General features: G+C 71.3%; 51 protein-coding genes, 1 tRNA gene and 2 pseudogenes (1 of these 54 running past the window's edge). 37 read left to right on the top strand and 17 right to left on the bottom strand.

Features of this window, described 5'->3' with window-relative positions:
- Together ACFW9Z_RS15715 and ACFW9Z_RS15710 are read right to left on the bottom strand one after the other, a co-directional pair.
- Positions 1 to 407: the beginning of an MFS transporter gene (locus ACFW9Z_RS15715; protein WP_384640158.1), read on the bottom strand. The gene continues 874 nt to the left of window position 1, outside the view; only the first 407 of its 1,281 coding nucleotides appear in the window; the start codon lies at positions 405 to 407; the stop codon falls past the left edge of the window.
- Between the two features lie 292 nt (positions 408 to 699).
- Positions 700 to 2,259 carry a potassium/proton antiporter gene (locus ACFW9Z_RS15710; protein WP_384640544.1) on the bottom strand — a complete coding sequence of 520 codons (1,560 nt, stop codon included), beginning with the start codon at positions 2,257 to 2,259 and terminating at the stop codon, positions 700 to 702.
- A gap of 308 nt (positions 2,260 to 2,567) precedes the next feature.
- Here ACFW9Z_RS15710 and ACFW9Z_RS15705 point away from each other — a divergent pair, with 308 nt between their 5' ends.
- The gene (locus tag ACFW9Z_RS15705) at positions 2,568 to 5,324 is read left to right on the top strand and encodes a penicillin acylase family protein (protein ID WP_384640156.1); all 2,757 of its coding nucleotides are present in this window, start codon (positions 2,568 to 2,570) and stop codon (positions 5,322 to 5,324) included.
- A 119-nt stretch (positions 5,325 to 5,443) separates the two neighbouring features.
- Here ACFW9Z_RS15705 and ACFW9Z_RS15700 read toward each other — a convergent pair whose 3' ends face one another.
- Complete coding sequence (locus ACFW9Z_RS15700) at positions 5,444 to 6,061, bottom strand: 5-formyltetrahydrofolate cyclo-ligase (protein WP_384640154.1); 618 nt, start codon at positions 6,059 to 6,061, stop codon at positions 5,444 to 5,446.
- 93 nt (positions 6,062 to 6,154) lie between these two features.
- On the opposite strand from ACFW9Z_RS15700, the gene galU reads away from it, so the two are divergent.
- The 11 genes from galU (at position 6,155) to ACFW9Z_RS15645 (ending at position 16,754) form a co-directional block, all read left to right on the top strand.
- A complete protein-coding gene (gene galU / locus ACFW9Z_RS15695) occupies positions 6,155 to 7,057 on the top strand; it encodes a UTP--glucose-1-phosphate uridylyltransferase GalU (RefSeq protein WP_384640152.1) in 903 nt (300 codons plus the stop codon).
- Between the two features lie 4 nt (positions 7,058 to 7,061).
- Positions 7,062 to 8,375, top strand: coding sequence for a gephyrin-like molybdotransferase Glp (gene glp / locus ACFW9Z_RS15690; RefSeq protein ID WP_384640149.1), 1,314 nt, complete (start codon positions 7,062 to 7,064; stop codon positions 8,373 to 8,375).
- A gap of 99 nt (positions 8,376 to 8,474) precedes the next feature.
- Positions 8,475 to 8,975, top strand: a complete 501-nt coding sequence (gene moaC, locus ACFW9Z_RS15685; protein ID WP_384640147.1) for a cyclic pyranopterin monophosphate synthase MoaC — start codon at positions 8,475 to 8,477, stop codon at positions 8,973 to 8,975.
- Between the two features lie 227 nt (positions 8,976 to 9,202).
- A complete protein-coding gene (locus tag ACFW9Z_RS15680) occupies positions 9,203 to 9,646 on the top strand; it encodes a molybdenum cofactor biosynthesis protein B (protein ID WP_384640541.1) in 444 nt (147 codons plus the stop codon).
- A gap of 17 nt (positions 9,647 to 9,663) precedes the next feature.
- On the top strand, positions 9,664 to 10,302 hold the full coding sequence (locus ACFW9Z_RS15675; RefSeq protein ID WP_384640145.1) for a GNAT family N-acetyltransferase: 639 nt from the start codon (positions 9,664 to 9,666) through the stop codon (positions 10,300 to 10,302).
- 133 nt (positions 10,303 to 10,435) lie between these two features.
- Positions 10,436 to 11,758: a gephyrin-like molybdotransferase receptor GlpR gene (gene glpR, locus ACFW9Z_RS15670; protein WP_384640142.1), complete on the top strand. Its 1,323-nt coding sequence runs from the start codon at positions 10,436 to 10,438 to the stop codon at positions 11,756 to 11,758.
- An 85-nt stretch (positions 11,759 to 11,843) separates the two neighbouring features.
- Positions 11,844 to 11,917 (top strand) — tRNA-Ala (locus ACFW9Z_RS15665).
- A gap of 104 nt (positions 11,918 to 12,021) precedes the next feature.
- A complete protein-coding gene (locus tag ACFW9Z_RS15660) occupies positions 12,022 to 12,954 on the top strand; it encodes a hypothetical protein (protein ID WP_384640139.1) in 933 nt (310 codons plus the stop codon).
- A 154-nt stretch (positions 12,955 to 13,108) separates the two neighbouring features.
- On the top strand, positions 13,109 to 14,341 hold the full coding sequence (locus ACFW9Z_RS15655) for a serine hydrolase domain-containing protein (protein ID WP_384640136.1): 1,233 nt from the start codon (positions 13,109 to 13,111) through the stop codon (positions 14,339 to 14,341).
- A 55-nt stretch (positions 14,342 to 14,396) separates the two neighbouring features.
- Entirely contained in the window at positions 14,397 to 15,101 is a 705-nt protein-coding gene (locus ACFW9Z_RS15650) for a TetR/AcrR family transcriptional regulator (RefSeq protein WP_384640133.1), read from the top strand.
- A 444-nt stretch (positions 15,102 to 15,545) separates the two neighbouring features.
- Positions 15,546 to 16,754, top strand: coding sequence for a S1 family peptidase (locus ACFW9Z_RS15645; protein WP_384640130.1), 1,209 nt, complete (start codon positions 15,546 to 15,548; stop codon positions 16,752 to 16,754).
- A gap of 147 nt (positions 16,755 to 16,901) precedes the next feature.
- On the opposite strand, the gene ACFW9Z_RS15640 is transcribed toward ACFW9Z_RS15645, so the two are convergent.
- Positions 16,902 to 18,032 carry a multiprotein-bridging factor 1 family protein gene (locus ACFW9Z_RS15640; RefSeq protein ID WP_384640127.1) on the bottom strand — a complete coding sequence of 377 codons (1,131 nt, stop codon included), beginning with the start codon at positions 18,030 to 18,032 and terminating at the stop codon, positions 16,902 to 16,904.
- Positions 18,033 to 18,207: 175 nt separating this feature from the next.
- Between ACFW9Z_RS15640 and ACFW9Z_RS15635 the strand changes: the two genes are divergently transcribed.
- Together ACFW9Z_RS15635 and ACFW9Z_RS15630 are read left to right on the top strand one after the other, a co-directional pair.
- The gene (locus ACFW9Z_RS15635; RefSeq protein WP_384640538.1) at positions 18,208 to 19,785 is read left to right on the top strand and encodes a sigma-70 family RNA polymerase sigma factor; all 1,578 of its coding nucleotides are present in this window, start codon (positions 18,208 to 18,210) and stop codon (positions 19,783 to 19,785) included.
- A gap of 44 nt (positions 19,786 to 19,829) precedes the next feature.
- Positions 19,830 to 20,300, top strand: a complete 471-nt coding sequence (locus tag ACFW9Z_RS15630; protein WP_384640125.1) for a GNAT family N-acetyltransferase — start codon at positions 19,830 to 19,832, stop codon at positions 20,298 to 20,300.
- Between the two features lie 114 nt (positions 20,301 to 20,414).
- Here ACFW9Z_RS15630 and ACFW9Z_RS15625 read toward each other — a convergent pair whose 3' ends face one another.
- Positions 20,415 to 20,900: a GNAT family N-acetyltransferase gene (locus ACFW9Z_RS15625; RefSeq protein WP_384640122.1), complete on the bottom strand. Its 486-nt coding sequence runs from the start codon at positions 20,898 to 20,900 to the stop codon at positions 20,415 to 20,417.
- Positions 20,901 to 20,950: 50 nt separating this feature from the next.
- On the opposite strand from ACFW9Z_RS15625, the gene ACFW9Z_RS15620 reads away from it, so the two are divergent.
- Positions 20,951 to 21,766 (top strand): exodeoxyribonuclease III, encoded by an 816-nt coding sequence (locus ACFW9Z_RS15620; RefSeq protein ID WP_384640120.1) that lies wholly within the window; start codon positions 20,951 to 20,953, stop codon positions 21,764 to 21,766.
- A 127-nt stretch (positions 21,767 to 21,893) separates the two neighbouring features.
- Complete coding sequence (locus ACFW9Z_RS15615) at positions 21,894 to 23,672, top strand: serine/threonine-protein kinase (RefSeq protein WP_384640117.1); 1,779 nt, start codon at positions 21,894 to 21,896, stop codon at positions 23,670 to 23,672.
- Between the two features lie 39 nt (positions 23,673 to 23,711).
- On the opposite strand, the gene ACFW9Z_RS15610 is transcribed toward ACFW9Z_RS15615, so the two are convergent.
- A complete protein-coding gene (locus ACFW9Z_RS15610; protein WP_384640535.1) occupies positions 23,712 to 24,356 on the bottom strand; it encodes a MerR family transcriptional regulator in 645 nt (214 codons plus the stop codon).
- A 169-nt stretch (positions 24,357 to 24,525) separates the two neighbouring features.
- On the opposite strand from ACFW9Z_RS15610, the gene ACFW9Z_RS15605 reads away from it, so the two are divergent.
- From ACFW9Z_RS15605 to ACFW9Z_RS15590, 4 genes are all read left to right on the top strand, one after another.
- The gene (locus ACFW9Z_RS15605; protein WP_384640114.1) at positions 24,526 to 26,151 is read left to right on the top strand and encodes a flavin-containing monooxygenase; all 1,626 of its coding nucleotides are present in this window, start codon (positions 24,526 to 24,528) and stop codon (positions 26,149 to 26,151) included.
- Entirely contained in the window at positions 26,148 to 27,110 is a 963-nt protein-coding gene (locus ACFW9Z_RS15600) for an alpha/beta fold hydrolase (RefSeq protein WP_384640111.1), read from the top strand. Before ACFW9Z_RS15605 ends, ACFW9Z_RS15600 begins: the two co-directional genes overlap by 4 nt.
- Positions 27,107 to 28,003, top strand: coding sequence for an SDR family oxidoreductase (locus tag ACFW9Z_RS15595; protein ID WP_384640109.1), 897 nt, complete (start codon positions 27,107 to 27,109; stop codon positions 28,001 to 28,003). The genes ACFW9Z_RS15600 and ACFW9Z_RS15595 overlap by 4 nt, the downstream gene beginning before the upstream one ends.
- 109 nt (positions 28,004 to 28,112) lie before the next feature.
- Positions 28,113 to 28,325, top strand: a complete 213-nt coding sequence (locus tag ACFW9Z_RS15590; RefSeq protein WP_384640106.1) for a hypothetical protein — start codon at positions 28,113 to 28,115, stop codon at positions 28,323 to 28,325.
- Between the two features lie 136 nt (positions 28,326 to 28,461).
- Here the strand turns inward: ACFW9Z_RS15590 and ACFW9Z_RS15585 are convergent, their stop codons facing one another.
- Entirely contained in the window at positions 28,462 to 28,722 is a 261-nt protein-coding gene (locus ACFW9Z_RS15585) for a hypothetical protein (protein WP_384640103.1), read from the bottom strand.
- Between the two features lie 187 nt (positions 28,723 to 28,909).
- On the opposite strand from ACFW9Z_RS15585, the gene ACFW9Z_RS15580 reads away from it, so the two are divergent.
- Positions 28,910 to 29,416 carry an NUDIX domain-containing protein gene (locus ACFW9Z_RS15580; protein WP_384640532.1) on the top strand — a complete coding sequence of 169 codons (507 nt, stop codon included), beginning with the start codon at positions 28,910 to 28,912 and terminating at the stop codon, positions 29,414 to 29,416.
- A 30-nt stretch (positions 29,417 to 29,446) separates the two neighbouring features.
- On the opposite strand, the gene ACFW9Z_RS15575 is transcribed toward ACFW9Z_RS15580, so the two are convergent.
- Positions 29,447 to 30,454 carry a MarR family transcriptional regulator gene (locus tag ACFW9Z_RS15575; protein ID WP_384640101.1) on the bottom strand — a complete coding sequence of 336 codons (1,008 nt, stop codon included), beginning with the start codon at positions 30,452 to 30,454 and terminating at the stop codon, positions 29,447 to 29,449.
- Positions 30,455 to 30,887: 433 nt separating this feature from the next.
- Between ACFW9Z_RS15575 and ACFW9Z_RS15570 the strand changes: the two genes are divergently transcribed.
- Positions 30,888 to 31,502: an isochorismatase family protein gene (locus ACFW9Z_RS15570; RefSeq protein WP_384640098.1), complete on the top strand. Its 615-nt coding sequence runs from the start codon at positions 30,888 to 30,890 to the stop codon at positions 31,500 to 31,502.
- Between the two features lie 25 nt (positions 31,503 to 31,527).
- Positions 31,528 to 32,436: a GlxA family transcriptional regulator gene (locus tag ACFW9Z_RS15565; protein WP_384640095.1), complete on the top strand. Its 909-nt coding sequence runs from the start codon at positions 31,528 to 31,530 to the stop codon at positions 32,434 to 32,436.
- Between the two features lie 82 nt (positions 32,437 to 32,518).
- Here the strand turns inward: ACFW9Z_RS15565 and ACFW9Z_RS15560 are convergent.
- Positions 32,519 to 33,051: pseudogene (locus ACFW9Z_RS15560) on the bottom strand (MBL fold metallo-hydrolase).
- 137 nt (positions 33,052 to 33,188) lie between these two features.
- Positions 33,189 to 36,737 (bottom strand): S41 family peptidase, encoded by a 3,549-nt coding sequence (locus ACFW9Z_RS15555; protein ID WP_384640092.1) that lies wholly within the window; start codon positions 36,735 to 36,737, stop codon positions 33,189 to 33,191.
- Between the two features lie 186 nt (positions 36,738 to 36,923).
- Here ACFW9Z_RS15555 and ACFW9Z_RS15550 point away from each other — a divergent pair, with 186 nt between their 5' ends.
- Positions 36,924 to 37,496, top strand: a complete 573-nt coding sequence (locus ACFW9Z_RS15550) for a TetR/AcrR family transcriptional regulator (protein ID WP_384640089.1) — start codon at positions 36,924 to 36,926, stop codon at positions 37,494 to 37,496.
- A 160-nt stretch (positions 37,497 to 37,656) separates the two neighbouring features.
- Positions 37,657 to 39,891 carry an MMPL family transporter gene (locus tag ACFW9Z_RS15545; protein WP_384640086.1) on the top strand — a complete coding sequence of 745 codons (2,235 nt, stop codon included), beginning with the start codon at positions 37,657 to 37,659 and terminating at the stop codon, positions 39,889 to 39,891.
- Positions 39,892 to 40,141: 250 nt separating this feature from the next.
- Here ACFW9Z_RS15545 and ACFW9Z_RS15540 read toward each other — a convergent pair whose 3' ends face one another.
- Positions 40,142 to 40,564, bottom strand: a complete 423-nt coding sequence (locus ACFW9Z_RS15540) for an SsgA family sporulation/cell division regulator (RefSeq protein WP_384640083.1) — start codon at positions 40,562 to 40,564, stop codon at positions 40,142 to 40,144.
- 271 nt (positions 40,565 to 40,835) lie between these two features.
- On the opposite strand from ACFW9Z_RS15540, the gene ACFW9Z_RS15535 reads away from it, so the two are divergent.
- From ACFW9Z_RS15535 to ACFW9Z_RS15510, 6 genes are all read left to right on the top strand, one after another.
- Positions 40,836 to 41,915, top strand: a complete 1,080-nt coding sequence (locus ACFW9Z_RS15535; RefSeq protein WP_384640080.1) for an energy-coupling factor ABC transporter permease — start codon at positions 40,836 to 40,838, stop codon at positions 41,913 to 41,915.
- Positions 41,916 to 42,077: 162 nt separating this feature from the next.
- Positions 42,078 to 42,839: a cobalt ECF transporter T component CbiQ gene (cbiQ, locus tag ACFW9Z_RS15530; RefSeq protein ID WP_384640077.1), complete on the top strand. Its 762-nt coding sequence runs from the start codon at positions 42,078 to 42,080 to the stop codon at positions 42,837 to 42,839.
- Positions 42,827 to 43,624 carry an energy-coupling factor ABC transporter ATP-binding protein gene (locus ACFW9Z_RS15525; RefSeq protein ID WP_384640074.1) on the top strand — a complete coding sequence of 266 codons (798 nt, stop codon included), beginning with the start codon at positions 42,827 to 42,829 and terminating at the stop codon, positions 43,622 to 43,624. The genes cbiQ and ACFW9Z_RS15525 overlap by 13 nt, the downstream gene beginning before the upstream one ends.
- A 142-nt stretch (positions 43,625 to 43,766) precedes the next feature.
- Positions 43,767 to 44,933 carry a serine hydrolase domain-containing protein gene (locus ACFW9Z_RS15520; RefSeq protein WP_383980982.1) on the top strand — a complete coding sequence of 389 codons (1,167 nt, stop codon included), beginning with the start codon at positions 43,767 to 43,769 and terminating at the stop codon, positions 44,931 to 44,933.
- On the top strand, positions 44,930 to 45,718 hold the full coding sequence (locus ACFW9Z_RS15515) for an SDR family NAD(P)-dependent oxidoreductase (protein WP_384640071.1): 789 nt from the start codon (positions 44,930 to 44,932) through the stop codon (positions 45,716 to 45,718). The genes ACFW9Z_RS15520 and ACFW9Z_RS15515 overlap by 4 nt, the downstream gene beginning before the upstream one ends.
- Before the next feature lie 41 nt (positions 45,719 to 45,759).
- Positions 45,760 to 46,233, top strand: a complete 474-nt coding sequence (locus tag ACFW9Z_RS15510) for a GNAT family N-acetyltransferase (RefSeq protein ID WP_384640069.1) — start codon at positions 45,760 to 45,762, stop codon at positions 46,231 to 46,233.
- A gap of 26 nt (positions 46,234 to 46,259) precedes the next feature.
- Here the strand turns inward: ACFW9Z_RS15510 and ACFW9Z_RS15505 are convergent, their stop codons facing one another.
- The 3 genes from ACFW9Z_RS15505 to ACFW9Z_RS15495 form a co-directional block, all read right to left on the bottom strand.
- On the bottom strand, positions 46,260 to 46,880 hold the full coding sequence (locus tag ACFW9Z_RS15505) for a hypothetical protein (RefSeq protein ID WP_384640066.1): 621 nt from the start codon (positions 46,878 to 46,880) through the stop codon (positions 46,260 to 46,262).
- Positions 46,881 to 47,042: 162 nt separating this feature from the next.
- Entirely contained in the window at positions 47,043 to 47,243 is a 201-nt protein-coding gene (locus ACFW9Z_RS15500) for a DUF397 domain-containing protein (protein ID WP_383980663.1), read from the bottom strand.
- The gene (locus ACFW9Z_RS15495; RefSeq protein WP_384640062.1) at positions 47,240 to 48,118 is read right to left on the bottom strand and encodes a helix-turn-helix domain-containing protein; all 879 of its coding nucleotides are present in this window, start codon (positions 48,116 to 48,118) and stop codon (positions 47,240 to 47,242) included. Before ACFW9Z_RS15495 ends, ACFW9Z_RS15500 begins: the two co-directional genes overlap by 4 nt.
- Positions 48,119 to 48,742: 624 nt before the next feature.
- Here ACFW9Z_RS15495 and ACFW9Z_RS15490 point away from each other — a divergent pair.
- The 4 genes from ACFW9Z_RS15490 to ACFW9Z_RS15475 all read left to right on the top strand — a co-directional run bounded on the left by ACFW9Z_RS15490 (position 48,743) and on the right by ACFW9Z_RS15475 (position 53,295).
- Positions 48,743 to 49,225 carry an ATP-binding protein gene (locus ACFW9Z_RS15490; protein ID WP_384640059.1) on the top strand — a complete coding sequence of 161 codons (483 nt, stop codon included), beginning with the start codon at positions 48,743 to 48,745 and terminating at the stop codon, positions 49,223 to 49,225.
- Positions 49,218 to 49,448: a hypothetical protein gene (locus ACFW9Z_RS15485; protein WP_384640057.1), complete on the top strand. Its 231-nt coding sequence runs from the start codon at positions 49,218 to 49,220 to the stop codon at positions 49,446 to 49,448. Before ACFW9Z_RS15490 ends, ACFW9Z_RS15485 begins: the two co-directional genes overlap by 8 nt.
- Positions 49,449 to 49,586: 138 nt before the next feature.
- The gene (locus ACFW9Z_RS15480; protein WP_384640054.1) at positions 49,587 to 50,963 is read left to right on the top strand and encodes a DUF4157 domain-containing protein; all 1,377 of its coding nucleotides are present in this window, start codon (positions 49,587 to 49,589) and stop codon (positions 50,961 to 50,963) included.
- 772 nt (positions 50,964 to 51,735) lie between these two features.
- Entirely contained in the window at positions 51,736 to 53,295 is a 1,560-nt protein-coding gene (locus ACFW9Z_RS15475; RefSeq protein ID WP_384640051.1) for an alanine/glycine:cation symporter family protein, read from the top strand.
- 71 nt (positions 53,296 to 53,366) lie between these two features.
- On the opposite strand, the gene ACFW9Z_RS15470 is transcribed toward ACFW9Z_RS15475, so the two are convergent.
- Together ACFW9Z_RS15470 and ACFW9Z_RS15465 are read right to left on the bottom strand one after the other, a co-directional pair.
- Positions 53,367 to 54,218 (bottom strand): EamA family transporter, encoded by an 852-nt coding sequence (locus tag ACFW9Z_RS15470; protein ID WP_384640048.1) that lies wholly within the window; start codon positions 54,216 to 54,218, stop codon positions 53,367 to 53,369.
- On the bottom strand, positions 54,215 to 54,358 hold the full coding sequence (locus ACFW9Z_RS15465; protein ID WP_384640045.1) for a hypothetical protein: 144 nt from the start codon (positions 54,356 to 54,358) through the stop codon (positions 54,215 to 54,217). Before ACFW9Z_RS15465 ends, ACFW9Z_RS15470 begins: the two co-directional genes overlap by 4 nt.
- 216 nt (positions 54,359 to 54,574) lie before the next feature.
- On the opposite strand from ACFW9Z_RS15465, the gene ACFW9Z_RS15460 reads away from it, so the two are divergent.
- Positions 54,575 to 55,696 (top strand): ArsR/SmtB family transcription factor, encoded by a 1,122-nt coding sequence (locus ACFW9Z_RS15460; RefSeq protein ID WP_384640042.1) that lies wholly within the window; start codon positions 54,575 to 54,577, stop codon positions 55,694 to 55,696.
- A 151-nt stretch (positions 55,697 to 55,847) separates the two neighbouring features.
- The gene (locus ACFW9Z_RS15455) at positions 55,848 to 56,228 is read left to right on the top strand and encodes a hypothetical protein (RefSeq protein ID WP_384640039.1); all 381 of its coding nucleotides are present in this window, start codon (positions 55,848 to 55,850) and stop codon (positions 56,226 to 56,228) included.
- Here the strand turns inward: ACFW9Z_RS15455 and ACFW9Z_RS15450 are convergent.
- Positions 56,225 to 56,324 (bottom strand): annotated as a pseudogene (locus ACFW9Z_RS15450) (IS481 family transposase); the annotation flags it as partial. The gene ACFW9Z_RS15455 and the pseudogene ACFW9Z_RS15450 sit on opposite strands and share 4 nt — an antisense overlap.

Raw genomic sequence — 56,324 nt, 5'->3', positions numbered from 1 at the left:
GCCCAGCGGGCCCGCACCATCGGGCCGATCTGCGGGACCGAGGCGCCGGTGGGCACGGCGGCGGCGAACAGCGCCCACAGGGGCGCGCCCGCCAGCGCCAGGGCCACCAGTGCGGCGCCGGAGGCGGTGTGCAGCAGGACGCCGGGCAGCAGGACGGCCCGCTGACCGAACCGGTCGGCGAGTTTGCCGCCCTGCGGGGCCACCAGCGCCATGGAGACACCGGCGACGGCCGCGACGGCGCCCGCGCTGCCGTAGGAGCCGGTGGTGTGCTGGACGAGCAGCACGATGCCGATGGTCAGCATCGCGAAGGGCTGCCGGGCGGCGAAGCCCGGAAGGAGGAAGGTCCACGCACCAGGGGTGCGGAGCAGTTGCCCGTAACCGGGGCGGTCGGTGACCGTGGTCGCCACGGTCCTTGCCTTTCTGCCGCCTGGTAGCGCTGCTTCCCGACGCCTTTGTGGGGCGGGCCGGACGGAAGCGGCCGAGAGCTGTCCTCTTCGCGCGGAACTGCGGTAGATGCCGGGCGACTCGCTGCCATCGGCGGAGAAACGCCGGGCGAAGAGACACCACGACCGCCATACGGTCGCGCCAGCTCTGCATCAGACAGAGTTGGTCGATCAGTGTGCCTTTATCGTACAGGCAGGAAACCCCGTGCACCTGTGAATGTGCACAGGGTCTCCTGGTCAGCCTGTGATCAGTCTCCTATTGACGACGCGTGTCCCCATGGGGCGCCGGGGCTTTCGCATGGGGCGCCGGGGTCTTCGAGAGTGCCTGCGGTCCGGGGTTGCCCGGCGTACCGGGGTTGCCCGGCGTACCGGAAGCCGCCGTCCCGCCGCCCGTGCCCAGCCAGCCGGCCAGCTTCCCGCCCTCGCCGACCGCCCGCAGCCGGGCCTCCGCCTTGTCGCGCACCGGATCGGTCGCCACCACCAGCAGCTCGTCGCCGCGCCGCAGGACCGTGGTGGGGGAGGGCACGAAGCTCTCCTCCTCGCGGACCACCAGCGTGACCGCGGCCCCGGCCGGGAGCCGCAGCTCGCCGACCTCGACGCCGTGCATCCGCGACTTCTCGGGGATGTCGACCGACAGGAGATGGCCGCGCAGCCGCTCCAGGGGTGCGGACTCGACGCCCAGGTCGTCGGCCTCGGCCTTGGCGTCGGCGATCTTCAGCTTGTCCGCGACCCAGGGCAGGGTGGGGCCCTGGATCAGCGTGTAGACGATGACGAGTACGAAGACGATGTTGAAGATCCTGGTGCTGCCCTCCACCCCGGAGACCATCGGAATGGTCGCCAGGATGATGGGCACGGCCCCGCGCAGCCCGGCCCATGACATCAGGACCTTCTCGCGCGCGGGCAGCCGGAACGGCGCCAGGCTCAGGAAGACCGACAGCGGCCGGGCCACCATGGTCAGCACCAGGCCCACCACGACGGCGGGCCAGAAGTCCTCGACCAGGTCGTGCGGGGTGACCAGCAGGCCGAGCAGCACGAACATCCCGATCTGGGCCAGCCAGCCGAGCCCGTCGGCGAAACCGCGGGTGGCGGGCCAGTGCGGCAGCTTGGAGTTGCCGAGGATCATCGCGGCCAGGTAGACCGCGAGGAAGCCGCTGCCGTGGGCCATGGCGCCCGCCGCGTACGCCATCACGGCGATGGCCATGACGGCGATCGGGTAGAGGCCGGAGGCGGGGAGGGCGACGTGCCGCAGCCCCAGGGAGCCCAGCCAGCCCACCGTGATGCCGATGGCGGCGCCGATGGCCAGCTCCAGGGCGATCTCGCCGATCAGGATGTACCAGTGCTCGACCGGGCCGACCGCGGAGAACGCGACGACGAGGATGACCACGGGGGCGTCGTTGAAGCCGGACTCGGCCTCCAGGACACCGGTGATCCGGGACGGCAGCGGCACTCGGCGCAGTACGGAGAAGACGGCCGCGGCATCGGTGGAGGAGACGACCGCGCCGATGATGAGGGCCTGACGCCACTCCAGACCGACCAGGTAGTGCGCGGCCGCCGCGGTGACGCCCACGCTGATGCCGACGCCGACGGTCGAGACCACCGCGGCCGCGGGCAGGACGGGCCGGACCTCTTTCCACTTCGCCCCGAGTCCGCCCTCGGCCAGGATGACGACCAGGGCGGCGTAGCCGATCACCTGCGTCAGCTCGGCGTTGTCGAACTTGACGTCGAAGATGCCGTCCTGCCCCAGGGCGATCCCGATGCCGAGATACAGGAGGAGGCTGGGGAGCCCGCTGCGCGAGGAGATCCGTACCGCCGCCACGGCGACGAGCAGGACGAGCGAGCACACGAGCAGGAGTTCGTTGAGCGCGTGGACAGTCAGGGTCCGTTCCTTCCCTGCGTGCGCCTGCCGGATCGTCCTCCGGCGGCCAGTACTTCGTTACCTTACCTAATCTTTAACGCTTTCTTGACGGCTTCCCGACGGCTTCCGCGTTCACTACAAGGCTTTCGCGTGTTCGTACGAGGGATACGCAAATGGATGCATCCCTATACCGCGTCCGAGTGGCTTACCGGCTGCGCCTATGGTTGCTCCTGCACTCCCAGGACCACCCTGCCCCTCGAAGGACAGCGATGCCCGCCAATACAACCGACGCTTCCGGCCCTTCCGACGCGAAGAAGCCCGGCAAGAAGAAGAAGGGGCGCCGCGTCCGCCTCCTTCTGCTCGTCCTGGTGCTGGCGCTCGTCGCGGGTGTCGGGTTCGGCGCCTACTGGTCCGTCTCCACGGTGCGGGCCTCGTACCCGCAGACCACCGGAACGATCACGCTCGACGGCCTCTCCGGCGATGTCGAGGTCAAGCGGGACTCGTACGGGATCCCGCAGATCTACGCGGACTCCGACGCCGACCTCTTCCGCGCCCAGGGCTTCGTCCAGGCCCAGGACCGCTTCTGGGAGATGGACGTCCGGCGCCATATGACGGCGGGCCGGCTCTCCGAGATGTTCGGCTCCGGCCAGGTGGAGACCGATGCCTTCCTGCGCACGCTCGGCTGGCGGAAGGTCGCTCAGGAGGAGTACGACACGGTCCTGGACGAGAGCACCAAGCGGAACCTCCAGGCGTACGCGGAGGGCGTCAACGCGTACCTGAAGGGCAAGGAAGGCCGGGACATCTCGGTCGAGTACGCGGCGCTGGGGCTGACCAACGACTACAAGCCCACCGAGTGGACCCCGGTCGACTCGGTGGCCTGGCTCAAGGCGATGGCCTGGGACCTGCGCGGCAACATGCAGGACGAGATCGACCGTTCGCTGCTGACCAGCCGCCTCGACAAGGGCCAGATCGAGGACCTGTACCCGGAGTACCCCTACAAGACGCACAAGCCGATCGTCGACCGGGGGGCGGTCTCCCCGGTCACCGGGAAGTTCGACCTGGACGCCACCCCGTCCGGCGACATCGGGGCCGCGACCCCGCAGGGCGCCACCGAGGGCCTGAACACCCAGCTCTCCGCGCTCTCCGACACCCTGGACGAGATCCCCGCCCTGCTCGGCCCGAACGGCAACGGCATCGGATCGAACTCCTGGGTCGTCGACGGCAAGCACACGACGACCGGCAAGGCGCTGCTCGCCAACGACCCGCACCTGGCGCCGATGCTGCCCTCCCTCTGGTACCAGATGGGCCTGCACTGCCGGGAGCTCTCCAAGACCTGCCAGTACGACACCGCGGGCTACACCTTCTCCGGGATGCCCGGTGTGGTCATCGGCCACAACCAGGACATCGCCTGGGGCCTCACCAACCTCGGCGCGGACGTCACCGACCTCTTCCTGGAGAAGGTCTCCGACGACGGCTACCTGTACGACAACAAGGTGAAGCCGTTCACCACCCGTGAGGAGACCATCAAGGTCGCGGGCGGCAGGGACCGGAAGATCACCGTCCGCGAGACGGAGAACGGCCCCCTGGTCTCCGACCGCAGCAAGGAACTGGACAAGGTCGGCCAGAAGGCGCCCGTCACCAACGCCGCTCCCGACCGTGCCGACGGCTACGCGGTGGCCCTGAAGTGGACCGCCCTGGAGCCGGGCAAGTCCATGGACGCGGTCTTCGCGATCAACCGGGCCAAGGACTTCACCACCTTCCGGGCGGCCGCCGAGAACTTCGAGGTCCCCTCGCAGAACCTCATCTACGCCGACACCGAGGGCAACATCGGCTACCAGGCGCCGGGGAAGATCCCGGTCCGCTCCAAGGGCTTCGACGGAACGGTGCCCGCACCGGGCTGGGACCCCCGGTACAAGTGGACGGGGTACATCCCCTTCGACGAGCTGCCCTACGAGTACAACCCCGAGCGCGGCTACATCGTCACCGCCAACCAGGCCGTGATCGACGAGAGCAAGTACCCCCACCTGCTCACCAAGGACTGGGGCTACGGCACCCGCAGCCAGCGGATCAACGACCTCATCGCCCAGAAGATCAAGGGCGGCGAGAAGGTCTCGACCGACGACATGCAGAAGATGCAGATGGACAACACCAGCGAGATCGCCGCGCTGCTGGTGCCCGAGCTGCTGAAGATCAACATCTCCGACCCGAGCGTGCGCGAGGCCCAGAAGCTGCTGGAGGGCTGGGACTACACCCAGGAGCCCGACTCGGCCGCCGCCGCGTACTTCAACGGTGTCTGGCGCAACATCCTCAAGCTCGCCTTCGGCAACAAGCTCCCCAAGGAGCTGCGGGTCAAGGGCGACTGCATCAACGTGCCGCCGGCCAAGAACAGCGGCCCGGTGGACGCGCAGCGCAAGCTCGTGCGCGAGTGCGGCCAGCGCGCCGGTGACTCCGCGCAGCCGGACGGCGGGGACCGTTGGTTCCAGGTGGTCCGCGACATCGTGAAGGACCAGGACAACGAGTGGTGGAAGGCGCCCGCCCGGGGCCGCGAGGAGGCCCTGGAGAGCCGGGACGACCTCTTCGCCCAGGCGATGGAGGACGCGCGCTGGGAGCTGACCGCCAAGCTCGGCAAGGACATCTCCACCTGGAGCTGGGGCCGGCTGCACCGGCTGATGCTGAAGAACCAGACCCTCGGTACCGAAGGGCCCGATCTGCTTCAGCGGGCGCTCAACCGCGGCCCCTGGAACCTCGGCGGCGGCGAGGCGGCGGTCAACGCCACCGGCTGGAACGCGGCGAGCGGCTACGAGGTCATCTGGGTGCCGTCGATGCGGATGGTCGTCAACGTGGGGGAGTGGGACAAGTCCCGCTGGATCAACCTCTCCGGTGCCTCCGGGCACGCGTTCAACGCGCACTACACCGACCAGACCGACAAGTGGGCCAAGGGCGAACTGCTCGACTGGTCCTTCGGTGCGGACGCGGTCGGCGAGTCCACCGTCGACACGCTGACGCTGAAGCCCCGCCAGCCCTGAGCCGACGGCGGACGCCGACCGGCCGTCAGCAAGAGAAGTGCCGGGCTTCCCGGCTGTCACGAAGGGAAGCGCCGGGCCTTCCGGCCGTCAGCTGGTGAAGCACCGCTCCGACCGGCTGGTCAGGCCGGGAAGCGCCGCGCTCCGGCCGGGGTGACCACGGCATCCACGGGGTGGTCGTGCGGTTCCACAGGGACCCGCGCGACCACCTCGTTCTCGTACAGGAGCACGATCAGCGCCGGGTCCGCCCCGGCCGCCGCGAGCCGGGCCAGCACCCGGTCGTAGCTGCCGCCGCCCCGCCCCAGCCGCATCCCCGCACCGTCCACGGCCAGTCCGGGCAGCAGGACCGCGTCGGCCGCCACGACGGCGTCGGGGCCGAGCCGGGGCCCGTCCGGCTCAAGGAGCCCGCGCCCGGCCGGCAGAAGGTGCTCCGCGCCCCCGTACGCCGCCCAGTCCAGGTCGTTGTCGGCCAGGAGCACCGGCAGCAGCACCTGGACGCCCCGCTCGCGCAGCGCGTCCAGCAGGGCCCGGGTGCCCGGTTCGCGCCCCACGGATACGTACGCGGCCACCGTCCGGGCGTCCGCCAGTTCGGGCAGAAGCAGGGCGGTGGCGGCGAGAACCGCGGCGGCCCCGGTGACGTCCTCCTTGGTCAGGAGGGCCCGTGCGGCGAGCAGTTCGCTCCGTAGAGAGGCTTTTGCGGGCACCTTCACAGACCTGTTTCCGGACTTGTCGGTGTTCAAGAGAGCCTCACCTGTTCTCGTATGGACATATTTAAGGGCAAAATTAACCGGAACCTCGCCTTCCGTCTGTGTGCACCCGTTAAGGTTCTGCGCATGACTCAGTCGCCCTCCAGGATCAGCAAGGCCGTCATCCCGGCAGCAGGTCTCGGAACACGTTTCCTGCCCGCCACGAAGGCCACTCCCAAAGAGATGCTGCCTGTCGTCGACAAGCCGGCCATCCAGTACGTCGTCGAGGAGGCCGTGGCCGCGGGCCTCTCCGACGTACTGATGATCACCGGCCGGAACAAGCGCCCCCTGGAGGACCACTTCGACCGCAACTACGAACTGGAGTCCGCGCTCACCCGTAAGGGAGACGCCGAACGCCTGGCCAGGGTCCAGGAGTCCAGCGACCTCGCCACCATGCACTACGTCCGCCAGGGCGACCCGCGCGGCCTCGGCCACGCGGTGCTGTGCGCGGCCCCGCACGTGGGCGACCAGCCCTTCGCGGTACTGCTCGGCGACGACCTGATCGACCCCCGCGACGCCCTGCTGGCCCGGATGGTGGAGGTCCAGGAGCGCGAGGGCGGCAGCGTCGTCGCGCTGATGGAGGTCGACCCGGCACAGGTCCACCTCTACGGCTGCGCGGCCGCGGACGCCACCGTGGACAGCGACGTCGTCCGGGTCACCGGCCTGGTGGAGAAGCCGGATCCGGCGGACGCGCCCAGCAACCTCGCCGTCATCGGCCGGTACGTCCTGGACCCCGCCGTCTTCGACATACTGCGGCACACCGAGCCGGGCCGGGGCGGCGAGATCCAGCTCACCGACGCCCTCCAGCTGCTCGCCGAGGACGAGAAGATCGGCGGCCCCGTGCACGGCGTCGTCTTCAAGGGCCGTCGCTACGACACCGGTGACCGGAGCGACTATCTGCGTGCCATTGTCAGACTGGCGTGCGAACGTGAAGACCTGGGACCGGACTTCCGGACCTGGCTCCGCAAGTACGTCACCGAGGAGATGTAACCCCTTGAGCAGCACGATCTGGTCGGTGGACGAGCACCTGGACGACATCCTCGCCACGGTGGGGCCGCTCGAACCCATCGAGCTGCAACTGCCCGACGCGCAGGGCTGCGTCCTGGTGAAGGACGTCGTCGTGGAGGTGGCCCTGCCGCCCTTCGACAACAGCTCGATGGACGGCTACGCGGTGCGGGTCGCCGATGTCGAGGGGGCGAGCGAGGAGTTCCCCGCCGTCCTCACGGTCATCGGCGACGTCGCCGCGGGCAGCGCCGGGCTCGCCGACGACCAGGTCGTGGGGCCGGGACAGGCCGCCCGCATCATGACGGGCGCCCCGCTGCCCGCGGGTGCGGAGGCCGTGATCCCGGTCGAGTGGACGGACGGCGGTACGGGCGAGGGCCCGGCCGCCGCCATGCGCGCCCACTCCGACGCACCGGAGGGCGCCACCGGAGAGGTCCGCGTCCACCGGCCCGTCGAGGCGGGCGCCCATGTCCGCGAGCGCGGCAGCGACGTCAGGCCGGGCGACCTGGCCCTGCGCGCGGGGTCGATCGTCGGCCCGCCGCAGATCGGCCTCCTGGCCGCGATCGGCTGCTCGACCGTGGTCGTACGGCCCCGCCCGCGCGTCGTCGTCCTCTCCACCGGCAGCGAACTGGTCCAGCCCGGCGAGGAGCTGACCAGCGGCCAGATCTACGACTCCAACAGCTACGCGCTCACGGCCGCCGCCCGGGACGCCGGAGCCATCGCCTACCGGGTCGGCGCGGTGACCGACGACGCCGAGACGCTGCGCGCCACCATCGAGGACCAGCTGATCCGCGCGGACATCATCGTCACCACGGGCGGCGTCAGCGTCGGCGCGTACGACGTGGTGAAGGAGGCGCTCTCCTCCGCCGGGGACGAGGACGAGCCGGGCAGCGGCATCGACTTCCGTACGCTCGCGATGCAGCCGGGCAAACCGCAGGGCTTCGGCTCGATCGGCCCGGACCACACCCCGCTGCTCGCCCTGCCGGGCAATCCGGTCTCCAGCTATGTCTCCTTCGAGCTCTTCGTCCGCCCCGCCATCCGCGCCCTGATGGGCCTGACGGACGACCTCCACCGCCCCACGGTCCGGGCCGTGCTGAATGTCGACAAGGCCCTCACCTCGCCCGCCGGCCGCCGTCAGTTCCTGCGCGGTACGTACGACGAGGAGGCGGGCACGGTCACTCCCGTCGGCGGCTCCGGCTCCCACCTGATCGCCGCGCTCGCCCAGGCGGACGCGCTGATCGTGCTGCCCGAGGACACCACCTCCGCCGAGCCCGGCACGGAGACGGACGTGATCCTGCTCCGCTGACCGCCGCCCGGGGGCGGTACGGTATCTGCCGCCGTGCCTTCCGGGGGACCCCCTCCGGACCCCGGGCCGATCGGCGCCCCTACCGCTAGGCGGAGTGAGTTGAGTACGCAGAACAGGCTGACGCACATCGACGAGGCGGGTGCGGCCCGCATGGTCGACGTGTCGGAGAAGGACGTCACCACGCGCGTCGCCCGCGCCAGCGGCCGGGTCCTCGTCTCGCCGCGCGTCATCGAGCTGCTCCGGGGCGAGGGGGTCCCCAAGGGCGACGCCCTCGCCACCGCGAGAATCGCCGGGATCATGGGGGCCAAGCGCACCCCGGACCTGATCCCGCTCTGCCATCCGCTGGCCGTCTCCGGGGTGAAGGTCGACCTGAGCGTGGCGGACGACGCGGTGGAGATCACGGCCACCGTGAAGACGACGGACCGCACGGGCGTGGAGATGGAGGCCCTGACGGCGGTCTCGGTGGCGGCCCTGACGGTCATCGACATGGTCAAGGCCGTCGACAAGAGCGCGGTCATCACCGACGTACGGGTCGAGGCGAAGTCGGGCGGCAAGTCCGGCGACTACCGGCGCCCCGCACCGGAGGGACGGGACGCGTGACACGGCCCGAGCCCACCGGAACCGCGGGCCACGAAGAGCCCGCGCAGACGCCCGGCGACCACCGGTCCGCGCAGGCGCCGGACCGGGAGCAGCCCGCGCAGGCGCCCGGCCACCACCAGCCCGAGCCTGCCGGAACCGGGCCTGCCGGAACCGGGCCCGCCGGAGCCGGGCCGTCCGCCCCGTACCGCGCGCTCGTCGTCACCGCCTCCAACCGGGCCTCCGCCGGGGTGTACGCGGACAAGGGCGGCCCCCTGATCGCCGAAGCGCTCACCGCCCTCGGCTTCACGGTCGACGGCCCGCAGGTCGTCCCCGACGGCGACCCGGTCGAGGCGGCCCTGCGCGCCGGAGTGGCCGCCGGGTACGACGTGATCGTCACCACCGGGGGTACGGGCATCTCGCCCACCGACGCCACCCCCGAGGCGACCCGCCGCGTCCTGGACCACGAGATCCCCGGCATCCCCGAGGCGATCCGGGCCGAGGGGCTCGCCAAGGTCCCCACCGCCGCGCTCTCCCGGGGCCTCGCGGGCGTCGCCTCCCGCACCCTGATCGTCAACCTGCCCGGCTCCACCGGCGGAGTGCGCGACGGCCTCGCGGTCCTCGCCCGGCTCCTGGTGCACGCCGTCGACCAGCTCCGCGGCGGCGACCACCCCCGACCGGGGAGCCCGAGCTGAACATCGCGACCTGGCCGGTGACGCTGACCGACGGCGAGATCGTCCTGCGCCCGATAAAGATGCGCGACCAGCGGGTATGGCGTGAGGTCAACCGGCGCAACCGCGACTGGCTGCGCCCCTGGGAGGCCACCGTTCCGCCGCCCGCGCCCGGCGGCCCGGTCGCGCAGCGGCCCACGTACCGGCAGATGGTCCGCCATCTGCGCGCCGAGGCACACGCCGGGCGGATGCTGCCGTTCGCCATCGAGTACGAGGGACGGCTCGTCGGCCAGCTCACCGTCGCGGGGATCACCTGGGGCTCGATGTGCTCCGGTCACATCGGCTACTGGGTCGACCAGGGCGTCGCCGGGCGCGGAGTGATGCCGACGGCCGTGGCGCTCGCGGTCGACCACTGCTTCCGCTCGGTGGGGCTGCACCGCATCGAGGTCTGTATCCGCCCGGAGAACGCGCCGAGCCGCCGGGTGGTGGAGAAGCTCGGGTTCCGCTCCGAGGGCGTGCGCCCGCGCTATCTCCACATCGACGGGGCCTGGCGCGACCATCTGATCTTCGCGCTGACGGCCGAGGAGGTGCCCGAGGGGATGCTCCGGCGCTGGCGCCGTACGAGACCCGTGACGCCACGGAGCCCGGGAGAGCCCGGCGGATCGGCTCTGTCCGACTGAATAAAATATATGTTCGAATTTGATCGACGGATGGCTGTAATAGGTCGCACTATCGGTGACTGTTGATCCGATCAATCACAAAAAAAGTCCGTGATATCAGCCGGATCGTGCGACACACCGGGCCAATTGGCGGATGCCTCCGCGTAAACCCCTCTACGGTGTGAGCGTGAGCAGCAGCGGCCTCATCTACGCAGTCATCGTCGGGGCCTGGGCCGCCTACTTGGTGCCGATGTGGCTCCGCAGGCAGGACGAGCTCAACGAAGCCCGTCCGACGGAACGCTTCAGCACCGCCATCCGGCTGCTGTCCGGACGGGCGGCGATGGAGCGCCGGTACGCCAGGGAGCTGCGGGAGCGCACCGCTGAGGAGGCGGGGCCCGACGTCGACCCGGACGCCGAAACGGACCGTATGGATTCCGTGGACGTCCGGGCCTTCGCCGCGCCTCCGGCGCATACCGAAGCCAGGGTGCACGACCCGGCGCACGCTCCCGAGCGCGCCGCCCCGGGCCACCAGGCCTCCGACCGCCAGGCGCACGACCGCCGACCGGGCCACCAGCCCCCGGACCGGACCGGTCACCAGCCGTCGGACCGTCAGGCCCACCAGCTATCGGACCGTCAGGCCCACCAGCCGTCGGACCGCCCGGCGCACGAACGGCGCCCCGGTGAGCGCCCCGTGGCAGCCGACGGCCCACCGGCCCAGCGCCGCCCGCGCGTCGGCGCCGCCGATGCCGAGCGGGCCCGGCGCGCCCAGCGTTCCCAGGTTCTGGCCCGGCGCAGGCGGACGACGGTCGTCCTCTTCCTGGCCTTCACCCTCGGCGCGATCGTGGCGGCGGTCGGCGGGCTCGGCTTCCTTTGGGCACCGGCCGTTCCGGCCGTGCTGCTGAGCACGTACATCGTGCATCTGCGCGCCCAGGAACGCCGCCGGTTCGCGTTCACCATGGACCGCAGGCGGGCCGAGGTCGCGGCGCAGCGGCTGCGCGAGAACCGCCCCCGCAGGCACCAGCCCGCCACCTCCGCCCCCGCCGAGCCGGACGACGACCCCGAGGCCCACCACCCGGAGCCGGAACCCACCCCCACGGTCTCCCCGCAGGAGGCCGGCCGCCGCGCCCTCGTCGAGCAGACGGACCACGCGGAGTGGGTGGACCAGCAGCGCGAACGTGGCCGGGTCCAGGGCGACAGCTGGGAGCCCGTCCCCGTACCGCTGCCCACCTATGTCACCGCCCCCGTCGCCCCCCGGGCCACCGGCGGCGTCGAGGTCGGCGACCCGGAAACCTGGAGCGCCGCCCGCTCCAGCACCGCCGAGCCCACCCAGACCGGCACGTCGCACCCGACCACCCCCACGGTCGACCCTGCACCGCGCCAGCGCACCAACCAGTCCCGCCGCACCCGCGACCGGGGCCGGACCCCCCTCTTCGACCAGTACGACGACGAGGACCGGCCCCGCGCGGCCAACGAGTGACGCCCCGGAACCCGACACCGCTGACCAGCGGAGGAACGGATTTCCAAGCACCCCGGTGAGGGTGCTAGAGTTTCACTCGTTGCAAGGGCCTGTGGCGCAGTCTGGTAGCGCACCTCGTTCGCATCGAGGGGGTCTGGGGTTCAAATCCCCACAGGTCCACAACAACGCGACTGTTCCTGAGTCACCTCGGGGAGAGTTCCCAAGATCCCGTCCGATCTGATTGATCGGGCGGGATCTTTGCGTTCACCGAGAAGGAAAACACCGTGCCCCACCGCATCCCCCCAGCCCCGTTCGACGTGGAATCGCTGATCCCGGAACTCGCGGGCCTCGGACGGGAATCGACGCTGCTGTATCCGCGAAGGGGCGAACCCGGCGTGCGGGACAGTTCCATCGGCGGGCCCCTGCTGTGGCCGGCCGATGAGCCGTGGCCGCTGTGTGCCGAGCCGGGGCACTGGGAGCCGCTGAGGACTCCCACCGAGGTCGTGGGGCCTGAGCCGGTGGCGATGGTGCCGGTCGTGCAGCTCTACGCACGGGATGTGCCCGAGCTGCCGTTCCCGGCGGGCATGGACGTGCTGCAGGTCGTGTGGTGCCCCCTGATCCACGATGACGAGGCCGGGACCGCGCGGCCCGAGGTGTACTGGCGCAGCGAGCGGACAGCCGGGGCGGGGCAGGTGGTGTCGGATCCGCCGCTGCCGTACGCGTACGACGAGGATTTCGTGCCCCGATCCTGCACGGTGACGCCGACGCGAGTGGTGGAGTACCCGAACGGGGATCTGCCGACAGGTCTGGCCCAGAGCCTGGGCCAACGGTTCGATGAGGTGGAGGAGGCGTTCGGCTTCTCGTACTACGAGATGGCCGTCACCGTCCAGAGCAAGGTCGGGGGATACCCGGGCTGGCTCCAGCAGCCCGACTGGCCGGACTGCCGCTGCGGCCGGCGCATGGACCACCTCCTCAGCATCACCGCCTCGGAACCGGCCGAAGGGCGCTGGTTCCCGCTCGGCGAACAGGGGCCGGAGAGCTCAGACCCCGGCAGTCGGACCGGGACGGACCACGTGGTCGCCGACGGCATCGGTCACGGGGGCATCGACCACGGGGGCATCGGTCACGGGATGGACATGGGCGATCTCGGTGGCGTGTACCTCTTCGTCTGCCCCGAGTGCCCGGACATGCCGTACGCGCACCGCTACGACTGCTGAGTCAGGCGGTCGCCTCCGGCCCGGAAACGGTCAGTGGGCGGAGGAGGGGGAGCGGTCTTCAGCGCAACAGCCGCCGGGGCGTTCCCCGGGACCGGACATCCTTGCCTTCCCGGAACTCTGGTGTCACCATTGGTTCGTAATTACGGTCGGCGGGATGCTGGAGGTCGTGATGGGCACGGGCATGAGACGAGCGGGCGGAGCCCTGGCGCTCGGGGCGGCGGTCGCCGGGCTGGGGGCCGGGGCCGGATGGGTGTGGCGGCACCAGACCGACCTGGCGTTCTCCCGGCCACTGAACGAGTGGGCGTTCACGCACATGTCGGCGGTGCTGCCGACGGAGCCGGTGGCGCGGGCTTCGGCGCCCAGGCCGCTGCCGTACGAGCCGGGGCTGCGCGGATTCACGTACGAGCACGACGGTGAGCGGCGCACCCTCGCTCAGCTGCACGCGCGGACCCATACGACGGGCTTCGCCGTGCTGCACCGCGGGGTGCTGGTGTGCGAGGAGTACCCGGGGCGGTTCGCCTCGCCGCAGGCCAGGTTCCAGTTGTTCTCCCTGACCAAGTCGGTCACGTCGATGCTCGTCGGGATCGCCCTGGAGGAAGGGGCCCTCGGGTCGCTGGACGACAAGGTGGTCACCCATCTCCCGTACCTGGCGGGCGGTGCGTACGACGGGCCGACCGTCGAGGATCTGCTGCACATGAGCAGCGGTGCGCGGTTCGTGGAGGACTACGCGGACCCCGCGTCGTCGTTCGCGGACTTCGAGCGGGCGGTGTCGGGCGGCGGTTCCCTGCTGGAGCTGGTGCGCTCGCTGCCGCGCGGGGCGGAGCCGGGCGGCACGTTCAACTACTCGACCGTGGACTCCCAGGTTCTCGGCTGGGTCCTGGAGGCCGCGACGGGCATGGCGCTCTCGCAGTACGCGCACAGCCGCCTGTGGAGCCGGATCGGAGCGGAGCGGGACGCGTACTACTTCCTCACCCGCAGTCGGCCGCGTACCGCGCTCGGCGGCGGTTCGCTGAACGCGGCGGTACGGGACATGGCGCGGATCGGGCTGGTGATGGCGCGCGGCGGTGAGCTCGACGGGCGGCAGATCGTGCCCGCCCAGTGGGTCGAGCGGAGCCGTGGCGCGGGCCTTGCGCACCTGGATGTGGGAGCGCTCGGCCCGGACTACCCACGGCATTACGGGTATGCGAACCAGTGGTGGACGCTGGGCGGCGAGCGCCGTTCGTTCACCGGGATCGGGATACACGGGCAGTACCTCTGGGTGGATCCCGAGGCGGACGTGGTGGTGGTCAAGACGAGCGCCTGGAACACGGCGGAGGACGAGGGCCGGGACGCCGAGACGGTGGCCGCGCTGACGGCCATCGTCGCGCGCCTGGAGACGGACGGCTGAGGCCCGGCTTTCCGAACCCCGAGGGGGGGGAACGGCGGTCGATAGGATGTCGGACATGACCGCATCCCGGGCGAAAGCGGCGCCCCCGACCAAGCCGCGGCGCGGTCGTCCGCCGTCCACCTCGCTCAACCACGACCTGATCCTGGACACGGCGTTCGCCCTGGTGGACCGGGAGGGCGCCGACGCCCTCACACTGCGCCGCCTCGGCTCGGACCTGGGCGCCAACCACACGGCGGTGCTACGGCACTTCGCGGGCAAGGACGAGATCCTGCTCGGGCTCGCCGAGCGGCTGCTCCAGGAGGCGATGGACGGCTTCGCACCCTCGAAGGACTGGCGCCCGACACTGGAGACGCTGGCCCGCAGGGTGCGCGCGGCCTGCCTGGCCCACCCGCAGGTCGCGGTCCTCGTCGCCACCCGCGTCGCCCGCCGCGAGGCGGAGTTCCACGGTGCGGACGTGGTCATCGGAGCCCTGCGCAAGGCGGGGTTCGACGACCGCGACGCGGCCCGCTACTACCGGACCCTGGTCGACACCGCCCTGGCCGTGTCCTCGTACGAGGCGTCGGTCGTCGCCCTCGGCAGCACCTCGCGGGAGGGCGACCGGATGGCCTGGCGCCGCGAGTATCTGGCGGTCTCCCCGAGCCGCTACCCGGATCTTGCCGCGGTGGCGCCCTACCTGGCCGAGGCCGACGAGGACGACCAGTTCGAGACGACGCTCGGGCTGCTCCTGGACGCGATCGCCCTGCGGGCGCGTACGGCCTGAGGGGCCGGCGCTTGGGCCCGTACAGCTTGGGTGTTCGGTGCTCGGGCGCGTACGGCCTTAGTGTCCCGCGCTTGGCCCCGTACAGCCTGAGTGTTCGGTGCTCGGGCTCGTACAGCCTGAGCGTTCGACGCGGCGGCCGGGGTCAGCCCGGCCGGGGGCAGCCCGGCTGAGGTCGCCATTGTTGGTATCCGCACCAGCGGGCCCAGACCGCCTCCCGCTCTGTTTCTTCCGGGTTTCACTACAGTTCTCGGCCAGTTCTGTAGAAAAGAGCCCCTTCTCCGGTCCTTGTCGCGGCAGTTCCGCTTACGCGAGAGTTCGGGACGCGGCGACAGGAACATGTCATCGCCGCCGGGCAGTGTCCACGGAACACATCGCGCGTCCCCAGGCGTGGTGTGGCCACCCCCCCATTGTCTGGACGCTCGCCCGTGTAGCGGAAGGAATCGCGTGAAGCACGGAAAGAAGAAGAACGCGCGCAGATACATCGTGGCGGCCTCCATCGGCGCCCTCCTGTCGGCCGGAGTCGCCACAGGGGCTTATGCCGGTACGGAGGAATCCGCGCCGCTGCGGTACCAGCCGGAGATGGTCAGCGCTCTCGCCACCACCCTGGGCGTGAGCGAGAAGGAGGCCGCCGAACGGCTGGACAAGGAAGCCCACCAGCAGGACCGGTTCGCGGAGTTGAAGGCGGACCGGGTCTCCACGCTCGGGGCCTTCTTCGCCAAGGACGGGACGCTCGTCGTCAACGCCGCCGACGCAGAGGCGGCCAAGGAGGTCAAGGCGGCGGGGCTCGCAGCACGGGTCCCCGAGCGCGGCGAGAGCGAGCTGAACCGGATCAAGGCCCAGCTCGACGCCAAGGCCCTCAAGAGCGCCCCGGCCGGGGTGTCGGCCTGGTCCGTCGACCTCGCGTCCGACACCGTGACCGTCGAGGTGAACGGTACGTCGGACGCCGCCACCCGCACCTTCCTCAAGGCCGCCAAGAGCAACGGCGACGCGGTACGGGTCGTCCAGGGCCAGGAGAAGCTGGAGACCCAGGCCGTCGTGCCGCCGGGCAGCCGGATGACCTTCAACGGCTACCTCTGCTCGGTCGGGTACGGGGCGAAGGACCGTAACGGCAAGCAGGTGCTCGTGACCGCCGGGCACTGTATCGAGGACCTGCCCGCACTCGCGTACAACGGGACCCGGTTCGCCAAGGGCACCCACACCCGGTTCGCGCTCGGCACCCGCAGCGTGGACATGGGCATAGCCTCCGTGGACGCCGGCCACTCGATCGGGCTGGACATCACCACGTACGGCAAGGCGGGCACGGTCGCCGTCCGGGGCAGCCAGCGGGCCCCGCAGGGTTCGGCGCTCTGCAAGTCCGGCCAGACCACCGGCTGGACCTGCGGCAAGGTCGGCTCGTACAACGTCAGCGTCACCTACACCGACGAGAACGGCGGGCCCGACACCGTCGTGACCGGTCTCGCCAGCTCCAGCGTCTGCACCCAGGGCGGGGACAGCGGGGGCGCGTACGTCTCCGGCAACCAGGCCCAGGGGCTGACCTCCGGCGGGCCGATCGGCCAGCGGTGCAACGGCCAGGTGAACTCGCCCGGTTCGTCGTACTTCCAGCCGCTCGACGATGCCCTGAAGTACTACGGGCTGACGCTCAACACCAAGTAGCCCCACCGGGGCGGCCCGACGCCGGGTCGCCCCGCGCGGGTGAAGGTGCCGCAAGCACGGGAGACCGTCCACTCATCCTGGGCGGTCTCCCGTTCCACCTGTTGTGCCCGCTCAGCCTGTTCCGCCTGTTCCGCCTGTTCCGCCTGTTTACGGTCCGTACTCCCATGCCACCCCGTGGACACCGGGCTTGCAGCGGGAGGTGAGCACATGGACGTTGTGCGCGTCGCTCAGCGGAATGCGCCGCTGCGCGCGGGGCGGGGCGCCGACCTTCTCGCGGACATAGCGGTGGCAGTCCGACGGCAGCGCGCCGGGGTGGAAGAAGACCTGCTGGAGGTACTCGTGGAGGTTCGTCCGCGACCAGCGCTCGTAGTGCGTGGCCGGGGTCTCGGACGGGCTCACATCGACCGCGTAACTCACCACCGTGGTATCCAGTTTGGCCAGCTTCCGGCCGAAGTGGATCTCCAGCACCAGGGACTTGAGCCCCTTGAGGTACGTGGCCTCGACGAGCCGGCCGCAGGTCACCCGGATGTCGACGGGTTCGGCCGCCTCGTCGTCGAAGCTGAGCACGAAGATCGCGCGGTCCGCGCCCGCCCGGCCGGCCCGCAGCACGTTCGTGGTGGAGATCCCGCTCAGCGTCCCGCTCTCGCCGATCGTCACCATGTCGTGGACGACCAGCGAGCTCGTCTCCTGGTTGAAGTGGCGGAACCGTGCGCCGAGCGCCTTCTCCACCACCGAGTCCTCGCCGAGGATCTGGAGCGCCGCCCCCTCGTCGCCGGCCGGTGTGGTCCGGCCACGGGGCCTGCGCGGGCCGAGCAGCGAGCGCAGGGCTCCTGCGGGCAGCTCCAGGATCTCCTCCAGCACCTCCACCGCCCGCAGGGAGCGCGCCCGTTCGGGCTGGCTGCGGCCGCGCTGCCAACTGCTGAGGGTGGCCTGGCTGATGGCGATGCCGCGTCCCCTGAGGCGTTCGCTCACCCGCTCAAGCGAGAGCCCGCGCCGGTTCAGTGCCTGCCGCAGGACCCCGGGGAAAGTGTCGGCGCCGGTCGCCGCCGCGTGCAGGTCCGAGGCGGTGATGGCCTCGCCCGTGCGGGCGGCGGTGGTGTGGGCTTCCAGGGGGCGCGCGGAAGCCGGTGCTCCCGTCGCTGTGCCGCCCCCGGCCTCCGTCAGCCCGAAGTCGGCATCGGGGTCGGTGTCGGTGTCGGTGTCGGCATTGACATCGACTTCGGCTTCGGCATTGACGTCGGCTTCGGTGTCGGTATCGATATCCGTCCTGCTCGACATGTCCCTCCCCGTTTTCGGCGGTCTCCCGGCGGTCCGGCCGACAGGCGCCCGCATACTGGTTGACCACTGGACGGGTGGCGGATAACAAATCCCCCGGGGGTGACGTGTCCCACGCCCCCGCGGGCGCGTCCCGGCCGGTCCGGGACGTGGGCACGTGGTGAACGGAACGAAGGACGTGAACGGCGTGGACAGCACCGCTCTGGTCGTCGCGGCGAGGAACGGCGACCGGGCCGCCGGGGAACGGCTGGCCGCCCAGTACCTGCCGCTCGTCTACAACATCGTCGGGCGCGCCCTCAACGGCCATCCGGACGTGGACGACGTGGTGCAGGAGACCATGCTCCGGGCCCTCTCCGGCCTGCCCTCCCTGCGCGACCCGGCCCGCTTCCGCTCCTGGCTCGTCGCCATCGCCATGAACCAGGTCCGCACCCGCTGGGCCGGTCTCGGCCATCGGCCCGCCCCGCTGGAGGAGTCCGAGGACCCCGCCGACCCGGCCGCCGACTTCGTCGACCTGACGATCCTGCGCCTCGAACTCTCCGGCCAGCGGCGCGAGACGGCCGAGGCGACCCGCTGGCTGGACGACGCGGAACGCGATGTGCTCTCCCTGTGGTGGCTGGAAACCACCGGGGAGCTCACCCGTGCCGAGCTGGCGGAGGCGCTCGGGCTCTCGCCGCAGCACGCCGCCGTACGCGTACAGCGGGTCAAGAACCAGCTCGACGTGGGGCGTGCGGTCGTACGGGCCCTGGCGTCCGACCCGCGCTGCCCGGCCCTGGAGGATCTGCTGGGCGACGGCGACTGGGACGGTACGCCGACGCCCCTGTGGCGTAAGCGAATTGCCCGGCATATGCGTGTTTGCGCCTCCTGCTCCGCCGGGAGTACGGGGCTGGTCCCGCCGGAAGGGCTGCTCTCCGGGCTCGCTCTGGTGGTGCCGTTGTACGAGACGGGGCAGCATGCCTCGGCGGCGGTCGCCTTCGCCTCTTCGGCCCCGGTCGCCTCAGCGGTCACTCCGGCCGCCTCGGCCGCATCGGTCTCGGCCTCCGGCGCTCCCGCCGCCGCCCCGGCCGTGGCTCCGGCCGTGTTCTCGGCCGGGAAGGCGGCGGGGCTCATAGCCGGTGCGGCCGCCGTGACCACGCTCGCCGTACTGTTCTGGCCCTCCGCCCCCACTCCGCCCGAGGCCCGGGGCGGGAGCGCGACCCACAGCCCCGAGCCCTCGCCGCCCGCCGCCGCCCCGGCCGAGCCGCTCCCCACGCCCTCAGCCACCACGGTCTCGCCCACGCCGAGCCGTACCGCCACCACCGCCCCCGCCTCCCGGCCGCCGTCCACCGCGGCCCCCGCGCCCTCCGTCACCACGGCTTCGCCCACGGCCCCGCCTCCCGGCCCGGACGCCCGGCTGGTCACCCAGGTCAACACCCTGCGCGCCGAGAGCGGTTGCCCGGGCCTGCGCACCGACCCCCGGCTCACCGAGGTAGCCCAGCGCCACTCCGAGGACATGGCGGCCCGGGGCTATTTCGGCCACACCGACTCCACGGGCCGGGGCATGGGCGAGCGTGTGACCGACTCGGGCTACCTCTGGTCCGCCGTCGGCGAGACCATCGCCACCGGCCCGTCCGATCCGGCGGCCGTGGCCGAGCAGTGGCGCAGCAGCCCCGGCCGCGACGACGACATCTTCAACTGCGACTTCGTCCACGTCGGCGTGGGCATCGCCGACTCCCCGCGCGGCCCCTACTGGACCCAGGTCCTGGGCACTCCGCGCTGAGCGGCCGGGCCGGTTGTCAGTGCCGGGTGCCAGACTCGTTCAGCATGGAGACAACGGAGACAGTGGTGGGGCTCAGGGATGTCGAACAGGCCGATCTGGAGGTGTTCCTCGCGTACGAGCACGACCCGGAGGCGGTCCGCAGGTCGAGGTTCGCCCCCCGTGAGCGGGAGGCGTTCATGGCGCACTGGACCGCGAAGGTGCTGGGGGACCCGACGGTGTTCGTGCAGACGGTCGTCGTGGACGGTGAGCCGGCCGGGAACATCGTGGCCTGGTGGGACGGCGAGCGGCGCTTCATCGGCTACTGGTTCGGCCGTCCGTACTGGGGCCGGGGCATAGGCACCGAGGCGCTGACCGTGTTCCTGGAGCGGGAGAAGGTCCGCCCGCTCTACGCGGACCCGGTCGCCGGGAACACTGGCTCGATCCGGCTGCTGGAAAAGTGCGGGTTCGAGGCGACTGGAACGGTCAGGCACGGGGAGGACGAGCATGTGGTCCTGGTGCTCGGCGGGTCCGCATAAGCAACGCTTCCCTGGCCCCGGGCCTGGACCCGGGCCGTGCGCCTGGCTCAGGACGCGGAGGCGGATCCGGGTCCAGGCGCAGGCGGTAGGTCCAACCCCACACGCGTCAGCGCATCACGGCTGACGCAGCGGCTTGGCCATGCAGATGCTGCTCTCGTACTCCCGGTAGTGGCCGAACTTCTCGCACACCGCATAGCCGCTCGACGTGTACAGCGCCACCGCCTCGGGCTGCTGGTCGCCGGTCTCCAGGACCATCCGGACGCGCCCGGCCGCACGGGCGTCGTCCTCCAGGGCGGCGAGCATCCGGCGGGCCAGACCCCGGCCCCGGCCCTCGGGGATCACGAACATTCGCTTGATCTCGGCGTCGCCGTCGGCATAGCCCTCGGGGTTACGGTCCTGGGTCCGCCAGCCACCCGTGGCCACCGGGCGGTCGAGCTCGTCGTAGGCGAGCAGATACAGACCGTGCGGCGGGTCGAACATGGCGGGGTCGAGGGGTGTGATATCGCCCTCGTCGCCGTAGCGCTCGGCGTACTCCAACTGCACCTGGTCATTGAGTTTGACGGCGTCGGGGTGGTCGAAGCGGCGCGGACGGATGTTCATGCGAAATATCGTAAATCTATGAGTAGGGGCAGGGTAGGTACTGTTTCCTGATGCTGACTGTTACATCTGTGAATGTTAATGGGCTCCGCGCCGCCGCGAAAAAGGGCTTCGTGGAATGGCTAGCGGGCACCGAAGCCGACGTGGTCTGCCTCCAGGAGGTCCGCGCCGAGCCCGGCCAGCTGGCCGAGGAGGTCCGTACCCCCGAGGGCTGGCACACCGTGCACGCCCCCGCCGCCGCCAAGGGCCGTGCCGGGGTCTCCCTCTACTCCCGCCAGGCGCCGGAGCGGGTCCAGATCGGCTTCGGCGGGTACGAGGTCCCCGGCGCCGAGGAGTTCGACGCGAGCGGCCGGTACGTCGAGATCGACCTCCCCGGCGTGACCGTCGCGAGCCTGTACCTGCCCTCCGGCGAGGTCGGCACCGAGCGGCAGGACGAGAAGGAGCGCTTCATGGCGGCCTTTCTCCCCTACCTCCAGGGCCTGAAGACGCGGGCGGCGGCGGGCGGCCGTGAGGTCGTGGTCTGCGGCGACTGGAACATCGCCCACCAGGAGGCCGACCTGAAGAACTGGAAGGCCAACCAGAAGAGCTCCGGCTTCCTGCCCGAGGAGCGGGCCTGGCTGACGAGGGTCTTCGACGAAGCCGCGTACGTGGACGTGGTGCGGAAGCTGCACCCGGACGTGGCGGGGCCGTACAGCTGGTGGTCCTACCGGGGCCGCGCCTTCGACAACGACTCCGGCTGGCGCATCGACTACCAGATCGCCACACCGGGCCTCGCCGCCCGCGCGGTCAAGGCGTACGTGGAGAGGGCCGCGAGCCATGCGGAACGGTGGAGTGATCATGCGCCCGTGACGGTCGTCTTCGGCCCGTAGGGGGCAGCCGTCCCCCGACGCGGTCCCCGTCGGCGCGGGTGTCTGGCGACCCCGGCCCGTTCGGTTGACAATGATCCGGCGGGCGCGCCGATGGTGCGTGTGGGGAGCGCGTGGGGGAGAGGGAGACATGCGGGGGGCGATACTCGGCGGCCGCTACCAGCTGCGGGAGCCGCTCGGCGCGGGCGGCATGGGGACCGTGTGGCGGGCCCATGACCGACTTCGCGGGCGCGGCGTCGCCGTGAAGACGCTGACGGGTTTCGCCGAGTCGGCGACCTCCGAGCTGGCCCGCAGGTTCCGCCGGGAGATCCAGGTGGCTTCTCTGCTGCGCGACCCGCACATCGTGGAGGCGCACGATTCGGGCGAAGCGTTCGTCGACGGACGCCCCCTGCTGTACCTGGTGATGGAGGAGGTCCCGGGTGAGCCGTTGAACCGGCTGCTCGGCACCCGGACCCCGTCGCTCGCGGAGATCACCCGCTGGGGCGACGGGATCTGCGCGGCGCTGGAGGCCATGCACCGGGCGGGGGTCGTGCACCGTGATCTGAAGCCCGCGAACGTGATGATCGGCCCCGACGGGCATGCCACCGTCCTGGACTTCGGCATCGCCCGCCTGGAGGGCGAAAGGCTCGATCTGCCCACCCTCACCCGCACCGGCCATGTGGTGGGCACCGTTGCCTACATGTCTCCCGAACAGGCCGTCGGCACGGTCCCACTCGACGGCCGCAGTGATCTCTACTCCCTGGGCTGCTTGCTGTACGCGGCCCTGGTCGGCCGGCCGCCCTTCTCCGAGGGGCCTTGGCACCTCGTTCCGCACCAGCACGTCCACCAGGCTCCCTTACCACCCGGTGAGCTCCGGGACGGGCTTCCGGCCGCGTGGGACGTGCTGGTGCTGGATCTCCTCGCCAAAGCGCCGGAGGACCGGCCGCCCACCGCGGCCGCGGTGCGGGAACGGATCGCGGGACTGCCCCTGCCGGTGGATGCTCCGCCCGTGCCAGTGGCGGCACCTTCCCTGGCCGCGACGATGATCGACCCGGACGCGATCACCTCCGAGGTCTCCGAGGCTTCTGACATCTCTGACGCATCCGAGGCCCACGACGCTTCCGACGCCTCTGACATCTCCGACGCCTCTGATGTCTCTGACGTTTCCGCGGTCGTCGGTGTCCACGCTGATCCGAACGCCTCGACCGTGCTCGGCGGGGGCCAAGAGGCGACGACCCCTCGGTACCCGGGCCTCGACCCGAACCCGGCTCCCAACCCCATCCCGGCCCCGACCACCGGTCCGATCCCCACCGCTGCCCTCACCAGACCGCTGCCCGGCTCCGCCCTGCCTCCGCCGCGCGTGCTGTCCGGTGACGAGGTGATCGCGCGCAGCCTGACGGCACAGCAGCTTCTGGGTCTCGGTGCGGTGGTGCTGCTGGTGCTCGGTGGGCTGGTGGCGCTCACTCTGGTGATCTCGGGACGTGAGGTCGGCCCGTCGCTGGGGACGTCCGGATTCATCACCGTGGGCGGGCTGCTCGCCGCCGTCCTGATCGGGCTTCTTTACAGCGACTACGTCTACCGCTGGCGACCCCGGCGGGTTGCGGCCAGGCAGCGGCGTGCAGCCGACGAGGACGCCCCGTCCCACTGGGAGGACGAGACGGATGAGGCGGAAGAGGTGCGAAAAGCGGCCCGTGGCGCCGCGAGCTTCGCCCAGCAGGATGCTCTCGCGGTGCTTGCCTCGGCGATATCGAACGGCCAGGCGCTGTGGGTGGCCTACGAGTTCCAGAAGCGCCTCTGGTGGGTCCACCTCCACCCGCTCCGCTTCGACAGAGGCTATCTGGTGGGGCTCACCGTACAGACGCGGAAGGACTTCCACATCGCCGAATTCCGGCTGCGCGGGACGTCCGGCACCCGGCTGGACGGCGTGTGAGCGACCGGCTCCGACGTGACAGGGAGGGGCAGGGAGGGGTCACTCCACCTTCGGGGGCTGCGTGCCGTCCTCGCGGCGCAGCCGCCGGTCCAGGGCCATCGACAGCTCCGCGTCGACCACCGCGCGGGCCAGTGGCCGTAGTTGGGCCGGTTCGGTCTCCGTAGCGTGGGCATGCAGTACGCGTACGAAGATTTCGGCGAGAGCGTCCGCGTGCTCGCGGACGCGGCGGCCCGAGGAGAGCACCGTGGCCAGCGGCACCCCTTCCCGTACGAGCTCCGCAGACACCTCCAGGAGGCGGCGGCTGATGTGGACGATCTCGTCGCCGTCGGTGGCGAGATAGCCCAGGTCCAGCGCGGTGGCCAGGTTCTCCGGGGTGACCTCGCCCTCGAAGTAGTCGGCGAGCTGTTCCGGGGTGAGGCGGACCGGGGTCTCCTCGGTCGGCTCGCCGAGCCCCAGCACCTCGGCGACATCGCGCCCGCTCTCGAAGGTGGCGGCCAGGTCCGCGATGCCGTTGAGGGTGTGGCCGCGCTCCAGCAGGCCCGTGATGGTCCGCAGGCGGGCCAGGTGGTGGTCGTCGTACCAGGCGATCCGCCCCTCGCGGCGGGGCGGCGGGATCAGGCCGCGCTCCCGGTAGAAGCGCAGGGTCCGCACGGTGATGCCGGCCTCCTTGGCCAGCTCCTCCATGCGGTATTCGCGGTGCTCGCGTCCTTCAGCCACAGGGGCACCCTATGTTGTACCGCCAGTAACTTTCCTCGGTCCGCCCCCTACCCATCAGTACGAGCCTGCTCTACTCTCCGAACCATGCCAGTGATTGCTGGCAAGGTGGCGTGACGTACCGCGGGGAGGCGGCAGCATGGCCCAGCAGGAGCACGTACGTGTGGCGGTGATCGGTACCGGATTCGGGGGCCTGGGGGCCGCCGTCCGGCTGCGCCGCGAAGGCATCACCGATTTCGTCGTCCTGGAGCGGGCCGACTCGGTGGGCGGCACCTGGCGCGACAACAGCTATCCCGGCTGCGCCTGCGACGTACCGTCCCACCTCTACTCCTTCTCCTTCGCCCCCAACCCCGACTGGCCGCGCACCTTCTCCGGCCAGGAGCACATCCGGGCCTATCTGGAGCGCGTCGCCGACACCTTCGGGCTCCGCCCGCACATCCGGCTGAACCACGAGGTGAAGCTGATGAGCTGGGACCGGGAGAACCTGTACTGGGTGATCGAGTCCGCCAACGGCACGACCCTGCGCGCGGATGTCGTCATCTCCGCCACCGGGCCGCTCTCCGACCCCAAGATGCCCGACATACCCGGGCTCGACTCCTTCCCCGGCAAGGTCTTCCACTCCGCGCGCTGGGACCACGACTACGACCTCGCGGGCAAGCGGGTCGCGATGGTCGGAACGGGCGCCTCCGCCATCCAGATCGTCCCGGCGATCCAGCCGAAGACCGCGAAGCTCACCCTCTTCCAGCGCACCCCGCCGTGGGTCATGCCGCGCATGGACCGCACCATCAGCAAGGCCGAACGCGCACTCCACCGCGCGATACCCGCGACCGGCACCGCCCGCCGCGGACTGCTGTGGGGCATACGGGAGTTGCAGGTGGGCGCCTTCACCAAGCACCCCGACCAGCTCGGCCTGGTGGAGAAGCTGGCCAAGTCCAACATGGCGCGGGCCATCAAGGACCCGGTGCTGCGGGCCAAGCTGACCCCCTCGTACCGCATCGGCTGCAAGCGGATCCTGCTCTCCAGCACGTACTACCCGGCCCTGGCCCAGCCCAATGTGGACGTGGTCGCCTCCGGGCTCAGCGAGATACGCGGCTCCACCGTCGTCGCCGCCGACGGCAGCGAGGCCGAGGTCGACGCGATCATCTTCGGCACCGGCTTCCATGTGACGGACATGCCGATCGCGGAACGGGTCGTCGGTGAGGAGGGGATCACCCTCGCCGAGACCTGGAAGGGCGGGATGAACTCGCTGCGCGGCGCCACCGCCGCCGGGTTCCCCAACTGGATGACGATCATCGGCCCCAACACGGGCCTCGGGAACTCCTCGATGATCCTGATGATCGAGTCCCAGCTGAACTACATGGCCGACTATCTGCGCCAGTTGAACGTGCTGGGCGGCCGCGCCGCGCTCGGCGCCCGCTCCACCGCCGTCACCGCGTGGAACCACAAGGTCCAGGAGCGGATGAAGCGCACGGTGTGGAACACCGGCGGCTGCACCAGCTGGTACCTGGACGCGGAGGGCCGCAACACGACGGTCTGGCCGGGCACGACGGGGGAGTTCCGGCGGCAGACACGGTCGGTGGACCTCGCGGAGTACGACGTCATCCGGGCGGCCGGAAAGCCGGGTGCCGGGCGGCTGGCCGGGAGCGGGCTCGTACCGGAGCAGCCGCGGCGCGGTGAGCGGGAGACCGTCGCCGCCGGGGACTCCGTGGCATCCCGGGACTCCGTGGCATCTCGGGACTCCGTGACCGAGGAGGCCGCACGATGAGCCGCCTCCTGCGCCGCGACACCACCCCGCCCGCCACCCCGCCCGTCCCCGCGAGCGACCTCTTCGTACGGTCGGCCGACGGCTCCCGCGTACACGTCGAGCTGTACGGCCCCGAGGACGCCCCGGCGGTGGTCCTCGCCCACGGCTGGACCTGCAACACCCACTTCTGGGCCGCGCAGATCCGGGACCTCGCCGCCGACCACCGCGTCATCGCCTACGACCAGCGCGGCCACGGCCTCACCCCCGAACCCGGCCCCGGCGGCTACAGCGTGCCCGCGCTCGCCGACGACCTCGAAGCGGTGCTCGCCGCCACCCTCGCCCCCGGGCGGAAGGCGGTGCTCGCCGGGCACTCCATGGGCGGCATGACGCTGATGGCCGCGGCCCGCCGCCCCGGCCTGCGCGAGCACGCCGCGGCGGTCCTGCTCTGCTCGACCGGCAGTGGTCGGCTGACCGCCGAGGCCACCGTCGTACCGCTGCGGGCGAGCGCGTTCCGTACCCGCCTGACGGCCACGATCCTGGGGGCGAGGGCGCCGCTCGGCCCGGTCAATCCGGTGTCGAGGCGCCTCCTCAAGTACGCCACGATGGGCGCCGGTTCGCCCCCGGAGCGGGTCGACGTCTGCGCCCGGATCGTGCACGCGTGCCCGCGCCGCGCGCGGGTGGGATGGGGTCACGTACTCGCCGGGCTGGACGTGACGGCGGACGTGCGCGAACTGCGGGTGCCGACGGCGGTGATCGCCGGTACGGACGACCGGCTCACCCCGCCGGTCCACGCGCGGGCCATAGCGGCGGCGCTCCCGCTCGGCCTCGGGCTGACCGAGCTGGCGGGCATGGGGCACATGACGCCGGTGGAGGCCCCGGAGGCGGTCACGGCGAAGCTCAGGGAACTGGCCACCCGGTACGTCGCGCCCTCGACGGCCGCCACCACCGCAATGTCTCAGAAGAAGGAGGATGTCGCATGAGCAGCAGCAGGCGGAGTCTGGAGGGCCAGGTCGTCGTCGTGACCGGCGCGGCCCGGGGCGTGGGCGAACTGCTCGCCCGCAAGCTGTCGGCGCGTGGCGCGACCCTGGCGCTCGTCGGCCTGGAGCCGGACGAGCTGAAGAAGGTCTCCGAACGGCTGCACGGCGAGAGCGACCACTGGTTCGCCGATGTCACCGACCATACGGCGATGGCCCGGGTGGCCCGCGAGGTCAAGGAACGGTTCGGCAAGGTCGACGTGGTCGTCGCCAACGCGGGCGTCGCCTCGGGCGGCCCGTTCGTCGACTCGGACCCGGACGCGTGGCGGCGGGTGATCGAGGTGAACCTGATCGGCGGAGCGGTCACCGGACGGGCGTTCCTGCCGGTGCTGATGGAGAGCCGCGGCTACTTCCTCCAGATAGCCTCGCTGGCCGCGATCACCCCGGCGCCGATGATGACGGCGTACTGCGCGTCGAAGTCGGGCGTGGAGGCGTTCGCGCACAGCCTGCGGGCCGAGGTCGGCTACAAGGGCGTCAAGGTTGGGGTCGGCTACCTCTCCTGGACCGACACCGACATGGTGCGCGGCGCGGACCAGGACGAGGTGATGCGCGAGCTGCGCCAGCGGCTGCCGTGGCCGATGAACCGTACGTATCCGCTCGGCCCGGCCGTCGACCGCATCGTGGACGGCATCGCGCGCCGCTCCCCGCATGTGTACGCCCAGTGGTGGCTGCGCGGGATGCAGTCGGTCCGGGGCTATCTGCCCTCGGTCATCGCGATCGGCGGACAGCGCGAGATGCGGCGCTTCGAGCCCAGGCTCCACACGGTGCCGAAGGGGCTGGTGGGCGCCGGGGGAGCGGCGGACCAGGACGCGCGTGCGGAGCGCACTGACCGTACGTGACGTTCGGTAGCGGTCCGAAATGCGCGGGATGTCGCGTCGTGCAACGCTGGGCGAGGCCCCGCTGGGGGCCATCCCCACGTACCCCACGCATCCCACAGGAGTGAACAGCATGGGTATTGCAGACCAGTTCAAGGACAAGGCGCAGGAGCTCGCCGACCAGGCCAAGCAGAAGGCCGGCCAGGGCAAGGACCAGGCTCAGGACCGGGCGTCGGACGCCCGCAACCGGGGCCGGGACCAGGAGCACGGCTCCGACGCGTCGACGGGCCTGCGGGACCGCGCCCAGGACGCGAAGGACCAGGCGCGCGAGCGCTTTGACCGTTGACGGTCGCTGAGGTGTGACGCGTGCGCGCTGCGCTGTGCGCGTGCGTACGCGTCGCTTCAGGAGGCGCATCCGGGTTGCCGGGTGCGCCTCCTTCCTGCGTTACGGGGCCGGTCCCGGTCCGGTCCCGGGCCGGGGGTCACCACAGGCGGGCCACCTCTTGGCCGTCGGAGTCCAGGACGAGGTAGTCGGACTCCCCGGGATAGGGCAGCCAGACCGAGATCCCGTTCGACCAGACGGCGATCTCGACGGCAGAGGCCAGACTCGGGTCCAGCCGCAGCGTGATGAACTCCTCGGCGGCAAGCGTGAAGGCGGTTCCCCCGGGCTCGAAGGTGATCCGCGCGGGCCCGTCGGCCGCAGCCAGCTTCATGTCCATCGTCGAACGGCCGTCGGTGCCCATCTGTCCCGCCTCCACGCACGCTTGGGTCCGTGCGGGTAGCGCGTCAACTCGACGCACTACGCCGCCTCTTCGAGCCCGAGAGGGCACACGCGCCGGTCCGTCAGTACCTGGAGCGATTCGACGATGCGCGACGGGCAAGAATGTTGTTGCTCGCCGACATCATCCCGCCCCAGGGAGGCACCCCTAACTGAGTCCCACGCCTGCCGACCCTGATGCCTGGAACGCGTACCTCGCCGAGGGCAATGCCCGGCAGGCCCGCAAACGTGTCGCGGCGGACGTGCTCATCCGAGATCCGCTCGGGCGCGTGCTGCTGGTGAACCCCACCTACAAGCCGGGCTGGGACCTGCCGGGAGGCATGGCCGAAGCGAACGAGCCGCCCGAGGAAGCCGTCCGGCGCGAGCTGCGAGAGGAGTTGGGCCGCGGCATCGATCTGCTCGGACTCCTGGTCGTGGACTGGGTCGCCCCGCACGGACCGTTGGACGACCAGATCGCCTTCATCTTCGACGGCGGCACTTTCTGCGATGACGAGGCTCTACGGCCCCACGACCAGGAACTGTCCGAGGCCCGCTTCATTCCGCTGGAGACGGCACGCCAGCTGGTCAGCGAGCGGATGCGGCGGCGACTGGACGCGGCGGTGAAGGCTCTGGAGGACGGTCGGCCGATGTACCTCCACGACGGCGCGACCAACTGGTGAGTTGATGCTCGCAACAGTTTCGTCGGGCTCTCAGACGGACTTCAGCAGTCCTCGGATCTGTTCGGCGAGCAGGTGGGCGTCGGGCCTTGGGGGTGGGGGTGGGCCCTGGGTGGAGGTGGTCTCCTGTACGGATCGGCGGCAGGGGCCGCAGAGGCCGTCGGGGAGGGATTCGGGGCGGCCCGGGGCGCCGCATTCGGTGCACTCGACCAGCAGGTGGTGGGTAGTGGCGCCCGGCGTGGGCGGCGGGGGAGGTGTGGGTGGCAGGTGGGGCGGGAGTTTCCTGGTGAGGCGGTCGCGGACGAAGCCCATGGGGGAGTCGACGACCCTCGGGAGGCCGCAGGTCAGGGCCTGGAAGAGGTAGTCCGCGTCCACCCCCCGGTCGAACCAGCTCTGTGCCAGCTCCTGCAAGGTCTCGCAGTCTTTGGCGGAGAGCAGCAAGCGGGGTTCACGGAAGCCGAGTTGGGCCAGGGCCAGGTAGGCGGGGGAAGGGGCTGCACCTGTCGTTGGTGCCTGCGTCTGTGCCTCTGTCTGCGCTTCCCGCTGGGCAGGGTGCGGGTGCGGGTGTCGTACGGGCTTCTCTTCCGCTTCCGGCTCCGGGCCGCCCTGCTCCTGTGCTGGTGCCGGAAGTGCCCCGGTGTCCTGTGTGGCCAGGAACGCGTTCCACCACTCGTTGTCGCGGGCCGTGCGGGACCAGAAGGTCCGGAAGGCCCAGCGGACCTGGTCGCCCTCGCCCGCCGGGCGGCGTACCCGGCGCAGGTGTCCGGCGACCGACAGGGCGGTCAGGGCCGAGGAGACGGCCTGCTGGCCGTAGAGCGGGAGCTGTTTGGCCAGGGTCTTGATGTCCATCGCCGCGCCGTCGGGCAGGTGGTCGACGAATCCGGCTACATAGCGTTCGCGCTCGGGGAGTAGGGCGAACTCTGTTCCTGTGGCAGGAGTTTGGCCGGGTGCCGAGCGCTTGCCGTAGCCGGGTTTTGCCTTCGGGTACGGGTGTGAGCGTGCCGGTGCGCGCTGGGCAGAGCTAAGGTGCTGGGTAGCCACGGGGTCGACTTTCTGTGTTGTTCGATCTTGCGGTGAGACCCCGGCTTGGTGCTCCTACACCGGTCGGGGTCGATTCGTTGAGGGCACCGTAAGCAGCCGCGTGATCGCGCCGCAACCTGCCCTGAATTAGTCATACTTGCTGGTCGTGACGAGGTAGGGAGGGGTGGGGGGTTTCCCAACTTCCCTTCTTTCCCTACCGGTAACTGAAGAAGCTCGAACCTCGGCGCTCGTGTCCCGGCGCCCGGAACCCGAAGCTCAAGCTTCGGGCCCGCGCCTTCTCTGCGTACATCCGAAAGAGTGAACAGTCCCTCCCGGGTCTCGGGGCTCGGGGCCCGAGACCCGGGAGTCTGTCGATGCTCCCTGACCGGATCGGTCCGCTTCCGGACCCGATGCTGCCTGTCGCCCACCCGCCCGCGCGGCCAGGCTGGGAGGCATGACCCGAGCACTGATCGTCATCGATGTCCAGGAATCCTTCCGCGCCCGTCCGCTGTGGGAGACCCTCTCCGACCTCAAGATCGCCGACCAGGTGAACCGCCTGGTCCGGCTCTTCCGGCAGGCCGGGGACCAGGTGGTGTGGGTCCTGCACTCCGAGCCCGGTTCCGGCGATGTCTTCGACCCGGCCCTCGGCCATGTCCGGCTGATGGAGGAGCTGGAGCGGGCGGAGGGGGAGCCGCTGATCCACAAGACCTCGCACAACGCGTTCACCACCACCAACCTCCAGCAACTCCTCACCGAGCGCGGTATCCGCGACCTCACCCTCTGCGGCATCCGCACCGAGCAGTGCGTGGAGACCACCGCCCGGGTCGGCAGTGACCTCGGCTACCAGGTCACCGTCGCCATCGACGCCACCGCGACCAACCCCATCCCGCACCGCGACGCCCCCGCCGACCTGAGCGTCGCCGAACTGCTGGCCGACCCCCGTACCCTGCCTGCCGAGGCGGTCATCAGGCGGACCGAGTACGCCCTCGCCGGGCGCTTCGCCACCATCGCGACCGTGGACGAGCTGGAGGCCGCGGCAGGGCTTCAGGCAGCAGTGGACCAGGCGTGAGAGCTTCGGGCATGATGACCGGATCGTGAGCCACGTCGTCTTCTTCCTGGTGCCCGGAGTCCACTTGCTGGATCTGGCCGGTCCCGCGCAGGTCTTCTCCACCGCCGCGGACTTCGGGCACCCCTACTCCCTCGCCTACGTCGCCGAGCAGCCCCAGGTACCCACCGCCCAGGGGCTGCCGCTGGTGGCCGGGCTCGGCTGGCCCGAGCTCGGGCCAGCCGACCTGATCATGGTTCCCGGCTGGCGGACCGGGATCCCGGACGGCGAACCCGTCATCGGCCCCGCCTCCTTGCAGGCCCTCCGGGACCACCACGCCGGGGGCGGCACGGTGGCCAGCGTCTGCGCCGGGGCCGAGGCGCTGGGGCGGGCCGGGCTGCTCGACGGCCGCCGTTGCACCACCCACCACGACGTGCAGGACGAGCTGGCTCTGCGCCATCCCAGGGCCATGGTCGTCCGGGACGTCCTGTTCACCGCCGACGACCGGGTGATCACCTCGGCCGGTATTGCCAGCGGCATCGACCTCGCCCTCCACCTGGTCGCGACCCGGCACGGGCCCGCCGTCGCCGCCCAGGTGGCCCGGGAGATGGTCGTCTACGCCCGCCGCAACGGCCACGAGCCGCAGTCCAGCGCGATGCTCCGGCACCGGTCCCACCTCGACGACACCGTGCACCGCGCCCAGGACCTCATCGACGCCCGCTTCGACCAGCCGCTCCCGCTCCCCGCCCTGGCCTCGGCCGTCGGCGTGAGTGAACGCACCCTCACCCGCCTCTTCGGCCGCGCCACCGGGCTCACGCCCCTGCGCTACCAGCAGACCCTCCGCCTCGAACGCGCCCAGCACCTCATCAGCCACGGCGCGACGGTCGACGCCGCCGCCCGCTCGGTCGGTTTCGAGGACCCGCGCATGCTGCGCCGCCTCCGCGCCCGTACGGCCTGACCGCGCCGGACGACCGAACGCCTCCGGCCGGTCGGGTGGCCGACTGCCGTGCGACCGACAGTCGGAGCCCGGAGCCCGGAGCTCAGGTGATCGGGAACGTGGCGCCCGGCTCCGCGTAGTCGATCGGGCCCGTGTACCGGGTCGAGGCGCGGGACACCGCCTCCCAAGGGGTGAGGAAGCGGCCCACATGGGTGACGATCAGGCTGCGTGCCCGGGACGCCGTCGCCGTCGTACCGATGTCCTCGGGGGTGTGGTGCACCTGGTCGCCCTCGGCCGATGGCTCCGCGCTCTCGGCCTCGCACAGCAGTACGGTGCCGTGTCCCCGGAGTGGACCAGCGACCTGCCCGCGGCCTCCACGCGCAGGGCGAAGGCCGGGACGCCGTGTGCCACCGCCCGGCTGGTCAGGGTGAGCGCCCCGACGCGTGCCCGGTGGCCGTCGTGCAGGTGCGAGATCCAGATCGCGTCCAACTCGTCCAGTCGTACGTGCCGTTGCAGCGGGCCCAGTGTCCCGCTGCCCGCCTCCACCCACACCCGGGCCCCGCCGCCGGACACCAGGTACCCGGAGCAGGGGTTGTCCACGCTCGGGTAGGGCGTCGCGGACCCCAGAACGGTCAGACGGAGGGGATCAGGGAGGGGATCAGGGAGGGTCGGGGAGGGCGGGGAGGGCGGGGAGGGCTTCGGCTGTCTCGGCTGTCTCGGCTGTCACCGGGGGTGGGTAGAACACCTGCTCCCGCGTGGGCAGTTGCCTTCCGCTACCTCGGTGGCAGCGGCGGCCTCCGCAGGTCCGGGGCCGTGTCGTACGACGGTGGCGTCGACGCCGGGTGGGCGGCCAGGAGCTCCAGGGCCACCCGTACCGCGTCGTCCAGGACCGCGTACCGGCCCTCCGCCCAGTCCAGCGGGGTGCGCAGCGCCTTCACGTCCGGTTCCACGCCGTGGTTCTCCACCGACCAGCCGTACGTGTCGAACCAGGCCGCGTTCATCGGGACCGTGATCACCGTTCCGTCGCCCAGACGGTGACGGCCCGTCATGCCGACCACCCCGCCCCACGTCCGCTGGCCCACCACCGGGCCCAGCTTCAGCAGCCGGAACGCGGCGGTGATCATGTCACCGTCGGAGGAGGTCGCCTCGTCGGCCAGGGCGACGACCGGGCCGCGCGGGGCGTTGGAGGCGTAACTCACCGCCTGCGCGTTACGGGTGAGGTCCCAGCCGAGGATCTTCCGGGTGAGCTTCTCCACCACCAGCTCACTGATGTGGCCGCCCGCGTTGCCCCGTACGTCCACGATCAGCGCGGGGCGGGAGACCTCCAGCCGTAGGTCCCGGTTGAACTGGGCCCAGCCCGAGCCGCCCATGTCCGGGATGTGCAGATAGCCGCACTTGCCGCCGCTCAACTCCCGTACGACGTCACGGCGTTTGGCCACCCAGTCCTGGTAGCGCAGCGGGCGTTCGTCGACCAGGGGCAGGATCGCCACCCGGCGGGAGGGGCCGCCGCCCGCCGGGGTGAACGTCAGCTCCACCGTCGTACCGCCCGCCGCCGTCAGCAGCGGGTACGGGCCCGTCACCGGGTCCACCGGGCGGCCGTCCACGTGGGTGAGGACCGCGCCCTCCCTGATGCCCGTACCGGCAAGCGGGGAGCGGGCCTTGGAGTCGGAGGAGTCGCCGGGCAGGATGCGCTGGAGGGTCCAGGCGCCGTCCCGGCAGACGAGGTTGGCGCCGAGCAGGCCGATCGCCCGCTGGTAGTGCGGCGGGCCCTCGTTGCGGCGGGCGGGGGAGACGTACGCGTGCGAGGTGCCCAGCTCGCCCAGCACCTCGCGCAGCAGGTCCGCGAACTCGTCGGGAGAGGCCACCCGTTGGACGAGGGGGCGGTACTGGTCCAGGACGCTGTCCCAGTCGATGCCGCACATGTCCGGCTCCCAGAAGTAGGAGCGGATGATCCGCCCCGCCTCCCCGTACGCCTGCCGCCACTCCGCCCCCGGGTCGACCTCGTGCAGGATGCGGCGCAGGTCCAGGTAGACCGTGGAGTCGGTGTCGCCCGGTTCCGTGGCCGGTACGGCGCGGAGCTCGCCGTCGTCCATCACCACGAGACGCGAGGAGTCGCCGCTGACCGCGAACCAGTCGAGGTGGTCGACCAGTTCGGTCTTCCGCGCCTTCGCGATGTTGAAGTGCTCCAGGGTGGGGCGGCCCGACATGTCGGCCGGGTTGGCGAACGTCTCGCCCAGTGCGCCCGAGATCGGCCAGCGCAGCCAGACCAGGCCGCCGCCGCTCACCGGGTGCAGCGCCGAGTACTTGGAGGCGGAGACCGGGAACGGCGTCACCCGGCTCTCCAGGCCCTCGAACTCGACCATGACCGTCGACCCCTCGCCCGTACCCCCTCCTTCCGGAACGTCTATCGGGTCCAGGCCGCCCGCCGCCGGGCGCCCGTCCGGGGAGAGCGCGAAGGGGGACGGGGTCGCGGAGGAGAGCGGGACCAGGTACGGGCGGCAGCCGAGCGGGAAGGAGAGGTCGCCGGTGTGGACGTCGTACACCGGGTCGAAGCCCCGCCAGGACAGGAACGCGAGGTAGCGGCCGTCCTCCGTGAAGACGGGATTCTCGTCCTCGAAGCGGCCGTTGGTGACGTCCACGATCACCGGGGCGCCGGGGCCGGAGATCCGGGCCAGCTTGATCTGCCGCAGCGAGCGGCCGATGCCCGGGTGCGACCAGGTCAGCCAGTCGCCGTCGGGGGAGAAGGCCAGGTCGCGGACGGGGCCGTTGACCGAGCGGATCAGCTCGGTGAGGCCGGGGTGCTCGTCGACGGACGCGGTGATGCTGTCGGGGACGGCGGCGCCGGTGGCCGCGTAGAGGTCGGCCCGGGTGGAGCCGGTGCGGGTGGAGCCGGTACGGGGGCGCTCCCGGAGCTCCTCGGCTGCTTCGGTCCCGTCGGCTGTCCCTGTCGTCCCTGTCGCGGCTGTCGCCCCGGTCCCGTCGGCCGTGCCTGCTGTCCCGGTCGGGTCCGTCGGGTCGGCTCCTTCGGGAGTGCCTGCCGCACCCGTCACATCAGCCGCGCCCCCCGCCTCCGCCTCCCCCGTGTCCAGGAGCAGCAGCCTCCCGTCGTTCGACGCGATGGCCAGGCGCTCGCCCGCCGGGTCGGAGATCATCTCCTGCACCCGGCCCAGCTGCCCCGAGGCGAGCCGGCGCGGGGCGCGGTCGCCGCTGGCGCGCGGCAGGTAGGCGACCTCCACCGCGTCCTCGCCGTCCGCGTCGGTGACGTACGCGACCTGTCCTCCGCTGCCGAGCATCTCCGGCAGCCGCACCCGGACCCCCGGGGTGTCGCTGATGGTGCGGGCGGGGCCGTCGCGGTGGGTGAGCCAGTAGAGGCTGCCGCGTACGGTGACGGCGCTGGCCCGGCCCGTCTCGTCGACCGAGAGCGAGTCGACGTTGCTGGCGGCGGGCACCTGGTAGTGGCGCCGGCCGGTGCGCGGGCCGCCGAGGCGCACCTCCAGCTTGCGCGGGGTGGCGTCCGGCGACTCCAGGTCCTCGACCAGCCAGAGGTCGCCCGCGCACTGGTAGACCACCCGGTGGCCGTCGCTGGAGGCGTTGCGGGCGTAGAAGGCGTCGTGGTCGGTGTGGCGGCGCAGATCGGTGCCGTCGGCCCGGCACGAGTACAGGTTGCCGACGCCCTCGTGGTCGGAGAGGAACGCGATGCGGCGGCCGACGAACATCGGCGAGGCAAGGTGGCCGCCGATGTCCGGCAGCAGGCGCTCCCCGTGCAGCCAGAGGCGGCCCATGGCCCCGCCCCGGTAGCGCTTCCAGGCGGCCGGTTCGTGCGGGGGCGTACCGGTGAGGAGCAGGGTGCGGCGCTCCCCGTCCAGGTCGGCGACCGCGATGTCGGAGACCGGGCCCCAGGGGAGCCGCCCCCCGGGGCCGCCGTCGGTGGGGACGCTGTAGGCCCAGGAGAAGTACGAGAATGGCTGGTTGTGCGAGGAGACGGCGAGGATATGGGTGGTGTCGGCCGGATCGGGGGTCCAGCCGCAGACCCGGGCGTCGGTCGAGCCCCAGTGGGTGAGCCGGCGGGCCGGGCCGCCGTCGACCGGGGCGAGGTGGATCTCGGGGTCCAGCGTGCGCCAGGTCGTGTAGGCGATGGAGGTGCCGTCGGGCGAGAAGCGGGGATGGCCGACCCGGGTCCGGTCGACGGTCACCCGCCAGGCCCGGCCCGGCCGGTGGCCCGCCGGGACGAGGGGGGCGACCCACAGGTCGTCCTCGGCCGCGAAGCAGAGCAGGTCCTGGTGGAGGTGCGGGAAACGGAGATACGCGACGTCGTCACTCACCCCCCAATGCTTTCCGCGCGCAGGGCCCGGGGCAACTTGTGGTGCAGCCCACAAGCGAAACGATTTCGTTTCGCTGGGTGGGAGGGGTACGGTTCAGGTGTACGAAACGGTTTCGTTCGATGGTGAGCGGAACGGTTGAACGGAACACCGGATGTGCGCGGACAACAGCGCGAAGGAGGTCGGCACATGGCACGTACGAGGCTGACGCCCGAGCGTGAGGGCGAGCTGTACGAAGCCGTCCTCGACCTGCTCCGCGATGTCGGCTATGACGCCCTGACCATGGACGCCATCGCCGCCCGCACCCGGTCGAGCAAGGCCACTCTCTACCGCCAGTGGGGCTCGAAGCCCGAGCTGGTCGCCATGGCGCTGCGGCACAGCAAGCCGGGGAGCCTCGCCGATATCGACACCGGTTCGCTGCGCGGGGACTTCCACGCGGCGCTGAGCCGGAGCGACGACTGCCAGATGGAGAAGGACGCCGCGCTGATGCGGGGCCTGAGCCATGCCGTCCACGAGTACCCCGAGCTGCTCCAGGCCCTGCGCGAGCTCTTGATCGAACCGGAGATGACCGGTCTCGACGAGCTGCTCCAGCGGGCGGTGGCACGGGGTGAACTGCGCGCGGACAACCCGGCGCTGAAGTACATCCCGCACATGCTGGTCGGCGCGGTGGCCGCCCGGCAGCTGATCGAGGACCGTCCTGTCGACCAGGCGTTCCTCATGGACTACGTCGACTCCGTGGTGTTCCCCGCCCTCGGAGTCTGACCGCCCCACCCGTCGAGGTCCCCGCCCCGACGGTCCCGTACCGCCCTGACGTCCCCGTACGGCCCTCTCCCCGACGCTCCACCTGACACGCCGCTCTCGTCGTCGGGCTGGTTCCTCACGCCCAATTCCACTCACACGACCTGACCGGGAGTACGCCCCCGTGGCCACTTTCCTCTACAAGCTCGGACGGCTCACCTTCCGCCGACGCCGCTATGTCGCCCTGATCTGGGTGGCACTGCTGGCGCTCGCCGGATTCGGTGCGGCCACCGCGTCCACCGCCACCTCCAGCTCCTTCTCCATCCCCGGTACGGAGGCGCAGCGCGCCTTCGACCTGCTGGAACAGCGCTTCCCCGGCACCAGTGCCGACGGTGCCACCGCCCGTGTCGTCTTCAAGGCGCCCGAGGGCGAGAAGGTGACCGACGCCGCCAACAAGGGCGAGATCACCGGCATCATCAAGGAGCTGGAGTCCGGATCGGACCAGATCGCCTCGGTCGCCGACCCCTTCCAGGCCCAGGCCGTGAGCCAGGACGGTTCGACGGCGTACATCTCGGTCTCGTACAAGGTCAGCGCCATGGAGCTGACCGAGAAGACCCAGGAGGCCCTGAAGGACGCGGGCAAGGCCGCGCAGGGCAGCGACATGAAGGTGGAGATCGGCGGTGACGCCCTCCAGGTCATGCCGCAGACCGGGACCGCCGAGATCATCGGTGTCGCCATCGCCGCCGTCGTCCTGGTCATCACCTTCGGCTCGCTGGTCGCGGCCGGGCTGCCGCTGGTGACCGCCCTCATCGGGGTGGGCATCGGGGTCTCGCTCGTCACCGCGCTGGCCAACGTCCTGGACCTGGGCAGCACGACCGCGATCCTCGCCACGATGATCGGCCTCGCGGTCGGCATCGACTACGCCCTCTTCATCGTCTCCCGCTACCGCGCCGAACTGGCCGAGGGCCGCGAGCACGAGGAAGCCGCCGGGCGGGCCGTCGGCACGGCCGGATCGGCCGTCGTCTTCGCGGGTCTGACCGTGGTCATCGCCCTGGTCGGCCTCGCCGTCGTCAACATCCCGATGCTGACGAAGATGGGCCTCGCCGCCGCCGGTACGGTCGCCATCGCCGTCCTCATCGCGCTCACCCTGGTGCCGGCCGCCCTGGGCTTCGCGGGCAAGCGGATCATGGGCCGCAAGGCGCGCAAGGCCGCCGAGGCGGCCGAGCTCGACACGGCCAAGCCGAACATCGGCACCCGCTGGGCGCGGTTCGTGCTGCGCAAGCCGGTCTGGGTCATGCTGGTCGGCGTCCTCGGCCTCGGCGCCATCGCCGTACCGGCGGCCTCGCTGGAGATGGGCCTGCCCGACGACGGCGCCCAGCCGAAGTCGACCACGCAGCGCCAGGCGTACGACATGCTCTCCGACGGCTTCGGCCCCGGGTTCAACGGGCCGCTGATGGTCGTCATGGACGGCAAGGGCAGCTCCGACCCGAAGGCCGCGGCCGAGCGGGTCTCCGAGGAGATCGAGGGCCTCGGCGTCGCCGCCGTCGCCCCGGCCACCTTCAACAAGGCCGGTGACACCGCGACCATCGTGGTCATCCCGAAGGACCGGCCCTCCTCTCACGCCACGGAGGAGGTCGTCCACGGCATCCGTGACGCGGGCACGGGCATCAAGGCCGACACCGGGGCCGAGGTCCTGGTCACCGGCGCCACCGCGATGAACATCGACTTCTCGCAGAAGATGAACGACGCGCTGCTGCCCTACCTGGCTCTCGTCGTCGGCCTCGCGTTCCTGCTGCTGATGCTGGTCTTCCGCTCGATCCTCGTCCCGCTGAAGGCGGCCCTCGGCTTCCTGCTCTCGGTGATCGCGGCCCTCGGCGCGGTCGTCGCGGTCTTCCAGTGGGGCTGGCTCGGCTCGGTCTTCGGGGTCGAGCAGACCGGTCCGATCATGAGCATGATGCCGATCTTCATGATCGGTGTGGTCTTCGGTCTCGCGATGGACTACGAGGTCTTCCTCGTCACCCGGATGCGCGAGGCGTACGTCCACGGCGAGAGCCCCGGCCAGGCCATCGTGACCGGCTTCAAGCACGGCGCACGGGTGGTCACGGCAGCGGCCGTGATCATGATGGCGGTCTTCGCCGGCTTCATCGGCTCCACCGAGCAGATGGTCAAGATGATCGGCTTCTCGCTCGCCGTCGCCGTCCTCTTCGACGCGTTCGTGGTGCGCATGGCGATCGTGCCCGCCGTCCTGGCCCTGCTCGGCAAGAAGGCCTGGTGGCTGCCGGGCTGGCTGGACCGGGTGCTGCCCAACGTGGACGTGGAGGGCGAGAAGCTCCAGAAGCAGCTGACGGAGGAGCCGGTCTCCTCCGGCGGCGAGGGCGGTGACGGACACGGCGGCGAGCGCGAGCTCGTACGCGTCTGAGTCCGCCCGATCCAGCTGTACGGGCTCCGTTCGAGCCGATCCAGTTGTACGGGCTCCGTTCGAGCCGATCGGGTCTGTTCCGGGCCCGCTGATCCCCGGGGCCGCGTCTGAGCGGAGCGCGGCCCCGGAAGCGCCGGTTACCTGTGGGGACGGGGGACCGGGGCACAGAGAAGGCCCCCGTGCGATGAGCGCGGGGGCCTTCCTGCTGTGTGCGTCGCGGGCTTGTCTCAGCCTCGGGCCGGCTGGGATTTCAGCCGCGGGCCGGCTGGGCGCCGCGCTCGGGGCGGGGGGTGGTGCGGGACGGGCGTTTCTCCGGGGTCCCGTCCGCCGGGGCGGCCGTGGCCGGGGCCTGTGCGCGGGTGCGGGCCAGGAAGCGGATCAGCGTCCTGATCTCGAACTGGAACACCTCGACGCCGTCCGTCGAGTGCAGCTCCACGATCAGCTGCGTACGGCCGCAGGGCCAGACGCGGACGGCCCCGCGCTCGATCGGGGTGCGCAGACCGCGCTCCAGCAGATCGCGGCCGAAGGCCCAGTCGGTGCCGCCGGGCAGTGTGATGTGGACGGTGCGCGGGTCGTCGGCCGCGTCGTAGCGCAGATCGACGGGGACCGGGCGGGTCAGGGGGCCGTCCGTGATGAGCCGGGCGCGGGCATGTTCTTCGATCACAGGGGACATGGGCCGGCTCCTCCTATGTGCCTATATGTATCGCTCTGCCCTCTAATGTCCCATATTTCGCGGAAGTGGCACGATGAGCGTCCGCTCACGTGACAGCAGGTGAGCCTCGGGGAGCCTCGTCGACGGTGGATACGACGCAGGTGCCGGGCGCCTGCTCTTGCGTATGGTTCGCAAGAGAGCACTATTATTGATGGGTTCATGACCCCGCCCGCAGCGCCGCGTCCACGCGGACGCGGACACCGTGCGGAACCGCAGGAAGCGGAGCCTCCTCATGCATGTACCCGATGGTTTCATCGATGCACCTGTCTCCGTCGCCGCCGGGGTGTTCGCCGCCGGAGCGGTCGCCGTCAGCCTCCGGGGGGCGCGCCGCGAACTGGACGAGCGCACGGCCCCGCTCGCCGGTCTGGTGGCCGCGTTCATCTTCGCCGTCCAGATGCTGAACTTCCCGGTGGCCGCCGGTACCAGCGGCCACCTGATGGGAGGGGCGCTGGCCGCGATCCTTGTCGGGCCCTACACGGCGGTGCTCTGCCTGGCGGTGGTGCTGCTGATGCAGGGCATCTTCTTCGCGGACGGCGGCCTCACCGCGCTCGGTGTGAACATCACCGTCATGGGCGTGGTCACCGTCGTCGTCGCGTACGGGGTGTTCCGGCTGCTGACCGCCGTCCTGCCGCGCACCCGCCGGTCCGCTACCGCCTCGGCGTTCGTCGCCGCGCTGGTCTCCGTACCCGCTTCGGCCGTCGCGTTCACGCTCCTGTACTGGATCGGCGGTACCACGGACATCCCGATCGGCAAGGTCCTCACCGCCATGGTGGGCGTCCATGTGCTGATCGGTATCGGGGAGGCGGTCATCACCGCGCTGACCGTCGGCGCCGTCCTCGCCGTGCGCCCCGACCTCGTCCACGGCGTCCAGGGCCTGGCCGCGCCGCTCAAGCTCCGGGTCGACGGCGAACTGGTCGACGCCCCGGCCGCGACGCGCGAACCGGAGCCCGCTTCCGCCTCCGCCCGGTCCGCCCGGTCCACGCGCGGGTTCTGGATCACCGGCCTGGTCTCCGCCTTCCTCCTCGCCGGGTTCGTCTCCTTCTACGCCTCCGCCCACCCCGACGGCCTGGAGCGGGTCGCCGCCGACCAGGGCATCGACGAGAAGGCGGAGGAACACGGGGCGGCCGACTCCCCGCTCGCCGACTACGGGGTGGGCGACATCGCCAACGCCCGGCTCTCCGGGGGCCTCGCCGGGGTGATCGGGGTCAGCGCCACCGTGGTCGTGGGCACGGGCATCTTCTGGGTGGTGCGCCGCCGCGAGGAGGACGAGAGCGGCCCCCAGACGAGCGCGCACGACCACGAGAACGCCTGAGGGGGGAGCGGCCTGGGCACGGAGTCGGCCGGGCACGGGAGCGGCCTGGCGCGGAGTCGGCTGGGCACGGGAGCGGCCGGCCACGGAATAGGCCGGACACAGCAGCGGCCCGGCACGGAGTCGGCCGGACACGGGAGCGCACTGACATGGAAGCTCACTGACATGGGAGCGGGCCACGCCCACAAGCTCTACCGGCACGGGCACTCGCCGGTCCACCGGCTGCCCCCGCACTGCAAGCTGGCCGCCGTCTTCTGCTTCGTGCTCGTGGTCGTCTCCACCCCGCGCGAGGCGATGTGGGCCTTCGGCCTGTACGCGGCCCTCCTCGCCGCCGTCGCGGCGGTGGCGAGGATCCCGCCCGGCTTCCTGTTGAAACGCCTGGTCATCGAGGTGCCGTTCGTGGCGTTCGCGCTGCTCATGCCGTTCGTGGTGCCGGGCGAGCAGACGGAGGTCCTCGGCGTCTCCGTCAGCGTCCCCGGCCTCTGGGGCGCCTGGAACGTGCTGGCCAAGGCCACCCTCGGCGTCGCCGCCTCCGTACTCCTGGCCTCCACCACCGAGCTGCGGGCCGTCCTGCTGGGCCTCCAGCGGCTGAAGCTGCCGCCGCTGCTGGTCCAGATCGCCTCGTTCATGATCCGGTACGGGGACGTCATCACCGACGAGATGCGGCGTATGTCCATCGCCCGCCGCTCCCGGGGGTTCGAGGCGCGCGGCGTACGGCAGTGGCGCGTCCTGGCCACCTCCATGGGCGCTCTGTTCATCCGCTCGTACGAACGGGGCGAGCGCGTCCACCTCGCCATGGTCAGCCGGGGGTACGCGGGCACGATGCCGGTCATCGACGAGGTGACGGCGACCCGGGCCCAGTGGGCGTACGCGGCGGCCCTTCCCGTACTCGCGCTCACGGTCTGTCTGCTGGGATGGACCCTGTGACCCTCTCCCCGAAGGACGCCGTGCCCCAGGCCCCCGTCCCGTCGCTCGACGTCAGCGGCCTCGCCTACGCCTACCCCGACGGCCACCAGGCCCTCTTCGGGGTGAACCTGACCGTGGGGCGCGGCGAACGCGTGGCGGTGCTGGGCCCCAACGGAGCGGGCAAGACCACGCTCGTCCTGCACCTCAACGGCATCCTGACGGCGGGCTCGGGCACGGTCCGCGTCGCCGGGCTCCCGGTGGCGAAGCGGAACCTGGAGGAGATCCGGCGCCGGGTGGGCATCGTCTTCCAGGACCCGGACGACCAGCTGTTCATGCCCACGGTCCGCGAGGACGTCGCCTTCGGCCCGGCCGCGTCGGGGCTGCGCGGCCCCGAGCTGGAGGAGCGGGTGGTGCGCGCGCTGGAACAGGTCGGCATGGCGGAGTACGCGGCCCGCCCGCCGCACCACCTCTCCTTCGGGCAGCGCCGCCGCGTCGCCGTGGCCACGGTCCTCGCGATGGAGCCGGAGATCCTCGTCCTGGACGAGCCCTCCTCCAACCTGGACCCGGCCTCCCGCCGCGAACTGGCCGACATCCTGCGCTCGTTGGACGTCACGGTGCTGATGGTCACGCACGACCTGCCGTACGCGCTGGAGCTCTGCCCGCGCGCGGTGATCCTCAGCGAGGGAGTGATCGCCGCCGACGGACGTACGCAGGGGCTGCTCTGCGACGAGGAGTTGATGCGCGCGCACCGGCTGGAGCTGCCGTTCGGCTTCGACCCGGGCTCGGTCACCGTTCCGTCCCCGTAAACAGATCGTGACAGTGCGGTGGTGACGCCGACCCGCTCCCCGCCCGACCCGCCCGGCCGTGCACCATGGGGTGATGAGCGGGAGCGCGGGAGTGAGCACGGCGGGTACGGGAGCGGACACCGGAGCGGACACGGCCGTGGGCGTGGACGTACGGGGCACGGTGGCGCCGGGGTTCGAACCGGTCGCGGACGCCTTCGTCCGCAACTTCGAGCAGCGGGGCGAGCGCGGCGCGGCCGTCGCCGTCTACCGCGACGGGCGCAAGGTCGTGGACCTCTGGGCCGGTACGAGAGACGTGGACGGCACCGAACCGTGGGCCGTCGACACCGTCCAGATCGTGCGCTCGGCGGGCAAGGGCATCGCCGCCGCCGTCCCCCTCCTGCTCCACCAGCGCGGCCAGGTGGACCTGGACGCCCCGGTCTCCACGTACTGGCCGGAGTTCAAGGCGAACGGCAAGGAACGCGTCCTGGTCCGCGACCTCCTGGCCCACCGCGCCGGGATTCCCGCCCTGGACCGCCCCCTCACCCCCGCCGAGGCCGCCGACGGTGTGTCCGGGCCCGCCGCCGTCGCCGCGCAGCGCCCGGAGTGGGAGCCGGGCACGGACCACGGCTACCACGCCCAGACGTACAGCTGGCTCATCGGCGAACTGGTCCGCCGCGCCACCGGCCGCACCATCGGCCGCTGGATCGCGGAGGAGATCGCGCGCCCGCTGGGCCTGGACTTCTGGTTCGGGCTCCCGGCGGACGAGGCCCACCGCATCGGCCGTATCGGTCCCGTGGAGCCCCCGGCGCCGGGGGAGGTCTCCGGCGCCCTGCGCGTACGCCCCAAGCGCTCGGTGGTCGAGGCGTACCGCGACCCGGAGTCGCTCACCCGGCGGGCGTTCGGCGCGATCGACCCGCTCCCCGACGAGAACGACGCCGCCTACCGTACGGCCGAACTCCCCGCCTCCAACGGCATCGCGACGGCCCGGGGCCTGGCCCGCTGCTACGCCGCGATGCTCGGCCCGGTCGACGGCCACCGCCGCCTGTTCGCCCCCGCCACGCTCACCCTCGCGCGCACGGAGGAGTCGGCCGGGCCCGACCGGGTGCTGGTCGTCAACACCCGTTTCGGCCTCGGCTACATGCTGCACGGCCCGGCGGCCCCGCTGCTCGGCCCCGGCTCGTTCGGCCACCCCGGGCGCGGGGGCTCCCTGGGCTTCGCCGACCCCGAGTCGGGCATCGCCCTGGGCTATGTGACCAACGGCCTCCAGAAGGGAGTCACCGCCGACCCCCGTGCCCAGGCACTGGTCAGGGCAGTACGGTCGGCGCTATGACATCCACGCGTTTCGACGGTTACAGCGTCCTGATCACCGCCGCCGGCCAGGGCATCGGCGCGGCAACGGCCCACCGCCTGGCGGCGGAAGGCGCCAAGGTCCTCGTCACCGACCTGGACGCCGGGCGCGCCTCCGGCACGGCGGCGGCGATACGCGAGGCGGGCGGCACCGCCGACTCCGTGGCCTGCGATGTGGCGGACCGTGCGGCGGTGGACGCGGCCGTGGCGTACGCGGTCGGGACCTTCGGCGGCCTGGACGTGCTGGTCAACAACGCGTACGCGGCGACCGACGACGCCGAGCTCTTCGAGGACCAGTCGGACGAGACCTGGGAACGCGACCTGGACATCACCCTCTCCGGCCCCTTCCGCTGCGCCCGCGCCGCCCTGCCGCACCTGGTGGCCTCGGGCCGGGGCGCGATCGTCACCATCGGCTCGGTCAACGGCGAGCAGGACTTCGGCGGCCACGCGTACAGCGCGGCCAAGGCGGGCCTGGCGAGCCTGACCCGTACGCTGGCGGGCCACGCGGGGCCGCGCGGCGTACGGGTCAACCTGGTGGCGCCCGGCACGATCCGCACGGCGGCCTGGTCGGGCCGCGACGCGGAGTTGGAGCGAGCAGCCGCGCTCTACCCGCTCGGCCGGGTCGGCACCCCCGAGGACATCGCGTCCGCCGTCGCCTTCCTCGCCTCCTCCGACGCGTCCTGGATCACGGGGACGACGCTGCGGGTGGACGGCGGCATCCTGGCGGTGAACACGGGCTTCCGGCAGGCGATGGCGGCCGGGGAGTAATTCCCTGGCCCGGAACCGGAACGCGCCCTTACCCTCCCCGCATGATCATCACGTACGACCACACGGACAAGTCGGGCCGCCCCGTCACCCTCCACGCCATCGACGCGGACAACTGGCGGGCGGTCGCCGACAGCGCGCCGCGCGACGACCAGCGCGACTGGGTCCCGGCCCTGGCCGCCCGCTACCTCGTCCTGACGGCCCGCGAGGACACCTGGAACTCCCTGGCGGTGCTTGCGGGCGACGAGGTGACCGGCCACATCATGTGGGCGCGGGACGACGACGGTTCGTACTGGATCGGCGGCATGCTGATCGACGCCGCCCACCAGGGCCGGGGCATCGGCGGAGCCGCCGTACGCACCCTGGCGACCTGGCTGTCGGCCCGCCCCGGCTGCACGGCGGTCCGCCTCTCCTACGCCCCGGCCAACGAGGCCGCCGCCCACCTGTACACCGCGCTCGGCTTCCGCCCGACGGGGGTGGAGGAGGACGGGGAAGTGGTGGCGGAGTGGGCGGGGTGAGACGGGTGTGACCCGGGGGGCTCAGGTCAGGGGCGATCGCCGCGCCCGGCTCTCCAGCGGGAGAGGAATCCGGAGCGGACCGGTTCGCCGGGGCAGAGCGGTGAGTGGAGGCCCTCCTGCGGCTCAGTGGCCCCCCGGATCAGGACGCAACGGCTGTGCGGTTCGCGCGGCTCACCGTTTCCCACCAGAGGTTTCAAGCTGTCCGCGAAGTGCCAGGCGACCGGATACCGCGGGCCTGTGCGATGCCACTCCGCGCGGCTGACCGGTCTGTTCAGGATGGCCGCGAACCATTCCCCGCACCGGTCGGCCAGCTCGTCCACCGTCCCGCTCGCCCGGAAGAACTCGGGCCCTGAACGGTGGAGGTTGAAGAGCTGGTCCCTGACCTTGCCCGCCACGACGTGTGTGCCGTGGAAGTGGACGGCCCACTCACCGAGGACCAGGCGGTGCTCGTCGTCGGAGAGGGAGATGTAGACCAGGAGGAACGATTCGTCCTCGGGGCGGCCGACCACGCTGTCGGCCGACTGCACACGCCATGACGCGGCCCGGTCCTGCAGAGCGGAGATGAAGGCGAGTTCGTCGGCATCGAAGCCCCAGGGCTCTTCGCCGTCCTCCTCGGGGTCGTCGACCACGAACCATGTGCTGTCCATCCGCGACATACTAGAGGCGCCTGGGCACCTCCGTCACGGTCAGCCTGCTGCGCCAGGGGCCGGAGAGCTGATCGAAGGCGGCATCACCTACTGGGGGCCGCCCCGCTCACTTCGGGGACGGCCCCTCCCTTTTCCCTTCCGGCCCAGCCGCCGCACGCCGGATCAGGCGATGCGGTGGCCGTCCTTCACGGCCGCCACGAAGGTGCTCCAGGCGGCCGGGCCGAAGAACTGGGTTCCGGCTCCACGGTCCTTGGTGTCGCGTACGGCGCGGCCGTGGTCAGCTGTGTGTGCCACTTCGAGGCAGTCGCCCTGCTGGTCCGAGTAGGACGACGTGCGGAACGGGCTCACGATCTCGGTAGTCACGGTGCCTCTTTCATATCGCTGGACGCTCTGTCGAGGATATGCCGGATACGGTCGGCGCTCTCCTCCGGTGACAGGGCGGCCGAGCGCAGGAGGTCGAAGACGTTGACGTACAGCGCGAGGTCCTCCGGAGCCTCCACCACGGTGGTGTTGGCGACGGTTCGCACGGTCACCGCCTCCACGATGGGCTCCATCCCGAACGAGAAGCCCGCGAAAGCGCCGGACATCCCCGCTGCTTTGCTGGCTTCACGGGGCAGGATCTGCACCGTCACGTTCTGCCGGTCGCCGACTTCGAGCAGCCTGAGCAACTGGGCCTGTCGCACGGCCGCGTCATGCAGCAGTGCCGTTATGGCGGGCTCCCAGATGATCGCCGTGAACCGGGCTCCACCCTGTTCGATCCTCTTCTGGCGCTCCTGACGGACCTTGACGAGGGCGGCGGTCTGCTCCTGGTCCATGAAGACCGGCCCCGAGGCGATGACGGACTCGGCATACTCCGCTGTCTGCAACAGCCCCGGGATGAGGGCGGGTTCCCATGAGCGGATGTACGTGGCGTCGCTCTCCAGCGTGATGTAGTCCGCGTAGTCAGGGCGCATCGCCTGCTGATGGTCGACCCACCAGCCACGCTTGTTGCTTGTCCGCGCCAATTGTTCCAGCCGGGTCCGTTCGTCCATGTCCTGCACGCCGTAACAGTCCATCAGGGCGCGGACCTCCAGCGCCGAGGCCGAGACCTGCCCGCCTTCGAGCCGGCTCACCTTGGTGACCGATTTCATGATCGCGTCGGCGGCCACCGACTGATCCACGCCTGCGGCCTCCCGGTGACGTCTCAGGGCCGACCCGAGCCGTCGGCTGCGGACGGTCGGCTTCCCACCTGCGGGCATTTCGTCCCCTCTCAACTCTCAACGAAGCTACCAGTCTGCCGTGTTGGGATGCGGCAGGGCCAGACAACCTGTCGAACGCTCGAACGAACGCAATTTTGCGAGAGTAAGGCTTGTGTTGGTGGCGGTGCCGCCCTACCGTATTTGCGTGACGTACGGCACATGAGTGGGTGCTGTGCGTGACGGCTGCGAGCTGCCCAGCCCAGGTGTCCTGGTGCCTGGGCGGGTGCGGCAGGAAGCTCGGGGCCGTCTGCGGCCCGGGGTATGGCCAACGCTTCGAAGGGGTGCCGACATGGTCACTTTTCTCGTCCGGGCGTTCGGACGGCTCTTACGTTTTGTGTTCGAAGGGGGGTGTGACCCCGGAGTGCCGCAGCTTCCTCCGTGCGGTGCGGCGCAGAGTTCGGGAACCGGTGCTTCCCGCGTGTACCGGCGGCTGGTCATCAGCCGGTGTTTCGTGACGGAGGTTCCGCAGCCCCGTCCGCCGGATGGCCCGTATTCCTCTGCCGCGTACGCCCGTTGGGAGCGCGCCGAGCAGCGTCTGCGGGGAGGGCGGCGGCGCGAAGGGTGGCCGTCGCTGCACGGTGTCGATGGCGAACTCCACCCCGTGGGAATGAAGGTGGCCCGCTGATGGCTCACGTCGAGCAGGGAGAGCAGAGCGGACAGGGCGCGCAGGGCGACGAAGTCGTACGGCGCTGGAAGCGGCACCCGCAGGTCGTACGCCTGGCGCGCGCCGAGCTGCGTACGGCCCTGGCCGGCTGGGGGCTCGGGGTGTTGGAGGAGGACGCGTCGCTCGTTCTCTCGGAGCTGCTCACCAACTCCGTTCGCCATGCCGGGGGTTCATCCTGGCGGGAGGTCGAGACGCGATTCCTGCTCCGGGGCGGTGGACTCCGGGTGGAGGTGCACGACGCGTCGTCCCGCCCGCCCCGGCCGGGTGCGCCCCGGTGGGAGGCCGAAGGCGGTCGGGGGCTCCTCGTCGTGGCGGCCGTCGCGGACGACTGGGGGTGCGGCGACCGGAACGGCCCCGGGAAGTACGTCTGGGTCGAACTGGCACCGCGCCCGGCTGTGGGCGAGCCGGGGCGGAAGCCTGTCGTGGAGGCGCGGCATGGATGAGTTCCGGGCGTACGTGCGCCGCCGGATCGGGCGCGCGCTCGATGCCCTCGACGTGTGCTGGTACGAGCTCTACCGGGCCGCCTCGCGGCGTATCGCAGCTGACGACGGGCCGGTACCGAAACCCATGGAGGCGATGAGGGAGATCGACCGTGCCGAGGCCGAATGGGCCTTGCTGGTAGCGAAGTTGAGGCCCGGCGGGGGAGGGGCAGGCCCGTTGTCGTAGGAGATGTACGGCGATGCCCCGGGGACGGCCGACGGCTGCCCCCGGGGTTCCGTAACTCTGCCCTCACAGTCCTGGTGTTCCGCGTCCCGTCCGCGTAAGCAGGAGCGAGGGTGCCCCACTGCGACGAAAGAAGCCTCCGTGCCGGATCACGCGCATGCCGGATCGAACGTCAAGGCCGACTCCGGTCCGGCGGCCCGTAGGTCCGCCACCGTCCCTCCGGCCGCAACACGCGGACCGCTCCCGGGACTTCTCGCCCTCCAGCCCGCCGTGGGCAACGCCGTCATCGTGCAGCGGATGCTCCGGGCGCGGGAGGAGCACCGGCACGGGGCCGGGTGCGGTCATCCGGCCGGTGAGGTGCCGGTCCAGCGGTCCACCGTCCATGACGTCCTGCGGACCAACGGCAGGCCCCTGGACGGGAGTACGCGGGCCGACATGGAGAGCCGCCTCGGTGCCGACTTCTCCGATGTCCGCATCCATGACGACAGTACGGCGAGGGCGTCCGCCGCCGAAGTGGGCGCCCGCGCCTACACCGCCGGGCACCATGTCGTCATCGGTGAGGGCGGGGCGGACCGGCACACCCTCGCCCATGAGCTCACCCATGTCATCCAGCAGCGCCAGGGTCCCGTCGCGGGCACCGACAACGGCGCGGGGCTGAGGGTGTCCGACCCTTCCGACCGCTTCGAACGGGAGGCGGAGAGCAACGCGCGCCGCGCCATGAGCGGCGGCGCGCCGAAGGACCGGGAGGCCGGGCACGTCGGATACGCCGGGCGGACGACGGAGTCCGCCGGGCGCCCGGCGGTGCAGCGCTGGGTGGACCAGGGCAGCGCCCTCGGCCAGGGCATGCGGGTCTCGGCCGGCGGGGTGTTCGCGGCCGTCGTCGGCGGCACCTCGGTCTGGGTGAGGGTGGGCACGCCGAGCAGCAGCTTCTCCCCGGCCCTGCGGCCGACCACCACGGCGCCGCAGAACCTCTTCGGCACCGGGGACTACCAGGAGTACGAGCTCGCCCGGCAGATCCTCGACGACTGCCTCCACACGGCCGAGGAGATCATGCACAACGCCGTGGGCGAACTGGACGACGGCGCTAACAGCAGCATCCGTACGACCGCCGGGACCAAGGCGTTCGGCGTCTCGGACGAGTCGAACCGCACGCGTGCGAGCGCCTTCCAGGGGAACGCGAACCGGGCCGCCGCTCCCGTCGTCGGGCAGGCGTACGTGATGGTCGCCCTCAACCCCGGCGACACGGTCATGTCGCAGTACCACGCGGCGGCGGTCGTCGGACTCGACGGAACCGACACGATCACCCTGGAAGCCTTCGCGGGCAGCAACCAGACGGCCCCGAACTCGGGGACGTACACCATCGACACGGCGGACAGCTTCCACGACACCTGGACGGGCGGCTACTACAGCACCAACTACCCCCACGTCACCATGAAGACCGTCGTCCTCAGCAAGCGCGGGCAGGGCAAGCGCGTGGCCCCGGGCGATGAGCGGCCGGTCAATCCGAATGTGGTCTGAGGGCATTCGTGGTGTTAGTGGCGTTCGTGGCGGGAGCGGCCAGGTTTGTTCGGCGGGCTGCTTCGTCTCCCTTCGCGCTGACGGACGCTGATCCCTTCCGCGTCCGCAGGCCCGCCCGGCCCGTTCCTCGGCCGATGCCGATCGTGTTGTATTACGGGCGCTCGCCACTATGATGCGGGCAACGCGTCGCGAGGCGCGCTGGTGTGCCGGGAAGTCTGGTCGGCGTCGAGGGGACAGCTGTCCCTCCGTCTGCCGAGACCCCGAAGGGTTGTCCGTCGTGGACGAAAGCCTGGACCAGCGCGTGAAACGCCCGGATGCGCCTTCTCCGGAGAGACCTCGGGCCTGAGGCCATCGGGCCGACTGCTGCCCTTGGGTCTGTGACCCGGCCCGGCACAGAAGGTATGGACCAAAAGCGGTGGGGCGCCGCCGTTTATAGGTGTCCGATAAACGCATCCACCCATCCGCATAACGATGACGTCACTCATGCGGCATTCTCGCCCCGAGTCCTCCGTGAATGTGAACTCCATCACTAAAAGAACGGTAAAGGGCGTGGTACAAATGCCCAGCTTCACAGACGGAACGGAACGACCGTCCATGCGGAGCGCCGGGCCCCTGTCCGGCAGCAGGCCGGAGCGATCACCGTCGTAGTCCACTCCGTGGGACATGCCGGATCGCCAACCGGACAACGTCGTTCGCTCATTTCCCCCCACCGCACACCGACCGGCGAAGGCACCCCACAGTCCGCCGCTCCCGCGTCATCGAGGTAGCCAACGTGACACTTGACTCCATCACCCAGAACATCGACGAATCCGTCGGCGGATTCTTCGAGCCCATAGCCGACTGGCTGGGCGGCATCGTCTTCTACTCCGTCACCATCGCCGGCGCGGACGTGCCGCTCATCGTCGCCTGGCTGGGCGTGGCGGGGCTCGTCTTCACCGGCTGGTTCGGCTTCGTCCAGGTGCGCAAGTTCCGTCTCGCCCTCGATGTGGTGCGCGGCAAGTACGACGACAAGGACTCGGCCGGCGAGGTCAACCACTTCCAGGCCCTGACCGCCGCCGTCTCCGGCACGGTCGGCCTCGGCAACATCGCCGGTGTGGCCGTCGCCGTCTCCATCGGCGGCGCCGGAGCCACCTTCTGGATGATCCTCTGCGGCCTCCTCGCCATGGCCACCAAGTTCGTCGAGGTCACGCTCGGTGTGAAGTACCGCGAGGTCCACGCCGACGGCACCGTCTCCGGCGGACCGATGCACTACCTGCCCAAGGGGCTGGCCGAACGCTTCGGGAAGAGGGGCAAGAGCCTCGGCAAGGTCCTCGCCGTCCTCGCCTCGGTCATGATCCTGTTCTTCGGGCTCTTCGGCGGCAACCTCTTCCAGGTCAACCAGTCCTACGCCCAGCTCGTCTCCGTCACCGGCGGCGAGAGCGGCATGATGGGCTCCTCCGGCGGCGCCCTCTTCTTCGGCGTCATCGTCGCCGCGCTCGTCGGTGTCGTCCTGCTCGGCGGCATCCGCTCCATCGCCTCGGTCACCAGCCGTCTCGTCCCCGCGATGGCCGGGATCTACATCCTCGGCTGCCTCGTCGTCATCCTCGTCAACGTCACCGCGGTGCCCGCCGCGATCGCCACGATCATCGAGGGCGCGTTCAACCCCGAGGGCGTCGCGGGCGGTGTGCTCGGTGCGCTGATCATCGGGTTCAAGCGGGCCGCGTTCTCCAACGAGGCCGGTATCGGCTCCGCGCCGATCGCCCACTCCGCGGTCAAGACCAAGCACCCCGCCAGCGAGGGTCTGGTCGCGCTGCTGGAGCCGTTCATCGACACCGTCATCATCTGCACCATGACCGCGCTGACCATCGTCATCGCCAACCCGGCGAGCTGGGGCGAGGCCCGCGACGGAGAGTCCATCGGTGGCGTGACGATCACGTCGGACGCCTTCGCGACCGTGCTGCCCTGGTTCCCGTACATCCTGACCATCGCGGTCATGCTCTTCGCGATCTCCACCGTGCTCACCTGGGGCTACTACGGCCTCAAGGCCTGGACGTACCTCTTCGGCCGCAGCCGCACCAGCGAGACCGTCTACAAGAGCCTCTACACCCTGTTCGCCGTCGCCGGGTCGCTGCTCACCCTGCAGACCCTCATCGACCTGGCCGACGCGGTGCTCTTCACCCTCGCCGTCATCAACATCGTCGGCCTCTACCTCCTCGCCCCCGTCGTCAAGCGCGAGCTCAACAACTTCCTTGAGTACGTGCGGGTCCGGAAGGCCGGTGGGACGGACGGGCCGGATGGGACGGACGGGACGGACGGAGACAAGGGGCCGGAGTCGGTGAAGGTGAGCGTCTGAGCCGGGTCCGGGTGGCCTGACACCCCCTGAAGCCTCTCGCCCCTCCCGCCTGACCGGAGGGGCGAGAGGCTTCAACTCGTGTGCAGCATCAGGCCGATGCCCACCACCATCAGCCCCGCCGCCGCGATCCTCGGCGCCCCGAAGCGCTCCTTGAAGAACAGCGTGCCGATCGCCGCGCCCACGATGATCGACGACTCCCGCAGCGCCGCGATCGGGGCGAGCGGGGCCCTGGTCTGGGCCCAGAGGACCAGCCCGTACGCGATCACCGAGAGGGCCGCGCCGAGCAGCCCCCGTACGGCGAACGGCCTCAGCTGGGCGGCCAGTTCGGAGCGGCGGCGGTAGTACGCGTACGCCGGGATCGCCAGCCCCTCCAGGATCATCAGCCAGGCGACGTAACCGAGCGGTGTGCCGGAGGCCCGTACCCCGACGCCGTCCACCGTCGTGTACCCGGCGATGGCCAGCCCGGTGCCGAGGGCCGCCACGATCGCGGGCCAGTGCGGGCGGGTTCCGGAGCCCCGGATGCCCCAGAGCGCCAGCCCGACCAGCCCGGCCGAGGCGACCGCGACCCCCGCCGTGGCCCAGGCGTCCGGGCGCTCGCCGACGAAGACCGCCGCCAGGACCGTCACCACCAGCGGGGCCGTACCCCGGGCGATCGGGTACATCTGGCCGAAGTCGCCGAGGGCGAACGAGCGCATCAGCAGCAGCATGTACGTCACGTGCAGCGCGGCCGAGACGAGAAGGTACGGCCATGCCTCCGCCGCCGGGAGCGGAACGAAGAGGGCCATCGCCGCGCCGATGAGCAGGCCGCCGCCGGAGATCAGCGTGAAGGAGAGGAGCTGATCCTTGATCGCGTGCGCGATGGCGTTCCAACTCGCGTGCGTGACGGCGGCTATGAGCACCGCGAGGCCGACCAGCGGGGTCACTTGACGGGCTCGCGCACATCCGTGGCCGCCACGTCCGCGTGGGCGGAACGCTGGTGGGCGGTACGTCGGTGGGCGGTACGTCGGTGGGTGGGGGTGGCGGGCGTGGCGGGGGAGGGTTCAGGGGGCTCGGGTGTGCTCATGGCTGCACGCTAGCGGTCGTTGTAGGGGGCATGCGAGGGGGTTCCGGAGGGCGGTTCCGTGACCCGCGCCGTGCGCCCTTCGCGCCCTTTCGTCAGGTCATCCGGCCAATCCCGGGCCGGTCCTGGCCAGAAGCGGCGGGTGGTGATCGCGGGTCCTCCCCTCCGCGCCACAGTGATAGGGCGATATATGCAGGAAAGTGCGACAAGGGGGAAATCGTGTTGCGCATCCATTTCACCGCCCAGGACCTGGAGTACGTCCGTATCGCCCGGGGGCCCGACCCGCTCTGGGAGATCGTGTGCAGCCTCTGCCGACTCCAGACCGACGAGGGCCGGATCGCGTTCGGCCCGTGGCGGCAGGCGGTGGCGCCCCGGCTGCGGGGGAGCGGAGGGGGCGGTGGAGGGGCCGACCGGGCTGTCGCGGTCGCGTTGCGCAGCCTGGTGCCGTGCGGCCCGTACATCCCCGACTTCCTGACGCCTGCCGTGGACGGCGGCAACGCCGACCTGCGGCAGGGGGTGGACCGGGTGCTGTCGACGCCCCGGAGCCTCCTGCGCCGGGATCTGACGCTGCTCGTGGAGTCGGGGGCGCGGGTGGTGCGGGCGGGGACGGGGACGGGACCGGGGGCGAAGCCGGGGGCGCGGGTGGTGCGGCCGTTCGCGGCGGAGCGGCTCGCGCGGGGGGACGCGGCGGCGCTCCGGGCGCTCGGGGGGCTGCTCACGGCGTACGACGCGGCGTTCGTCGCCCCGTACCGGCGGTGGATCGACGCGGCGGTGGCCTCCGACGTCGCCTGGCGCTCCCGTGAACTGGCGGCGGGCGGCACCCGGGCGCTGCTGGAGACCTTCCGCCCGATGGCCCGGTGGAGCCCGCCCGTGCTGGAGGTGACGTACCCGGTCGAGCGGGACCTGCACCTGGGAGGGCGTGGCCTGCTCCTGGTGCCGTCGTACTTCTGCTGGCGCAAGCCGATCACGCTGTTCGACGAGGCGCTGTTGCCGGTGCTGGTCTACCCGGTGGAGAAGCCGGTCCACCCGCCCGCGGCCCCCTCGGGCGCCTCGCTCTGCCGGCTGCTGGGGCCGACCCGCGCCGCGCTCCTGTACGAGGTGGCCGTCCGGCGCTGCGCCACGACCTCCGAGCTGGCCGACGCGGTGGGGTGCTCGCTGCCCAACATCAGCCAGCAGTTGGCGATCCTGCGCGAGGCGGGGCTCGCCGCCTGCCGCAAGGAGGGCCGGTGCGTGTTCCACCACGCCACCCCGCTGGGGCGGCAACTGCTGGAGACAGCGGGGACCGGCCCGGCGGAGCGGCCGATTCCGACGCTTGAACCCGCGACGGTCTCACTCTGCTGAACGCGACCCTTTCACCCTGATGAAAGGGTGCGGCGCGAGTGGCCGGTCCGCTGCCACGCTTCTGCCATCCGGGCGAGCGCCCGGACGACCGGAACCACCCGTCCTACGGGGGAGCCCCGGGCCCAGGGGCCCGGGGCGGGAAAGGAACGACATGCGCAGTTTCGTACGAGCGGTAGTGACGCTCATGTTCACGGCAGGGGCCGTACTGGCAACGGGAGCGGGGGCGCAGGCAGGCGCGTCCGACACTCAGGACGCCCAGGACACCTACGCGGGCTGCCGGTCCGGGTACGTCTGTATCTACCCGGGCGCGTCCTGGAACGGCAACCGCCCCGAAGCGACGTACTACCGGTACGGCGTCTACAACCTCAACAACCAGATCGGCACCCACCGGGTGTTCAACAACCAGACCGGCGGGGCGACCGTGCAGCTGTGCACGGGGTACGACGGGGTGGGCTGCGGCGAGAAGATGCCCACGTGGACCTACTGGGACGTGAACCTGACCCCGATCAACTCGATCAGGCTCGCGCCCTAGCTGTATTGACCCGCAGGGTTGTTGACGCGGGTGATGGGTGGTTGGCCGCCGAGTGCGGTGTGGCTGCGGTGGTGGTTGTAGGTGTGGAGGAAGTCT

It is taken from the genome of Streptomyces sp. NPDC059452, from assembly GCF_042750035.1.
Lineage (GTDB): Bacteria > Actinomycetota > Actinomycetes > Streptomycetales > Streptomycetaceae > Streptomyces.
The sequence above is the reverse complement of the archived record's forward strand: the minus strand, read 5'-3'. Positions and strand labels throughout refer to the sequence as shown.

Bases quoted from the DNA above. Each gene is read 5' to 3' on its own strand.
- ACFW9Z_RS15615 (WP_384640117.1), top strand. From the start codon at position 21,894: ATGCGGGGGGCGATACTCGGCGGCCGCTACCAGCTGCGGGAGCCGCTC.
- ACFW9Z_RS15620 (WP_384640120.1), top strand. From the start codon at position 20,951: ATGCTGACTGTTACATCTGTGAATGTTAATGGGCTCCGCGCCGCCGCG.
- ACFW9Z_RS15630 (WP_384640125.1), top strand. From the start codon at position 19,830: ATGGAGACAACGGAGACAGTGGTGGGGCTCAGGGATGTCGAACAGGCC.
- ACFW9Z_RS15465 (WP_384640045.1), bottom strand. From the start codon at position 54,358: ATGAGCACACCCGAGCCCCCTGAACCCTCCCCCGCCACGCCCGCCACC.
- ACFW9Z_RS15610 (WP_384640535.1), bottom strand. From the start codon at position 24,356: ATGGAGGAGCTGGCCAAGGAGGCCGGCATCACCGTGCGGACCCTGCGC.
- cbiQ (WP_384640077.1), top strand. From the start codon at position 42,078: ATGGGAGCGGGCCACGCCCACAAGCTCTACCGGCACGGGCACTCGCCG.
- ACFW9Z_RS15600 (WP_384640111.1), top strand. From the start codon at position 26,148: ATGAGCCGCCTCCTGCGCCGCGACACCACCCCGCCCGCCACCCCGCCC.
- ACFW9Z_RS15485 (WP_384640057.1), top strand. From the start codon at position 49,218: ATGGATGAGTTCCGGGCGTACGTGCGCCGCCGGATCGGGCGCGCGCTC.
- ACFW9Z_RS15550 (WP_384640089.1), top strand. From the start codon at position 36,924: ATGGCACGTACGAGGCTGACGCCCGAGCGTGAGGGCGAGCTGTACGAA.
- glpR (WP_384640142.1), top strand. From the start codon at position 10,436: ATGCCTCCGCGTAAACCCCTCTACGGTGTGAGCGTGAGCAGCAGCGGC.
- ACFW9Z_RS15535 (WP_384640080.1), top strand. From the start codon at position 40,836: ATGCATGTACCCGATGGTTTCATCGATGCACCTGTCTCCGTCGCCGCC.
- ACFW9Z_RS15505 (WP_384640066.1), bottom strand. From the start codon at position 46,880: ATGGACAGCACATGGTTCGTGGTCGACGACCCCGAGGAGGACGGCGAA.
- ACFW9Z_RS15650 (WP_384640133.1), top strand. From the start codon at position 14,397: ATGACCGCATCCCGGGCGAAAGCGGCGCCCCCGACCAAGCCGCGGCGC.
- galU (WP_384640152.1), top strand. From the start codon at position 6,155: ATGACTCAGTCGCCCTCCAGGATCAGCAAGGCCGTCATCCCGGCAGCA.
- ACFW9Z_RS15525 (WP_384640074.1), top strand. From the start codon at position 42,827: ATGGACCCTGTGACCCTCTCCCCGAAGGACGCCGTGCCCCAGGCCCCC.
- ACFW9Z_RS15605 (WP_384640114.1), top strand. From the start codon at position 24,526: ATGGCCCAGCAGGAGCACGTACGTGTGGCGGTGATCGGTACCGGATTC.
- ACFW9Z_RS15515 (WP_384640071.1), top strand. From the start codon at position 44,930: ATGACATCCACGCGTTTCGACGGTTACAGCGTCCTGATCACCGCCGCC.
- ACFW9Z_RS15625 (WP_384640122.1), bottom strand. From the start codon at position 20,900: ATGAACATCCGTCCGCGCCGCTTCGACCACCCCGACGCCGTCAAACTC.
- ACFW9Z_RS15705 (WP_384640156.1), top strand. From the start codon at position 2,568: ATGCCCGCCAATACAACCGACGCTTCCGGCCCTTCCGACGCGAAGAAG.
- ACFW9Z_RS15495 (WP_384640062.1), bottom strand. From the start codon at position 48,118: ATGCCCGCAGGTGGGAAGCCGACCGTCCGCAGCCGACGGCTCGGGTCG.
- ACFW9Z_RS15510 (WP_384640069.1), top strand. From the start codon at position 45,760: ATGATCATCACGTACGACCACACGGACAAGTCGGGCCGCCCCGTCACC.
- ACFW9Z_RS15570 (WP_384640098.1), top strand. From the start codon at position 30,888: ATGACCCGAGCACTGATCGTCATCGATGTCCAGGAATCCTTCCGCGCC.
- ACFW9Z_RS15455 (WP_384640039.1), top strand. From the start codon at position 55,848: ATGCGCAGTTTCGTACGAGCGGTAGTGACGCTCATGTTCACGGCAGGG.
- ACFW9Z_RS15585 (WP_384640103.1), bottom strand. From the start codon at position 28,722: ATGGGCACCGACGGCCGTTCGACGATGGACATGAAGCTGGCTGCGGCC.
- ACFW9Z_RS15540 (WP_384640083.1), bottom strand. From the start codon at position 40,564: ATGTCCCCTGTGATCGAAGAACATGCCCGCGCCCGGCTCATCACGGAC.
- ACFW9Z_RS15640 (WP_384640127.1), bottom strand. From the start codon at position 18,032: ATGTCGAGCAGGACGGATATCGATACCGACACCGAAGCCGACGTCAAT.
- ACFW9Z_RS15595 (WP_384640109.1), top strand. From the start codon at position 27,107: ATGAGCAGCAGCAGGCGGAGTCTGGAGGGCCAGGTCGTCGTCGTGACC.
- ACFW9Z_RS15655 (WP_384640136.1), top strand. From the start codon at position 13,109: ATGCTGGAGGTCGTGATGGGCACGGGCATGAGACGAGCGGGCGGAGCC.
- ACFW9Z_RS15490 (WP_384640059.1), top strand. From the start codon at position 48,743: ATGGCTCACGTCGAGCAGGGAGAGCAGAGCGGACAGGGCGCGCAGGGC.
- ACFW9Z_RS15590 (WP_384640106.1), top strand. From the start codon at position 28,113: ATGGGTATTGCAGACCAGTTCAAGGACAAGGCGCAGGAGCTCGCCGAC.